We start from the raw sequence: 44511 nt of genomic DNA, 5'->3' as shown, positions 1-44511 counted from the left end.
ACGAGTTCGCGCGCGCCAACCAGGCGTTCCACGACATCCTCGCGGTGGGCCTGTCGCTGGGCGGCACGGTCACCGGCGAGCACGGCATCGGCAAGATCAAGCGCGAGTGGCTGGAACGCGAGATCGGCCCGGTCGGTCTGCGGGTGCACCGCACGATCAAGGCCGCGCTCGATCCGGAGAACCTGTTCAACCCCGGCTCGATGTTCGCGATGTCGTAGTCCGCTCGGTCAGCGCTGCTCGGTGACCTCGGCGGTCTCGGCCGTCGCGGCCGTCCCGTTGGTGGCCACCTGTGCGAGGCGCTTCCTGCGGCGCGCCTTGAGCACCTCGACGACGATCGGGATGATCGAGATGAGCACGATCAGGATCGCCATGGCCTCGATGTTGGTCCGCACGAACTCGATCTGGCCGAGGAAGTAGCCGAGGACGGTGACGCCGGTGGCCCACAGCACGCCGCCGATCGCCGAGTAGACGAAGTAGCGCTTCGGGTCCATCCGGCCGACGCCGGCCATCGCGGTGATGAAGGTCCGCACGATCGGCACGAAGCGCGCGAGCACGATGGCGCTGGCGCCGTACTTGTCGAAGAACTCGTGCGTCTTGTCGACGTGCTCCTTCCTGAACAGCCGCGAGTCCGGCTTGTTGAACAGCGCCGGCCCGGCCTTCGCGCCGATCCAGTAGCCGCAGACGTTGCCGACGAACGCGCACACGGTCAGCAGCACGCACGCCAGCCACAGCGGGGTCGCGATCGCGCCGGTCGCCACGAACAGACCCGCGGTGAACAGCAGCGAGTCGCCCGGCATGAAGAAGCCGATCAGCAGCCCGCACTCGGCGAAGATGATCAGGCACGCCACGGCGACCGCCCACGGCCCCATCGCGCGCAGGATGACCTCCGGGTCGAGCCAGGACGGCAGGAGCATGGTGTGGGTGGCGGCGGTCGCGAGCGTCACGCCGACCAAGGTACCGAACGCTAGAGAAGGGTCAGCAGGCCGACGACCGCTCCGGCGGCCAGGCCGAGGAGCAGCGCAAGCAGGATGATCCAGCCGACGGCGACGCCGCCCTGCGGTTCGAGCCGGGTCGTCCCCACGGCCGGCACGGGGGTGCGGACCGTGGGTGGGTCGGCTTCGGGCAGCGGGACGCCGCCGCCGGAGAGCAGGCCGTAGCCGCCGAGCGCGGGGCCGGTCGAGTCGACGTGCTGGGGCTCCGGCAGCGGCGTGCGAGCGGCGTGCGCGCGCAGCGCCTCGGCCACCAGCCGTTCCGGGTCGTCGGTCACGAAGGTGACGCTATACCCACGTGCCGGCCTTCATGACCGCGCTCGGGTGCAGCGTTTCGTCGAGCAGGACCAGGTCCGCGGCGTACCCGGGGGCGATCCGGCCGATGACGTCGCCGAGGCCGAGCAGCTCGGCGGGCCGGGTCGAGGCGGCCGCGACGGCCTCACCGATGCCGAGCCCGCAGCGGTGCACGACGTTGCGGAAGGCGGCGTCCATGGTCAGCGTGCTACCGGCGAGCGACCCGCCGCCCGCGAGCGTGGGCACGCCGTCGGTGACCGTGACCTCGAGCCCGCCGACGTCGTAGACGCCGTCGCCCGCGCCCGCGGCGGAGATCGCGTCGGTGATCAGCACGGTCCGGCCGGCGCCGGCGTGCCGCGCGGCGAGCCGGACCACGGTCGGGTGCAGGTGCACGAGGTCGCAGATCAGCTCGACGGTCACCCGCTCGTCGTCGAGCAGCGTGCCGATCGGGCCGGGCTCGCGGTGGTGGAGCGGGCGCATGCCGTTGAACAGGTGGGTGGCCACGCTCGCACCGGCGTCCACGGCGGGCGTCACGTCCTCGGCGAGGGCGTCGGTGTGGCCGACCGCGGCGAGCACGCCGGCGTCGACCAGCCGCTTGACGGCCGGCACGGCACCGTCGAGCTCGGGCGCGATCGTGACCATCCGGATGGCACCCCGCCCGGCGGCGAGCAGGGAGTCGACGGAGGCGGCGTTCGGCGGCCGGAGGACGGCGGGGTCGTGCGCGCCGCAGCGGGCCGCGGAGAGGAAGGGGCCCTCGAGGTGGATGCCGGCGAGCAGGCCGTCGGTGACGTGCTCGCGCAGCGCGGCCACCTGCTCGACGAGTACCGGGACGGGCCGGGACACGAGGCTCGCGAGCGTCGTGGTGGTCCCGTGCCGCCGGTGCGCCTGGACGGCGTCGCGCACCTGGCCGGGTTCGGTGAAGGAGGCGCCCCCACCCCCGTGGCAGTGGACGTCGACGAACCCGGGGACGACCCAGCTGCCCCGCGCGTCGATGGTCCGCGCATCGGGCCGGTCGGCCGGGGCGCCCGCGCCGACCGCGCTGATCGCGCCGTCCTCGACGAACACCCAGCCGGGGTCGAGCACGCCGTCCGGCGTAGCGACCCTGCCCCCGGCGATGAGCTGCGCAGCCATGCCACTCCCTTGAACCACGACCGGACCCTATTGGTCTATACCATAGTCGGTAACAGATCAACCGGTTGTGTACAAGGGCCTGGAAGGACGCCATACGGACGCTCGGCGCCGTGAAGGACGCCTTCCTGGCATTCGCGCTCGGGGCGACGGAGTCGGGGTCAGGTCGGCGGGCGCATGATCTTCTGCAGCGCGTCCAGGGCCCGGCTCGCGGTCGACTTGACCGTGCCCTTCGAGATGCCGGCCGCGTCCGCGATCTCCGCCTCCGACAGGTCGCCGTAGTAGCGCAGCACCAGCACCTCCCGCTGCCGGGGCGGCAGCTGCGACAGCGCGCGCACCACCGACTGGTGCTCGGCGGTCAGCATCGCCAGGCTCTCCGCCGATCGGGCGTTCACCTGGTGCGGCGGGGTGTACTCGCGCGCGGTCTTGCGGCGGCGCAGCACGCTGCGCGAGCCGTTGACCACGGCCGTGCGCAGGTAGCCGAGCGCGGCCGCCGCGTCACGCAGGTTTCCCCAGTTGCGGTGCAGGCCGGTGAACGCCTCCTGCACCACGTCCTCCGCCGTGGCCGGCTCGTCGACCAGCAGCAGGGCGAGTCTCACCAGCCGCATCCGGTGGGTCCGGTACAGGTCCTCCAGGGTGAGCGGCGCCGGTTCCGTCCCGGGTTTCGCGAAGCTCCCCGAGTCGATTGCCCGCAGGTGCCCGAGCGTGCGTTCGACGCTCCGCTCCGCGCTGTGTACACCGTCCCCGCTCACGTCGAAACCCTACCGGGGCGGCGCCCTCCACGGACAGGCACAAGTAGCGTTCGGAAACGTCGATCGAGCCGTGAGGAGAGCGGGATGGCCTGGTTCACCGTCGAGACCACCTACACCGACGACCGGGAGAAGCTCGCGGCGGCCCGCCCGCGCCACCGCGACTACCTGGGTCGGCTCGTCGACGAGGGCACCGTGACCGCCGCCGGGCCGTGGGCCGACGACTCCGCCGGGTTCGCGATCTACCGCGTCGCGGACCGCGCCGAGCTCGACCGGCTGCTCGACGCCGACCCCTACACCACCGGAGGAGTCGCCGAGTCGCGTGTGATCCACGAGTGGCGGCCGGTCCTCGGGCAGTGGGCTCAGTAGGTCCCGCCGAGCTTGCGGTGGTCCCAGCTGACGATCTTCGTCGGCGTGCAGATCAACCCGACCCGCTTCGACGCCTGCAGCCGGACGAACTGGGTCGCCGCCGTGGCCGCCTGCTCGCTCGGGGTGTACCGGCGCATCAGCTTCGTACCCACCAGCGCGACCTTCTCGGTCTCCTCCACCAGCTCGACGTCGCACTCCATCGACACCCCGCGCAGTTGGTCGTAGTTGTCACCGGTCTCGATGAGCACGGTCGCCTGCGGGAGCCGCCGCAGGTTCGCCGCCTTCTGGGACGCGCCGTAAGTCCACGTCGCGATGCCGTCCCCATGCGGGATATACCACAGGGCCACCAGGTGTGGCCGGCCGTTCGGCCCGATCGTCGCGAAGTTCGCGATCTTGCCCTCGCCGAGCAGGTCCCCGATCTCCTCGGGGGTCATGACGATCTGGGCCCGCCGCGACATCCGCGCCTCCCGAGTGCTCGTGGATCTCCCTTATAGCGCATCTCGGCTGCGTGCCGCAGCCCTGCCACCCGGGCCGACCAGGCTCGACTCGACCTCGCCGCGCTCCGCGATGTCCTTGAGCACCGCCTCGTCCGCGGCCGGCACGATCGTGCGTGCCTGCCGTTCGACCGCCCGCGGCAGCAGCGCGCGGATCAGCTTCGCGAAGCCCACCCAGCGCGGCACGTGCACGACGCGTGCCCGCGCCGCGATGCCCGCGCTGATCAGGTCGACGGCCACCGACAGCGGGTAGGTCCTGCCGGCGATCCCCTTGGTGGAGCGCCGCAACCCGCCGAACACCGGGTGCGCGTCGGCGTCGTTGACCATGTCGGTCGCGATCCACGTCGGGTGCGCGACGCCGACGTCCACGCCGAGGTGCTTGACCTCCGCGCGCAGCGAGTTCCCGAACGCCTCCACGCCGGCCTTCGCCGCCGAGTACGCCGCGTTGCCCGGGATGTGCACGATCGCCGCGGCCGAGGACACCAGCAGCGCGTAGCCCTTCGCCTCGACCAGGTGCGGCAGCGTGACCCGCATGGTGCGCCACACGCCCAGCAGGTCCACCTCGATCACCCGCTCGAACGCCGCGCGGTCGATGGAGCGGGTGAAGCCGGTGGCCGCGATGCCCGCGTTGGCCAGCACCACGTCGATCCGGCCGAACCGCTCGACGGCCGCGGCGACCGCGCGCTCGAGGTCCGCCCAGCGCGTCACGTCGGCCTCCCAGGCGCCGGCGTCCGGCCCGCACTCGGCGGCGACCCGTGCCAGCTCGTCCGCCTCCAGGCCGACGAGCGCGAGCTTCGCGCCACGGCGGGCCAGGTCCTTCGCGACGCCGGCGCCGATGCCCCGCGCCGCCCCGGTGATCAGCACGATCTTGCCGCGCACGCTCTTGCTGCCAACGCCGAACATGCCGCCTCCCGTCGAGAGTCCGGCGCCGAACTTACCATGAGTAACCTACTGTCGGTAACTGGCAATTGTGTACCGAATGTTTAGGAAGAACGGCTCTATGTGACCTCCCCTGGCTTCGACAGGATTCGGGGCCATGGCAGAGGTCTTCGATCGCCGTTCGGTCCTGAGGGCATCGGGTGTGGCCGCCGCGGGTGTCGCGGTCGGCGGCGCGGTCGCGACCGCCTCGTCGGTGTGGGCGGAACCCGACGAGCCGGTCTTCGCGCACGGCGTGGCCTCCGGCGACCCGCTGCCCGACGCGGTGCTGCTCTGGACCCGCGTCACGCCCACGCCCGAGTCGACGCCCGGCTCCGGCCAGGGCCCGAGCGCGACCGTGATCTGGGAGATCGCCACCGACGCGGCGTTCGCGAACATCGTCAGCTCCGGCGGCGTGACCACCGGACCGGACCGCGACCACACGGTCAAGGCCGACGCGACCGGCCTCGCCCCGGCGACGAGCTACTTCTACCGCTTCCGCCTCGCGGACGCGGTGTCCGCCGTCGGCACCACCCGCACGGCCCCCGCCGCGGACGCCGCGCTCGCGCATCTTCGGTTCGGCGTCGTCTCGTGCTCGAACCTGCCGCAGGGCCACTTCGCCGCCTACCGCTACCTCGCCGAGCGCGGCGACCTGGACGCCGTGCTGCACCTCGGTGACTACCTCTACGAGGGGGGCGGCGGGGCGATCCGCCCGCACGAGCCCGCGCACGAGATCATCACGCTCGCCGACTACCGACAGCGCCACGCGCAGTACAAGGGTGACGAGCACCTGCGGCGCCTGCACGCGGCCGTGCCCGTAATCGCGACCTGGGACGACCACGAGGTCGCCAACGACGCCTGGTCCGGCGGCGCGGAGAACCACCAGCCCGACACCGAGGGCGACTACGCCGCCCGCAAGGCCGCGGCACACCAGGCGTACTTCGAGTGGATGCCGGTCCGCAACGAGGCCGACCGGGTCTACCGGCGGCTGCGGTTCGGGCTGCTCGCCGAGCTGAACATGCTCGACCTGCGCAGCTACCGCTCCCAGCAGGCGAAGCCGTTCGACGACGACGTCGACGACCCGAACCGGACGATCACCGGCGCCGAGCAGCTGGCGTGGCTGCGCGACGGGCTGGTCGGCAGCGGCTCGCAGTGGAAGCTCATCGGCAACTCCGTGATGATGGCGCCGGTCCTGGTCCCGCCGCTGCCCGGCGACCTGCTCGGCCCGCTGCTGGAGCTGCTCGGCCTGCCCCGCGACGGCGGCGTGGTCAACCCCGACCAGTGGGACGGCTACGCCGCGGACCGCCGGCGGTTGCTGGACACGTTGGCGGACAACGGGATCCGCGACACCGTGTTCCTCACCGGCGACATCCACTCGTCGTGGGCGTGCGACGTCCCGCGCGACGCCGGCACCTACCCGCTGTCGGAGTCGGTGGCCGTCGAGTTCGTCGCCACCTCGGTCACCTCGGACAACATCGACGACATCGCGGGCGTGCCGCCGCGCACGATCGGCCCGGTCATCGAGAGCGCGCTGACCACGCTGAACCGGCACGTCAAGTGGGTCGAGGTCGACTCGCACGGCGCGTGCGTGCTCGACGTGACACCGGCCGCCGTGCAGATGGACTGGTACTTCCTCGCCAACAAGGAGGACCCCGCGAGCGCGCTGTCGCACGCGCGGTCCTACCGGGTGCGGGCCGGCACCCAGAAGGTGCGGCGGGTGGGCTCGCCGGCCGCGGCCGGCTGAGTCCCGCGCGGTTCACCGACCCGTCGGGGATCCGTTCGAGGCGGCATCCGTCCGGGAGGCTCGTAGGATTTGGCCCGACGGCCCTGTCCAGCCCCGAGGAGGACGTACCGATGCCTATCGCCACACCCGAGGTCTACGCGGAGATGCTGGACCGGGCGAAGGCGAACGAGTTCGCATTTCCCGCCATCAACGTGACCTCTTCCGAGACGCTCAACGCCGCGCTGCGGGGCTTCGCCGAGGCCGAGAGCGACGGCATCGTCCAGGTCTCCACCGGCGGCGCGGAGTTCGCCTCCGGCACCAAGGTCAAGGACATGGTCACCGGGGCGGTCGCGCTCGCCGAGTTCGCCCACGTCGCCGCCGCGAGGTACCCGGTCAACATCGCGCTGCACACCGACCACTGCCCGAAGGACAAGCTGGACGGCTTCGTGCGGCCGCTGGTCGCGCTGTCCGCGGAGCGGGTCGCCGCCGGCAGGGAGCCGCTGTTCCAGTCGCACATGTGGGACGGCTCGGCCATCGACCTGGACGAGAACCTCGAGATCGCGGCCGAACTGCTGGACGCCACGGCCAAGGCGAAGATCATCCTCGAGGTCGAGATCGGTGTCGTCGGCGGCGAGGAGGACGGCGTCGCGCACGAGATCAACGAGAAGCTCTACACCGCCGACGGCGACTTCCTGAAGACGGTGGACGCGCTCGGCGCCGGCGAGAAGGGCCGCTACCTGCTGGCCGCGACGTTCGGCAACGTCCACGGCGTGTACAAGCCGGGCAACGTGCAGCTGCGCCCGGAGGTGCTCCGGCGCGGCCAGGCGGTCGCCGCCGAGAAGCTGGGCCTCACCGCCGGCTCGAAGCCGTTCGAGCTCGTGTTCCACGGCGGTTCCGGCTCGCTGCTGGAGGAGATCCACGAGGCGGTGTCGTACGGCGTGGTGAAGATGAACGTGGACACCGACACCCAGTACGCGTTCACCAGGCCCGTGGCGGCGCACATGTTCACCAACTACGACGGCGTGCTCAAGGTCGACGACGAGGTCGGGAACAAGAAGGCCTACGACCCGCGCAGCTACCTCAAGGCGGCGGAGCAGGGCATGGCCGCGCGCGTGACCCAGGCGTGCGAGCACCTGAAGTCGACGGGCCGGATGCTGGCGGGCTGACCGGCCGGGCTCGTCTCTCGGTTTCGGGCCGTCGGGCAGGATGGCGGTATGACGCTGCAAGAGAACCTGTTCGGCGGCCCGCCCGCGACGCGGCTGCCGGATCGCCCGGAGCCGCAGGACGCGATGGAGGCCGGCACCGAGCCGGCGAAGGTGGTCACGCGGTGGCCGGACTTCAGCGAGGGCTGGGCGGCGCTGTCCGAGCTCGCGCTGACGGAGAACAACCCGGTGGCCGCGTACGCCTACGCCCGTACCGGCTATCACCGGGGCCTGGACCAGCTGCGCCGGGCGGGCTGGAAGGGGCACGGCCCGATCCCCTGGTCCCACCGCCCGAACCAGGGCTTCCTGCGTGCCCTGGCCGCCCTGGCCCGTGCCGCGCAGGCCATCGGGGAGACCGCGGAGTACGACCGCTGCAGCCAGTTCCTGGCCGACTCCGACCCGGACGCCCCCGCACGGCTGGGCCTCGCCTAGCCCCGCGGTGGCGCGGGGTCAGCCGGCGGGGCGGTTGAGGATGCCCACCAGCAGGGAGTGGACGGCGGCGTGGTCGCGGGTGTCCACGAGCTTGCACACGCCGCCGCGCAGCCGGTACCACTCGTCGGCGCCCGCGTAGCGGACCTTCGCCGTCACCACGCCGGCACTGTCCACAGTGGTCCTCAGCTCCAGGTCGCCGGTCACGACGCCGACCTCTTCGGTCAGCACGCCGCCCTGACCGGCGACCAGTGGGGTGTTGTACGCGCTCAGCACGTCCCGAGCATGTCAGCCAGCGCGGCCTGCTCGGCCTCGTTCACGGTGAGCTCGTAGGTGAACTTGACGTGCGTGAACGCCGACGCGTACCGGCACCACTCCGACTCCAGCGGCGGCCGCCACGTCTCCGGCGTCTGGTCGCCCTTCGACTGGTTCACGTTGTCGGTCACCGCCCACAGCTGCGGCGAGTCCAGGTCGTTCGCGAAGACCTCGCGCTCCTCGATCGTCCACTCCGCGGCCCCGCTGCGCCACGCGGCGGCCAGCGGCACCATGTGGTCGATGTCCACGTCGCCCGTGTCGGTCCAGGTATCGCCGTCGTACGGGCTCGTCCAGCTGCCGGCCGTCGCCTCGCAGTCCTCGTCGACCTCGACGCCGTCGCCGTCGCGCTTCAGGACCTCGTCGCGGGTGTCGCACGTGCCCTCGACCGTCTCCCAGTGCGGGAACTCGTCCCGGTCGTAGCCGTCCATCGAGCCGTCCGGGGCGACGGTCAGCTGCTCCAGCTCGGACATCGCCGTCGCGGGATCCGGGATGTTCGGCGGGATCGCGATCGCCGAACCGCCGCCGTACACGATCGCGGCGCCCGCGCCGACCGCCAGGACGGCCGTGAAGACCCGCACTTTCCCCGACCTGCTGAACATGTGAAGTCGCCTCCGTGCTACAGATCACGTTGGAACGTCACCTGACTGTGCGGCACGAAGATGACCCGATCAATACCGAAGGGTAACTCTCGGTAGAAACCCTGGTGGGCTCGGCAAAATCCAGACGATCGTCTTCGTCTGAACGGCCGAACGCCCCGGAACCTCGATGGTCCCGGGGCGTCGGTTCCAGGCTCAGCAGTAGTACAGCATCCGGTACAGCTGGTCCTCCTCGGTCTCGTTGATCGTGAGCGAGTACCGGTACTTCACGTGGATCCACATCTTCGCGTAGGTGCACCAGTACGACGTCCGGTACGGCTTCCACGTGTCCGGGCCCTGGTCGCCCTTCGACTGGTTCACGTTGTCGGTCACCGCGATCAGCTGCGGGTACGACAGGTCGTTGGCGAACCGCTCGCGCTCGGCCGTGGTCCACGACGAGGCGCCGGTGCGCCACGCGTTCGCCAGCGGCACCATGTGGTCGATGTCCACATCGGACGAGTCGTACCAGGTCGCGCCGTCGTACGGGCTGTACCAGCGGCCCGAGGTGGCGGCGCACGACGAGTCGGTCTCGACGTCCGTGCCGTCCCGCCTGAGCACGGTCTCGCGGGTGTTGCAGTTGCCGGAGACCGTGGACCAGTGCGGGAACTTGTCGCGGTCGTAGCCGTCCATCGACCCGTCCGGGGCGACGTCGAGGTGGTACAGCTCGTAGCGGGCGGTCGACTCGCTGGGAATGTTGGGCGGGGTGGCGCTCGCCGGCGCCGAGACGACGACGGCGCCCGCTAGAGCGAGCATCGCCGAGGCGAGCAGGATTCCGGTCTTGCGCATGGCGCTACCTCCGTGGCAGGGATCACGGTTGCCAGTCCACTGTCGCGCACGAAGATGGCCAGGAGAAGGAGCGGTGTTGAACAGATTTCCGCGCCATAACGGGGAATGCGGCGGCGGGAACCCCTCGCGGTCCCGCCGCCGCATCCGTGTCGCGGCTACACCGGGCAGGGCGGGCGGTTCTCCGGCCGCGGGTCCGGCCAGTAGCCGAACCGCGGGTGACCCGGGCTGAGCAGGGCGGCGGTGCAGCCGCGCGACCGGATCGTCGCGTCCGGGTAACCCGTGCCGACCCGTAGGCCGGACAGGTCCTCCAGTTGGACGACCGGCTCGTCGAAGTACACGTGCTCCCGGTTCTTCGGCCGCACGCAGCCGGACGGCACGAAGCCCCACACGCCGTGGTCGGCGCCCGGGCGCGGCGCGCTGACCAGCGCGATCGAGCCGTCGGTGGTCAGGTACCGGAAGCTGACCTTCGACATGTCCAGGCCGGGCACCCGCTGCGCGGGGTCGACGACGTCCGGGGCGGCGGAGTGTCGCGTGTAGTTCAGCGACAGCACGCAGTCGGGCGTCGCCGCTAGGTGCACGCCGGTGCCGAACGTGATCCGCCGCCACCGGCCGTCGACCTCGCGCAGCGAGCGGAACGGGGCGTTGATCGCGCCGACCCAGTCGCGCCACCGGGCCTGGTCCGTGCCGCAGCGCTCGGGCACGCCGGCCAGGCCGCCGGGCCGGCTCGCCCTGGTCAGGTGGCCGCGCAGCACCCAGCCGACCGGCGTGGACATCGCGTGCCGCGGGGTGACGGCGATCCGCACCCACTCGCCGCAGTAGGCCCGCACCTTCGCGGGGTCGCCCTCGCGGGCGTTGGCGAGCACTAGCCGCGCGGGCGCGTCGCGGACCGTCGCGCGGTCGCTCGCGATCGTGTCGCTCGCGGCCGCGGGCTCGGGTGCGGCCGGCTCGGGTGCGGCCGAGATCGTCGGGGCGGTGGTGGCGGTGACCGCGATCAGCGCGGCGGTCAGCGCGATGGCGCGCAGCGGGCGCACGGTGACCTCCCGGTCCTCGGTGGTGTCCCGATCGCACCCGGACCGGCCGGCCGCGTCACGGACCGTTGCGCGCACGGGCAAGACGGGTGCACGCGGAGGTACACGCTGAGGTCAGCGGACCACCCGGAGGTCGTCCGTGTGCCGGTACCAGGTCCACCGATTGACCGACCGCGGATGAGCGACGCCGTCGTGCACCGGCGTCACCGGCTCGCCGCCGAACTGGACGGCGCGGCCGGTGACGGTGCTGACCTTGTTGCGCGGCAGGCCCTTCCGCACGATCCGCACGCGCAGGCCGAGCTCGGGGTCGGGCGTGACCTCGACGCGCCGCGCCGGCCCGCGCAGCGGAGTCGCGTCGTCGCAGTACACCGTGCCGCGCACCGCCGGGAGCACGCCGAGCCCGACGAGCACGCCGCCGTTGTCGTCGCGGACCAGCGGGAACGGCGCGACCCGCCCGTCGAGCGCGGCGGTGATGAGGTCCTTCGGCAGTTCCCACAGGCGCGCGACCGGCGAGCCCGGGTCGGTGGGGACGTAGCCGACGGGCACGTCGAGCCGTTCGATGCGCAGCAGCCGCACCACGATCGCGGCAAGGTCGGCATCACTCCCGTGGACCACGAGCTGACCCTCGGTCATTCCCTTGAGCAGCGGATCGACGTCGGATTTGCCCGGTGTGGCCGGTATCTCGTGCGCGCCGGATCCCGCGCGTGCCACGAGCTTTCGCCAGTCACCGCTGGTGACGGCCGCACCGCAACCCAACATCAATGCAGCCACGCGTGATCTCCTGGTCTACGCTCAATCACCGGCATTTCGCCTGTAAGAAACCGTCCTTGCGGAACCCGGGGAGTCTCACATGCCGGCCATCGTGCTCATCGGCGCCCAGTGGGGCGACGAAGGGAAGGGTAAGGCCACCGATCTGCTCGGCGAGCGGGTCCAGTGGGTGGTGCGGTACCAGGGCGGCAACAACGCCGGCCACACGGTCGTGCTGCCCGACGGGCAGGACTTCGCCCTGCACCTCATCCCGTCCGGGATCCTGACGCCGGGTGTCACCAACGTGATCGGCAACGGTGTGGTGGTCGACCCGGGGGTGCTGCTGGACGAGCTCGCCGGGCTGGAGAAGCGCGGCGTGGACACCTCACGGCTGCTGCTCTCCGCCGACGCACACTTGATCATGCCGTACCACGTGGCCATCGACAAGGTGACCGAGCGCTACCTGGGCAAGGCGAAGATCGGCACGACCGGCCGCGGCATCGGGCCTGCGTACCAGGACAAGGTGTCGCGCGTCGGGGTGCGCGTGCAGGACGTGCTGGACGAGAAGATCCTGCGGCAGAAGGTCGAGGCCGCCCTCGACGTGAAGAACCAGATCCTCGTGAAGGTCTACAACCGCAGGGCGCTCGACCCCGAGCAGGTCGTCGACTCCGTGCTGGAGGCGGGCGAGCGGTTCGGCAACCGGATCGCGGACACCCGGCTGCTGCTCAACGAGGCGCTCGAGCGTGGCGAGACCGTGCTGCTGGAGGGTTCGCAGGGGACGCTGCTCGACGTCGACCACGGCACCTACCCGTTCGTGACGTCGTCCAACCCGACCGCCGGCGGCGCGTCCGCGGGCTCGGGCATCGGCCCCACGCGCATCACGACCGTGATCGGGATCCTCAAGGCGTACACGACGCGGGTCGGCTCGGGCCCGTTCCCGACGGAGCTGCACGACGACATGGGCGAGCGACTGCGCAAGACGGGCGCCGAGGTCGGCGTGACCACGGGCCGCGCGCGCCGCACGGGCTGGTTCGACGCGGTCATCGCCCGCTATGCCGCACGGGTCAACGGGATCACCGACTACTTCCTCACGAAGCTGGACGTGCTGTCGGGCTTGGAGGCCGTTCCGGTGTGCGTGGGCTACAAGGTGAACGGCGAGACCGTGCACGACATGCCGATGACGCAGACGGACGTGCACCACGCGGTGCCGGTGTACGAGCAGCTGCCCGGCTGGTGGGAGGACATCTCGGCCTGCCGCTCGTTCGACGACCTCCCGGTGAACGCCCAGGCGTACGTGCACCGCCTCGAGGAGCTGTCGGGCACCCGAGTCTCGGCGGTCGGCGTGGGCCCCGGCCGCGACCAGACGATCGTCCGCCACCCGATGACCGGCTGACGCCTCCGGCCCCCGATTCCAGCCTAGCGACGAGGTCCGACAGTTCCGCGCTGTCCACAGGAACCCTTCCACAGCACCGAAATCGTCGGTCCCGACCCGTAAACTGGTGATCGGGGGCCGGAGGCCGCCCGTCAGGCGGCGGCGAGCTCGTCGTCGCGCTCGGCTACCGCGATGTCGGGGTTGTCGGTGAACAGGCCGTCGATCCCGGTGGCGCGGAACGCCTCGAGCTCCGCGAACAGGTCGCCGTACTCGGCCGGTGCCTCCGAGGACCGGAAGTCCGCCGGCAGGAACGTGTTCTCCGCGCGGAACGTGTACGGGTGCACCTCGAGCCCGGCCCGATGCGCGTCCCGCACGAGCGTCGTCGGCTCCAGCAGGAAGCCGGCGTCGTCGCGCGGGATGACCTGGTTCTTGTCCGGGCCCAGCCCGTCCGCGTACTCCGCCACGTCGCGCAGCCCCTCGGGGGTGACCATGTCCGCGTAGGTGCGCGGGTCACCGGTGTCCACGAAGTCGAACGGGGCGCCGGTCGCGCTCGTCAGCTGCACCAGCGGCACGCGCAGCTTCGGGTCGAGCTCCTGGAGGTTCGACACCTCGAACGACTGGACGAACACCTTGGCGCCACGCCGGTTCAGCCCGTTCCCGTTCAGAGTGGACACCAGCGCCGGCTCCAGCGCCAGGCCCTGCTCGCGGAAGTACGTGGGGTGCTTGGTCTCCGGGTAGATGCCGATCGGCCGGCGCAGCTCCCGCGACAGCCGCTTCGCCAGGTCGATGACCTCCTGGAAGGTCGGCACCTGGTAACGCCCGTCGAAGATCGTGTTGCGCTGGCGGATGTCCGGGATCCGCTCCTTGGCACGCAACGTCCGCAGCTCCGCCAGCGTGAAGTCCTCGGTGAACCAGCCCGTGGTCGCCACGCCGTCGAGCGACTTGGTCGTCTTGCGGTCGGCGAACTCCGGGTGCTCGGCGACGTCCGTGGTGCCGCTGATCTCCGGCTCGTGCCGGGCGACCAGCACGCCGTCCTTCGTGGTCACCAGGTCCGGTTCGATGTAGTCGGCGCCCATCCGCGCGGCCAGCTCGTAGGAGGCCAGGGTGTGCTCCGGCCGGTAGCCGGACGCACCGCGGTGGCCGACGACGGTGAACTCGGCACCGGTCTCGTGCCGCTGATCGGGTGCCCGGTCGGCGACCGCGGGCGCGGCACCCACCAGGGTCAGCGCCGCGGCCGCGGCGACGGTGACGCGTAGGAACTTCGATGTCATCACGTTCCTCCTTGGAAGACCTGGGCATCCTGTCCGAAGCTGGCGAACTGTGTGAGGCACGAAAGGTAACGGTGGGATAACGTAGCCGATCACTTCTGCGCGTAAGCAGTGACCGGTAAGTTGCGGATGGTGACGAGCTCGACGGAGCGCACCGACACCTCGAGCGCCTCGGAGGAGCCGGCCCGGGTCGGTGCCCAGGAGCGGCCGGACATCGACGTCGGCGAGCACGACGAGGAGCGGCCCGCACGGCGACTGAGCCGCCGTGTCGAGCTTGTCGTCTGGGCCACGTCGGTCGCGATCGCGCTGCTCGTGCTCAAGCAGGTCTTCCTGCCCTTCGCCAAGGGCAACCAGTACTACCTGGTGATCTTCCTCGCCGTCGCGCTGCCGCTGGTCTTCCTCTGCTACCGCCCGCGCGGCCGCCGCGTCCCGCCGGGCGAGGGCGCGCCGGACCGCGACGACCCCGGCCCGCTCGACTGGGCGTTCGCCGCGGTCGCGCTCCTGGTCGGCCTCTACCCCGTCCTGCCGCTCGCGATCGGCGACTTCGGCGGCGGGTACGACGCGTTCCTGGACCGGCAGGGTCTTCTGTCCACTTCGGACATCGTGGCCGGCACGCTGCTGCTGGTCCTCATCCTCGAGGCGACCCGACGCACCACCGGGCTGGTGCTCCCCGTGGTGTGCCTGGTGTTCCTGGCCTACTCCTACTACGGCGGCTACCTGCCGCCCGGCTGGAACATCGCGCACGCGGGCGTCGACTTCAGCCAGATCGTCAACGCGCTCTACAACGACCAGAGCGGCTTCTACGGCGTGCCTCTGGATGTCGCCGCGACTTATATCGTTCTGTTCACGATCTACGGCGCGGTGCTGGCGCAGTCCGGCGCCGGCACGTTCTTCGTGAACCTGAGCTTCGCGCTGTTCCGCCGTTCGCGCACCGCACCCGGCCGCACGGCCGCGATGTCCGGGTTCCTGCTCGGCACCGTGTCGGGCTCGGGCACCGCGACGACGGTCGGCCTGGGCGCGATCACCTGGCCGGTGCTGCGCAAGGCCGGCTACCCGCGGGAGAACGCGGGCGGCCTGCTCGCCGCGTCCGGCATCGGGGCGATCCTGTCGCCGCCGACCCTCGGCGCGGCGGCGTTCATCATCGCCGAGTACCTGGCGACGCCGTACCTGACCGTGCTGGTGTGGGCGATCGTGCCGACGCTGCTGTACTACCTGGGCATCGCGTTCGCGGTCGAGGCCGACGCCCGCCGGTTCGGCGCGAAGCACGTCGACATCGAGACCCAGCCGGTGCTGGGGTTGCTGCTGCGGGGCGGCTACCACTTCGTCTCGCTCGCGATCATCGTCGTGTTCCTCGCGCTGGACATCCCGCCGTTCACCGCGGTGGTCTACGCGAGCGGGGTCGCCGCGCTGTTCGCGTTGGTCGCTCGGATCGTCGGGGCCGCCGGTTCCGGCGAGGGGCTCGGCACCGCACTGCTCGCCTGGGTGCGCTCGATCGCGAACGCGCTCGCCGAGGGCATCCGCGGGGCGCTGCCGGTGATCGCGGTGTGCGCGGCGGCCGGCGTGATCACCTCGACGATCACCAAGACCGGGCTGGGCCAGGAGCTCGCCGCGGCCCTGGTGGACGCGGCGCGGGCGCTGGCCTCGAACCCGACCGTCGTGCTGATGCTGACCGTGGTGTTCGCGGCGGTCGCGGTGAGCGTGCTCGGCCTGGCGGTGCCGGTGACCGCGTCGTTCATCATCGCCTGGGTGGTGCTCGGGCCCGCGCTCGCCGACCTCGGGGTCGCGCCGCCCGAGGTCGCGATGTTCATCTTCTACTACGCGGTGCTCTCGGAGGTGACGCCGCCGACCGCGCTCGCCTCGGTCGCGGCGGCGGCGATCACCGGGGGCGCGGTGATGAGGACGATGTGGCAGACGTGGAAGTACACGCTGCCCGCGTTCCTCGTGCCGATCGCGTTCGTGCTCACCGACAACGGCTCGGCCCTGCTGCTGCAGCAGCCACTTGGCACGACGCTGTGGGTGGTGCTGGTGTCCGCGCTCGGCGTCGCCGCGCTCGCCGTGCTCACCGGCGGCTGGCTGTTCGGCCCGGCGCGGTGGCCGGAGCGTTCGCTGTGCGCCGCGGCCGCGCTGCTGCTGCTCTATCTGCAACCGCTGTCCATCGCGATCGGTGTCGGTTTGTTCGCCGTCGCGGTCGCCGTCCATCTCCTCACGCGTTCCCGGGAAACCGTTGAAGGACAAGGAGTCTGACCATGCGTGCCTTGACCATGCGAGCACAGCGGATCGTCGCCGGCGTCGTCGCCGTAGGGCTGGTCGCGGCCGGCTGCGGCGGCAAGCGCCCGACCGAGTCGGCCGACTCCGGGTCGGGTGGCTGCGAGGCCGCCGAGGGCCGGGTCACGATCGCGACCGGCAACACGGGCGGTGTCTACTACACGCTCGGCGGCGGGCTGGCGCAGCTGATCAGCGACGAGACACCGATCAAGGCCAGCGCCGCGGAGACCGGTGCCTCGGTGCAGAACATCCAGCAGCTGGTGACCGGCGACTACGACATCGCGTTCTCACTCGCCGACTCCGCCGCGGACGCCGTCGAGGGCAAAGGCGGCTTCGAGGGCGAGAAGCAGGACATCACCGCGCTGGCCCGGATCTACTCGAACTACACGCAGGTCGTGGTGCGTGCGGACAGTGGTATCGAGTCGGTCGCGGACATGAGGGGCAAGAAGATCTCGACCGGGTCACCGAAGTCGGGCACCGAGGTGATCGCGAACCGTCTGCTGGAGGCGGCCGGCCTGGACCCGGCGTCGGACGTCTCGGCGCAGCGGCTCGCGCTGCGGCAGACCGTGGACCAGATGAAGACGGGCCAGATCGACGGCTTCGTGTGGTCGGGTGGGCTGCCGACGCCGGAGGTCACGGACCTGACGACGTCGATGAAGGACGGCGTGCGGTTCGTCGACATCACCGGCCTGCTGCCGCAGCTGCGGGAGATCAACCCGGTGTACGAGGAGGGCACGCTGCCGGCCGACACCTACGGGCTGGCCGAGGACGTGCCGTCGGTCGTGGTGCCGAACGTCCTGCTGGTCCGCAGCGACTTCCCCGACGGCGACGCGTGCGCGATCACCAACCTGATCTTCGACCAGAAGGGCGAGCTGGCGAAGGTGCACAAGGCCGCCAACGAGCTCGACCGCGAGACGGCCGTCGAGACCGACCCGGTCCCACTGCACCCGGGCGCGAAGGAGGCCCTGGGCACCGACTGACGCCGTCCACAGCCCCGCTCCGCGCGACCCAGAACTGTCAGTCCCCGCGAATAGACTGGAACGCGGGGGCCCCCGCGAGTCCGGAGTTGTCCACAGGTCTCAGCGTCGGCGGCCGTCCGTGTCGGCGCCCGCCGATACGCTGGAATCCGGGGGCCGGAGGCCACCGGTCGGGCGTGCGGCAACTACTCTGTTTGCTCGTGCGTGTCCTGGTCATCGGTTCCGGCGCGCGCGAGCACGCCCTGGTGCTCGCGCTGTCCCACGACCCAGCGGTCGTCGCGCTGGCGTGTGCGCCGGGCAATGCCGGCACCGCGGCACTCGCCGAGTCCTACGGCGTGGACGTCGCCGACCCGGCGTCGGTGGCGGACCTCGCCGTGGAGTGGCGTGCCGACCTGGCCGTGATCGGCCCGGAGGTGCCGCTGGTCGCCGGCGCCGCGGATGCCGTGCGCGCCAGGGGAATCGCGTGCTTCGGCCCCTCCGCCGCCGCGGCGCGCATCGAGGGCTCGAAGGCGTTCGCGAAGGACGTGATGGCGGCGGCGGGCGTGCCGACCGCGCACAGCGAGATGGTCGACAACCCCGCGAAGCTGGACGCCGCGCTGCGCCACTTCGGCCCGGTGTGGGTCGTGAAGGACGACGGGCTCGCGGCCGGCAAGGGCGTCGCGGTCACCGACGACCTGGCGGCGGCCCGGTCGCACGCGATGACGCTGCTCGACGGCGGGCACCCGGTGCTGCTGGAGACGTTCCTCGACGGTCCCGAGGCGTCGCTGTTCTGTCTGGTGGACGGGACCACGGTCGTGCCCTTGTTGCCGGCACAGGACTTCAAGCGCGTCGGCGACGGGGACGCGGGCCCGAACACGGGCGGGATGGGTGCGTACGCGCCGCTGCCGTGGGCACCACCGGGCCTGGTCGACGAGGTCGTGGCGAAGATCGTCCAACCGGTGGCCGCCGAGCTGGCCGGGCGGGGCACGCCGTTCACCGGCCTGCTGTACGCGGGTCTGGCGCTGACCGCCTCGGGCGCGCAGGTGATCGAGTTCAACTGCCGCTTCGGCGACCCGGAGACGCAGGTCGTGTTGTCCCTGCTGCAAACCCCGCTGGCGCGTCTGCTGCACGCGACGGCGACCGGCGGGCTGTCCTCGCACCCGGCGCTGGAGTGGTCCGACGGCGCCGCGGTGACCGTGGTGATCGCCGCGGAGGGCTACCCCGGCTTCGCGCGCTCGGGCGACGTGATCACGGGCGCTGAGGCGGACGGCGTCCTCCACGCGGGCACCCGCCGCCGCGACGACGGCGCGATCGTGTCGGCGGGCGGTCGTGTCCTGTCGGTGGTCGGTTCCGGCGCGTCCCTGCCGGACGCGCGCGAGGAGGCGTACCGCAAGGTGGCGGCCGTGCACCTGGCCGGATCCCACCATCGAACGGACATCGCGCTGCGGGCCGTGCGGGGCGAGATAACGGTGGTCTGAGGTTCAACCGATCAGCGGAACCACGACTCGGTTTTCTTCGCCAGAGTTCAAGTTGGTCATACCTTGACTTGGTAGCCTGCGGAGCGGGACGGGTCAGTCACAACCAGTGGGGAGCGTCGGGGATGCAGATCATGGGCGACTTCGGCCGCGGCATCAACGAGGTCTTCCGCCAGGTGGACGCCGCGACCAAGGGCGTCACCTCCGGCACCTTCACGGTGAACCAACACAACGTCCTGGCCGCCGCCCGAATAATAGAATCCCAAGCCGACGCCTTGATGGATACATGGAAGAACGCACGCCGCGACATGAACATCGAACCGCCCGGTTCGGACGACGTGAGCATGCGGATCGCTCCGGCCTGGAACGACCGTCTGGTCTCCGATGAGGACTCGTACGCCAACCGCGTGGGAGCGTACATCACCGGGCTCAAGAAGCTCGCAGTTCAGCTTGGTGACACCGCGAAGGCGTACGGATTCACCGAGGACCAGATCGAAGCCGCATTCAGGGGAAAATAGTGCGCGTCCGTACCGCACTGATCACGATCACCGGCGTGATCACTCTCGCGCTGGCCGCCGGCTGTACCGACAGCACCGATGGTGTCGCCACACCGGGAGGCCAGGACGGCCCGGGCACCGAGGAGCCGGGGCCCACGGGTGATCCGGCGGAGTCGGAGTCCAGCACCGAGCCGACGGTCGAGATTCCTCCGCGGCCGGAGGACTTGTCCCTTGACGGGGTCAAGCCGTGCTCGCTGTTCACCAAGGCTCAGCTGACCCAGCTCGAGATCACCGATCCTCCCACTCCCAAGACGTCGAGCGGGTACTTCGAGGCACCGGGGTGTGATCTTGAGATCGCCACAGTCGAGACGTTTCGCAGCTACGAGGTACTGACCGTCACCGAAGAGGGAATCGGACCGTGGCTCAGCGGCAAGCGCAACGTGGAAGCCGAGTTGAGCGAGGTTGCCGGCTTTCCGGCCGCGACCTACTGGCTGCGTGGTGCCGAGGGAAACCAGGCCATGGACTGCGCCACGGCGATCGACGTCGCCGAAGGCCAGCAGCTCATGGTGACCGCCGACAACGATGCGAACCGCAGCTTCGCCCTTGACCAGTTGTGCCAGATGGCCGAGAACGCGGCCGGTATGGCGATCCAGACCTTGCAGACGGTGAGGTGAGGAGTTATGGACGGGGACCACGGACTCAACGACCTACGCTTCGACGGGTACTCCAACGAGGAACTCGCCACGCAGGTGAACGGCCTGCGTGACGGGTCCGGGGCCAGCACGCTGCACAATGCTGTCGGTGCCCTCGTCGGCCTGGCCGAAGGGCTCGCCGAGACCGACCGGACGCTGCGGGAGCAGCTGCGGGAGATCGGCGTGACCTGGCAGGGTGAGGCGGCCAGGGAGGGGACCGGCGCCACCGAGAACGCCACCATCTACGCCGACGAGGCCACCAGTCCCGTGCGGGACTCCGCGAAAGAGGTCGACTCCCAGGGCGCCGTCTTCGCCAACACCCGCAACAGCGCGCCCGAGTCCGGCGTCCTGCTCGGCCCCACCGAGGAGAGCCTCGGCGACAAGGTCGCCGGCTTCTTGGGCCACACCACCGACCACGCCAGAGACGTCCGCGCCACCAACGCGGCCCGCGACCAGGCCATCGACGGCCTCAACGGTTACCAGCAGACCAGCGCCAGCGCCCTCGCGAGCTCCCAGGCACTCCCCGTCCCGCCCGGGATGAACCTCATCGCGCAGCCCGTGGAGCAGCGGATCGGCGCCACGGGGGTCCCGGGCATCGGCCCCGGCGGCGGGCCCGGGCTGGCCGGTGGCGGGCCGGGTGCAGGAGCCTCGCCGTTGCCCATCGGTGGTGGTGGTGGCCTGCCGCCCGGAGGAGGGTTTGCGAACCCCGGGCCCACCGCCGGCATCGGGCCGATCAGCCAGGCCGGTCAGGTGCCCACCGCGCCCGGCGTCGGTGGCCTGCGGGCGCCGATCGGCCCGCTCGCGATGGCCGAGGCCGCCGCGGTCATGGGGGCCGGCGGCGCGGGCGGCGCCGGTGCGGGTGCACAGGGCGAGCGCGCGACCCGCGGTGGCGGTGCCGGTGCGAAGGCGCCGCTCAAGGGCGGCACGCCGATCGGTGCCGCACCCGACGATGAGGCCCGCGCGGCCCGCAACGCAGAGCGGTTCGGCGCGCGGACCGGCCGTCCGGCCACCTCGATCATGCAGCCGGCCGCCGCCGGCCACCGTGGCGAGGGCGAGGACGACAAGGAGCACGTGCGCCGCTACGGCATCGACTCCGATGACGTCTTCGAGGACGACCGGGTGGTGGCCCCGGAGTCGATCGGCGACGAGGACGACCGTCCTTGACCGCTCGCGGGACAGTCGTTCTCTCGACCCTCGAGTTCGACGTGCTCTGGGAACGCGAACGGTTGCCGGGCAAGCACGAGGCGCTCGGCGTGCCCAGCCCGGGCAAGACGCACACCGAACGCGCCCAGCTCGTGGCCGAGGTGCTCGACGCGCTCCAGCAGCGCGGGCTCTCCGACGGCGAGCGCGCGGTGCCGGAGCTCGCCGACCAGCTCAACCTCCTCGCCCACCCGCAGGTCTGCCTCGACAGCTGGGTCTGGGCCGACCACCGGATCTCCGCCCTCGCCGTCCTGTCCGGCAACACCGCGCTGCTCGCCGCGATCGACGGGCCCGAGGTCTGGCTGATCCCCGCCCGGGAGACCGCGCTCCCGGAGGCCGCCGTGTCCGTCGCGGGCGATGTGCCGGCCGGGCCCGGCTGGTCGGTGAGTGTGCCGACCGCCGCGCTGCTGGCCGCCGACAAGGAGGCGAACGGCGACAAGCGCGAGCTCAGCGCCGCCCTGAGGCGCAAGGGTGTCGGCAACTCCGATGCCAAGACGCTCGCCGACATGGTGGGCGGGATGGGCCTGCGCGGCCAGTTCGGCGCCACCCGCCTGCAGCGCGACGGCCGCATGGTCCGCGCCGACCGCGTCGTCTCCTTCCACGACACCGACTACGGCCGGTACGTGTACCTCGTCAAGCCCAACAACGACGGCCAGGCGTGGAGCACGATCACGCCGGCCGACAACCAGCGGATCGCCACCTGCGTGCAGGAGCTGCTCGACGAGATCTGACGCGATCCCGGACGCCGGGGCGAGCCGGGAACCACGGGGCGGGCGATGCCGTCGGAAAACCTGGCGCAAGAGGGGTGGAGATGGCGACGTACAACACCGACGCGATCAACGCGTGCATGCAGAAGGCGCAGGACTACAAGCCCAAGTTCGGCGAGATCGCCGACACCTTCCCGCAGGTCTGCTCGGTGCCCACCGCCTACGGCACGCTGCCCAGCTCCGCGGCGCTGTCCAGCGCGGTCGACGCGCTCAACGGCATGCTCAACACCGAGTTCGGCGCCGCCGAGAGCCGGCTGGACGGCGTGGCCCGCGCGCTCGACGCGGTGTCGCGGACGGTCGGCGACACCGACCAGGCGCACGCCGACGCCATGACGCAGCGAGTCTGAGAGAGGACGGGACCGTGACTGCGGCCGAGACCCTGGCGGGCTACGCGGGCGGTGAGGCCGTCGCGACCGCCGCCGCGAAGGTCGCCGAGGCGGACGGCGGCGCCATCACCGAGGCGGCCACCCGGCTGTCCGAGGCGGCCACCAACGCCGGTACGTACGGCGGCGAGGTCAACAACGGCGTCACCCAGCTCGACGCGGCGTGGGAGGGTGGCTCGGCGGACGCCTTCGTGGCCTACATGGGCAAGTTCGCCAAGGCCGGCACGGACATCGGCTCCGCGATGAACGACGCCGCGACCGCGCTCGGCGACGTGGCCGGGGCGCTCGACGACGCCAAGCACTACATCTCCACCCGCTGCGATCAGGCCCTGCGCGAGATCAGGTCCTGGAAGCACGAACACCCGCAGGCCACCCAGGCACAGCTCGACGAGTACACCGAGGGCGTCTGCTCCGGGGTCGCCGGCGACATCAACGCGCACCTGCGCGGCACCGAGCAGACGCTGGCCGGTGCGCTCGGCAAGGTCAACGGCGCCAAGACGCCCGCGTCCACCTTCTCCCTGCTCGCCGAGCCGAGCAGCCAGCCGTTCACCCCGCACCCCGGTCAGCCCGTCCAGTGGACGCCGACCCCGGAGCAGGAGACCACGCCGGCCGGCACGAGCGAGCAGCCCCAGCCGGCGGCGAACACGTCGAGCGGCAACGGTTCCGGCGGCGACTCGGGTGGCTCCGGCAGTGGTTCCAGCGGCGGCGACAGCGGTGGTGCCGGCGGGAGCTACGCCGGTCCGTCCAGCGGTGGCCCGCCCGCCGGTGGCCCGCCTCCGGGCAACGTGCAGGAGTGGATCAGGCAGGCCATCGAGGAGCTGCGCAAGCAGGGCATCAACGTCTCCGAGGCCGACGCCCAGCGCATCTGGCAGATCATCCAGCACGAGTCCGGCGGCAACCCGCACGCGATCAACAACTGGGACTCCAACGCCGCCAAGGGCACGCCGTCCAAGGGCCTGATGCAGACCATCGACCCGACGTTCGACTCCTACAAGCTGCCCGGCATGAACGACATCTGGAACCCGGTCCACAACATCTGCGCCGGGGTGAACTACGCGATCTCCCGCTACGGCTCGCTCGCCAACGTGCCCGGCATCGAGGCCACCGAGAGCGGCGGCGGATACGTCGGTTACTGACGATCCGCCCAGCTCTCGAGACGCGGGCGGCGGGCCGTGATGTCAGGCTGACCTCATGCGAGAGCGTCAGCTGACGGTCGCCGGGCGGGCGTCGATCCCGCCGTTCCACGTGATGGACGTGCTCTCCGCGGCGAACGCCCGGCAGCGGGCGAAGGGGGACGTGGTGTCGCTGGCCGCCGGGCAGCCGTCGGCCGCGGCGCCCCGCGTCGTGCTGGCGGCGGCCGCCGGGGTGCTCGACGGCCGGCCCCTCGGCTACACCGAGCAGCTCGGCATCCCGGAGCTGCGCGAGGCCATCGCCGGCCACTACGAGCGCCGGTACTCGCTGCCGGTCGAGCCGGGCGACGTCGTGGTCACGACCGGCTCGTCGGGCGGCTTCCTGCTGAGCTTCCTGGCCGCGTTCGACGCCGGTGACCGGGTCGCGCTGGCCCGGCCCGGCTACCCGGCCTACCGCAACATCCTCTCGGCGCTGGGCTGCGAGGTCGTCGAACTGCCGTGCGGCCCGCGGACCGGTTTCCAGCCGACCGTGGCGATGCTCGACGAGGCCGGTCGGATCGACGGCCTGATCGTCGCGAGCCCGGCGAACCCGACCGGCACCATGCTCGCCGCCAGTGAGCTGGCCGCGATCGCCGGCTGGTGCGCCGAGCACGGCGTGGCCTTGGTGAGCGACGAGATCTATCACGGGATCCACTACGGGAGCGACGATCCCGCGTCGGCGTGGCAGTTCTCGCGCGAGGCCGTGGTGGTCAACTCGTTCTCGAAGTACTTCGCGATGACCGGCTGGCGGCTCGGTTGGCTGCTCGTGCCGGGCCGGCTGCACCGCGCGGTCGACTGCCTGACCGGCAACTTCACGATCTGCCCGCCGACCCTGTCCCAGCACGCCGCGGTGGCCGCCTTCGACGCGTACGACGAGCTGGACGCGCACGTGGCGACCTACCGGCGCAACCGCGACGAGCTCGCGGCCGGCCTGCGCTCGCTCGGCATCGACCGCCTGGCCCCGATGGACGGCGCGTTCTACGTCTACGCCGACGTCGCCCACCTGACGACGGACTCGATGAGCTTCTGCCAGCGGCTGCTCGCCGACACGGGGCTCGCGATCGTGCCGGGCATCGACTTCGACCCGGCGCGGGGCAACCATTTCGTCCGCATGTCGTTCGCCGGCCCGCCCGCGGACATCCCGGAGGCGTTGCGCCGTCTCGGTTCGTGGCTCGAACCCTGAGGGGTCTTCCCCGATGTGGGTCACCTGCCGCTCTGGTTCACTGGACAGGGAACCGCCGAGGAGCGCGAATCGTTCACCTGGCGAGGCCATCGGGGCCACCTCGGGAGGGGACTTCTGATGCTGTTGAAGATCATCGGCGCGATCGTCGTCATCTGGCTGGCGTTCGCGGTGCTCGGCGTCGTGTTCAAGGTGCTGGGCACCCTGCTGGTCATCGGCGCCGTGATCACCGTGGGCGCCATCGGCTACGCGGCCATCAAGGGCGCGTCGAACCGCAAGCAGATCCGCTAGCACCCCTCACGAGCCAGGGCTACGACCGCAGCCTCGCGATGCGGTCGAGCGCCTCGCGGATGTCGGCGGCCGAGATGTCGCGGTGCGTGATGAAGCGGACCCTGCCGGACATCGGCACTGTGCGCACTCCGACCTGTTCGAGCGTTCTGATCATCAACGCGACATCGGGCGCGAACGCCAGCACGATGTTGGTCTCCGGGCGGTTGACCTCCCAGCCGAGGCCCGCCAGCCCGGACGCCAACGTCGTGGCGTTCACGTGATCGGTCACCAGCGAGGGGATCCGTTCCAGCGCGACCAGCCCGGCCGCCGCCAGCACCCCGCCCTGCCGGACCCCGCCACCGAGCATCTTGCGCACCCGGCGAGCCTCCTCGACGAACGCCGCCGACCCCGCGACCAGCGAGCCCACCGGCGCGCCCAGCCCCTTCGACAGGCACACCTGCACGGTGTCCACCCCGACCGTGAGCGCGGCCGGCGGTATCTCGAGAGCCACCGACGCGTGCCACAGCCGCGCGCCGTCGAGGTGCACGCGCAGGCCGACGTCGCGCGCGGTGGCCACCAGCTTCGCGTGCTCGTCCGGCGGCGTGACCACCCCGCCCGCCGCGTTGTGCGTGTTCTCCAGGCACAGCAGCGTCGTGCGCAGCGCGTAGTACGGCCCGCCGCTCCCGCCCGCGGCCCGCACCGCCTCAGCCGGGATGTGCCCGGGCCGGTCGCTCCACTCGATCGGCTCCGGCATGCCGCCGGAGAGCCATGAGCCCGCGCCGAGCTCGTTGTCCAGCACGTGCGCGCCGCGCGAGGCGAGGAATCGGTCGCCCCGGTTCAGGTGCACGATCAGCGCGATCACGTTGCCCATCGACCCGCTTGGCACCCACAGCGCGGCCTCGACGCCTAACAGGTCCGCGGCCCGCTCTTCGAGCTTGCGCATCGTCGGGTCGCGGTCCAGGACGTCATCACCCACCTCGGCGGCGGACATCGCGAGCCGCATGGCCTCGTCCGGCTGGGTGACCGTGTCCGAACGAAGATCGATCTGCTTCGTGTATGTCACGATCCGATCACACCACATGGCGGGACAGGCATCCTCAGGGGCACCTCGGGCGTCTATGGGGGTGGCGTGAATCTCGACTGACGGTCCATGCAACCGTGGACACCGCAAGTTCCGTCCACCGGGTGCAGACGACGAGCGGAGAGAGTCCGCGTGGAAGAGCGCGACGAGCAGGACTTCGCGGAGTACTTCGTGGCGCGGCGTGATGCCGTGCGGCGTTCCGCGTACCTGCTCTGCGGTGACTGGCACCGCGCGGACGACCTCGCGCAGACCGCGTTCGTCGCGTTGCACCGGAGATGGCGCAAGATCCGGGACCGTGGGGCCCTGGACGCCTACGTACGCAGGACTCTGGTGCGCGCGGTGATCGACGAGTCCCGGCGCCCGTGGCGGCGGGAACGGTTCGTCGACGAGCTGCCCGAGGTGGCGCACCCGGACGGTGAGGTCGGCAACGTGGTCGCCACGCGGGCGGTGCTGCTCGACGGTCTGCGGCGGGTGCCACCCCGGCAACGGGCGGTGCTCGTGCTGCGGTTCCTCGAGGGACTCGACGTCGCGGCGACGGCCGAGGCGCTCAAGTGCTCCGAGGGCACGGTGAAGAGCCAGACGGCCCGGGGGCTGACCGCGTTGCGGGAGGCACTCGGGGACACCGCCGACGACCTCAAGTCGGCGATGTAGACGGTCGGTGTGGACGGGCACTGTGGACGGGAACGGTAGACGGGAGGTGGATGTCGATGGACGAGCGCAGGCTGGCCGAGCTGCTGCGTGAGGTGGTCGCCGACACGCCGCCCCCGTCGTTCGACCAGAACGACGTCGCGCGCGAGTCGGAACGCCAGCGAGTCCGCCGGCGGAACGGCATGCTCACAGGTTCCGCCTTTGGTGTGGTGCTCCTGGCGAGCGCGACGGCGCTCGGCGTGGCATTGTGGACAGGGCCCCATTCGGCTCAACCAGCAAATGAAGCGGACACCGCGGCTGCATCCGGTAACGGAAGCGCTGGTCCGTACGAGTTACCTCAAGAGGACAGTGCCGATGCTCCGAAAGCGGAGCGTGGCAATGTTCCCCATAGCGCCCCCTCGGAGTCGCGTAAGCAGGGACGCCCTTCGAGCGGGGATGCCGGGCCTGCGGGGCCCGGCAGCACCCCTAGTGGGTGCGAAAAGGCGGACCGGGAGCTCGCTGCTGCCCTCGCGGGCGAGCTCCCGGCCGCCGCAAATGCCAGGGCCGTCGATGCTCTGCCGGTCGAGTTGAGCTGTCCCGAAGATTCGCGCGGCGCCATGTACCGCCTCGTCGACGACGGACGGCCAGGCACCGTTTCGGCGGTGATCGTGCAGCCGGACATCACGCCACCCGAATGGAACGTTCCGTTCGGCACCCAGCGTGCGGAGGCCGTCATGGACGACGGTCGGACGGTCGCGGTGCTCAGCGAGCCTCGGGCGGACCGCGAGCCCGCCCCGTTCGGCGACGAGGTGCAACAGGTTGCCAACGAGATCGCCCGGAAACTCTGATCCGAGCACCGACCTGGCACGATATGCCCGGATGACGGCTGCCAGCACACCCAAGGGCGAGCGCCGCCGCCAGGCACTGGTCGAGGCCGCGACGGAGCTCCTGGTGGAGCGCGGCTTCGACGCGGTCCGCCACCGAGCGGTGGCCGAGCGTGCCGGGCTGCCACTCTCCTCGACCACCTACTACTTCGTGTCGCTCGACGAGCTCGTCGTCGCCGCCGTCGAGCAACACGGGCGCGCCGAGCTGATCCGGGGTGCCGCGATGCTCGCCGCGCTGCCGGCCCAGCCGCGCGGCGTCGACTCGGTCATCGACCTCGTGCTCGACCAGTTGCTGGGTCCGCCGGCCGGGGACCGGGACGCCGAGCTGGTGCTGTTGCGCTACGAGCGCCTGGTCGCCACCTTCCGCCGGCCCTATCTGCGTCCGCTCATGCACACGCTCGGCGCCGAGCTGCGCGGCCTGCTGCTCCAGGTCTTCACCAGGTCCGGCATCGACGTCGACGCGCGCCGGGTCGAGCACCTCATCGCCCTGGTCGACGGGGCCGTGGTCAACGCGCTGATCGAGATCGACCCGGACCCGCGCGGGGTCGCCCGCCGCATGCTGTGGGAGTCCCTCGCGCCCTGAGGACGGTCCGGGCCTCGGTAAGCTGGGCAAACGTGACGTCCAAGCCCCGCATCGCCAACGTCCTCGCCGACCGCTACGCCTCCGCCGGGCTCGCGGAGATCTGGTCCGCCGAGCACAAGATCACGCTCGAGCGGCGGCTCTGGATCGCGGTCCTGCGGGCACAGGCCGACCTCGGCGTGCCGGTCGACGAGTCGGTGATCGCGGACTACGAGCGGGTCGTCGACGACGTGGACCTGGCGTCGATCGCGGCGCGGGAGCGGGTCACGCTGCACGACGTGAAGGCGCGGATCGAGGAGTTCAGCGCGCTCGCCGGGCACGAGCAGATCCACCAGGGCATGACCTCCCGCGACCTCACGGAGAACGTCGAGCAGCTGCAGATCCGCGACTCGCTCGTGCTGGTGCGTGCCCGCGTCGTCGCGATGCTCTCCCGGCTCGCCGCGCTCGCCGCCGAGCACGCCGACCTCGTCATGGCCGGCCGCTCGCACAACGTCGCCGCGCAGGCCACCACTCTCGGCAAGCGGTTCGCGTCCGCCGCCGAGGAGCTGCTCGTCGCGTTCGGGCGGCTGGACAACCTGGTCGAGCGCTACCCGCTGCGCGGGATCCAGGGCCCGGTCGGCACCGCGCAGGACATGCTCGACCTGCTCGGCGGCGATGTGTCCAAACTGGACGAACTGCAGCACCGGGTCGCGCGGCACCTGGGCGTCACCACGGTGTTCGACTCGGTCGGCCAGGTCTACCCGCGCTCACTCGACTACGACGTCGTGTCCACGCTCGTCCAGGTCGCCGCGGCGCCGTCGGGCCTGGCCAGGACGATCCGGCTGATGGTCGGCCACGAGCTCGCGACCGAGGGTTTCCGCCCCGGCCAGGTCGGCTCGTCGGCCATGCCGCACAAGATGAACACCCGTTCCAGCGAGCGGGTCAACGGGTTCGCCGTGATCCTGCGCGGCTACGCGTCGATGACCGGCGAGCTGGCCGGCGACCAGTGGAACGAGGGCGACGTGTCGTGCTCGGTGGTACGCCGGGTCGCGCTGCCGGACGCGTTCTTCGCACTCGACGGCCTGATCGAGACGTTCCTGACCGTCCTCGACGGCTTCGGCGCCTACCCCGCGGTGATCGCCCGCGAGCTCGACCGGTACCTGCCGTTCCTCGCCACCACCAAGGTCCTCATGGCGCTCGTCCGCGCGGGTGTCGGCCGGGAGACCGCACACGAGGCGATCAAGGAGCACGCGGTCGCCGTCGCGCTCGCCATGCGTGAGCAGGGTCAGGAGCGCAACGACCTGCTCGACCGCCTGGCCGCCGACCCGCGGATCCCGCTCGACCGGGCCCGCCTCGACGAGCTGGTCGCGGACCGGTTGTCGTTCACCGGTGTGGCGGGAGCGCAGGTCGCGGCCGTGGTCAAGCGGGTCGGCGAGGTGGTCGGCCGGTTCGGGGACGCGGCGGGATATTCACCGGCGGCCATCCTGTAGCGCCCGATACCGTTGTCCCCGTGGCGACCGTATCCGCGTTGTACTACTACCCGGTCAAGGCCTGTGCCGGCGTGTCGGTGCCGCGCCTCGACGTCGTGGCGACCGGCCCGGCGCACGACCGTACGTTCATGTTCGTCTCGCCCGAAGGCACCTTCCTCAGCCAGCGCCGGACCCCGCGGCTCGCGATCGTCCGGCCGGACCTCGTGCACGACGGCAGCAAGCTCACGCTGTCCGCGCCCGGCCGGCCGGACGTGACCGTGGACGTGCGCTCGGACGGGCCGCGCCGGCCGGTGACCGTGCACGCCTGGCACGGGTTCGGCGTCGACCAGGGCGACGACGCGGCGGAGTGGGGCAGCGCGGTGCTCGGCGAGCCGGTGCGCCTGGTGCGGGTGCCGCCAGACCACGAGCGGCGGGTCGACGAGCGGCACGGCCCGATCGGCTTCTCCGACTCGACGCCGCTGCACCTCACCTCGCTGTCCTCTTTGGACGAACTGAACGCGCGGATCCTCGAGCGTGGCGCCGAACCGGTGCCGATGGCCCGGTTCCGGCCGAACATCGTGGTGACCGGCCTGCCCGCGCCGTTCGCCGAGGACGACCTGCGCGCGTTCGGGCTCGGCGGCACGCGGCTGCGCTGGGTCAAGCCGGACGTGCGCTGCAAGGTCACGATGGTCGACCAGGACACCGGCGAGAAGGCCGGCCCGGAGCCGATCCGCACGCTGGCGACGTTCCGCCGCGACCCGGACGGCGGCGTCACGTTCGGCATCAAGCTCGCCGTCGACACCCCCGGAACCATCGCGGTGGGCGACCCGATCGACAGCTAGCCCAGCTGTCCACAACCCGCCGACTTGTCCACACCGATCCCGTGACCACGCCTTTTGTCAGCCTCTCCCGGTAGGCTGGCACGTGAGGGTGGCCCCCGGGACAGGGTGGGGCTTACGTTTCTTGCGTTCCGCACGCGCGTGCGCGCGGGGGTGGTCGGCCAGACTGGACCAATGAGCTACGACTGGATCTCGTTCACGACCGACTACGGCATCGATGACGGGTTCGTCGCGGCGTGCGAGGGAGTCATCGCCCGGATCGCGCCCGGGCCGCGCGTGCTGCACGTCAGCCACACCGTGCCACCGCAGGACGTCCGCCGCGGGGGCGCGATCCTCGCGCAGGCGGTGCCCTACCTGCCCCCGTCCGTGCACCTCGCGGTGGTCGACCCGGGCGTGGGCACCGACCGGCGCGGCGTCGTCCTCGTCACCGCCGAGGGGCTGCTGATCGGACCGGACAACGGCCTGCTCATCCCGGCCGCGGAGATGCTCGGCGGGATCCGCGCCGCGCACGAGCTGAGCGAGCCGGCGTACCGGCTCTCCCGCGTCTCGGCGACGTTCCACGGCCGCGACGTGTTCGCGCCGGCCGCCGCGCACGTCGCCGCCGGTATCGCGCCGGAGAACTTCGGCGCAGCGCTCGACGTCCACACGCTCGTCCGCCTGCCGGAGCCGGAAACCCTGGTGGAGCAGGGAAAGCTGACCTCGGAGATCCTGGCCGTGGACAGCTTCGGCAACATCCAGCTCGCCGCCACCGGCGCCGACCTCGACGCCGCCGGTGCCACGCCGGGCACCACGGTGCACGCCAACCTCGGCGGCCGCTCGGTCAACGCGACGGTCGGCCGCGCCTTCGCCGAGGCCGGGCCGGACACGCTGCTCGTCTACGTCGACTCCGCCGGCCGGGTCGCGCTCGCGATCGACCGCGGCTCGGCGGCGACGGACTTCAGCGCCGCACCCGGTGAGCAGGTGCTGCTCCTGTTCGCGCGGCCCGGCTAGGTTTCGCCCGGCCGGTGGCCGTGGGTCACCTCGGCGTCAGGTCCGCGTCATCCGGGTATGGCCTCATGGGAGCGTGACCGCTCGACTGCTGGTGTCACTGTCCGGGATCGACGCCCGCACGCTGGACCGCGGCGCCGCCCTGAGCGCGGAGCTCGCCGCCCGCGACGTGCCGCTCTCGCTGCTGCTCACGCCCCGCGCGGCCGCCGGCCAGCCGGGACCGGTGCTCGCCTGGGTCCGGGAGTGCCACGCCGGCGGTGACGCGCTGCTGCAGCACGGCTGCGACCACGCCACCGGGCCGCGCGTGCTCGTGGGCCGCGGGCGGGCCGAGTTCGCCGCGCTGCCCGCCCACGAGGCCGGCCTGCGGCTGACCGCGGCCGGCGCCGTGCTGGACCGGCTCGGTCTCGTCCCGCAGGGTTTCGTGCCGCCACGCTGGCTCGCCTCGCCGGGCACGCTGGTCGCCCTGCGCCGCCACGGCTTCCGGCTGTGCGCGGACCTGTCCGGCGTGCGCGACCTGCGCGGCCAGACCGTCCACAGAGGACGCGTACGGGGCTTCGGGTTCGGTGAGCGGGCCGAGCCGTGGTGGTGCTTCGCGCTGGTCATGGGCGCTGCGCGGGCGGCGCGGCGGGGCGGCCTCGTCCGCCTCGCGGTGGACACGGCCGACCTGGCCCGCTCCAGGCCACGGCAGGCGCTGCTGGACGCCGTGGACATCGCGTTGCACCACGGCGCCCACGCCCTCACCTACCCGGACCTGCTCACAGGTCGGCCGGCTCGCGCGGCGTGAGGACCTCGACCTCGCATCCGTCGGGCGCCATGCGGGAGAACCACCGGTAGGTCAGCCGCAGGCCGGTGTCGTTGAGCAGCCCCTCGTGGATCGGCACGGCGACGCGCGGCGCGACCGTGCGCAGGAAGTCCACGGCCTCGCCGGTCTTCAGCCAGGGCGCGGCGGTCGGCACGCCGAGCACGTCGATCCGTCCGCCGGGCACGAACAGCGAGTCGCCCGGGTGGTAGAAGGCGCCGTTCCCGACGACGTAGCCGGTGTTCGGGGGCATCGCGACGCTCGGGTGGATGATCGCGTGCTCGCCGCCGACCACCGCGACCTCCACACCACCCAGCGTCAGCGTGTCGCCGGGTGCCACCTGCTCCGCGGTGAGGCCGAGCTTCGTCGTCTCCTCGACCGAGCCCGGGTCGACGATCAGCGCGGCCTGCGGGTTGGCCGCCACGAGCGCGGGCAGCCGGGCGGTGTCGAGGTGGTCGAAGTGCTGGTGGGTGATCAGGATGGCGTCCAGGTCGCGGAGTTCCTCGAAGCCGGCGGAGAACGCGCCGGGGTCGAACAGCAGCCGGGCGGAGCCGGTGTCGAGCAGCACGCACGAGTGTCCGAAGTGAACGATCTGCACGGGGTCAGGCTAGTCGCGTCGTTCACTACCGGCGAGTAGCGTGAGGCGGGGAACCGAGCACAATTCAAAACAGGCCCGCAGCGTGCCCGGGCGCTGCTGATCCGGAGTGTTTTGAATAGTGCTCGCCGACTCAGGGAGGCCAGTATGACCAGCGTCAGCACCGAGTCCTCGATCACCGGCGAGCGGGCGGCACGGGAGACCTTCGACTCGCTCGACCCCGCCACCGACGAGGTCGTCGGCACGTATCCGGTGCACACCGCCGACGACGTGGCGGCCGCCGTCGTCGCCGCCCGCACCGCGGCGTCGTGGTGGGCCGGTCTCGGGTTCGCCGGCCGCGAGGAGCGGTTGCGGCGCTGGAAGGGCGTGGTGACCAGGCGGTCCGCGCAGCTCGCCGAGGTCGTGCGCGCGGAGACGGGCAAGCCGCACGCGGACGCGATGCTGGAGATAGTGCTGGCGATCGACCACGCGGCGTGGGCGGCGAAGCACGCGCGCAAGGTGCTGGGCCGGCACCGGCGGTCGCCGGGGCTGCTGATGGCGAACCAGGCGGCGACGGTCGAGTACCAGCCGCTCGGCGTCGTGGGCGTGATCGGGCCGTGGAACTACCCGGTGTTCACGCCGATGGGCTCCATCGCGTACGCGCTCGCTTCCGGCAACGCGGTCGTGTTCAAGCCGTCGGAGTACACGCCCGGGGTGGGTCGGTGGCTTGCGGACGCGTTCGCCGAGGTGGTGCCGGAGCAGCCGGTGTTCCAGGTGGTCACCGGGTTCGGCGAGACCGGCGCGGCGCTGTGCCGGTCGGGCGTGGACAAGCTCGCGTTCACCGGTTCGCCGGGGACGGGCCGCAAGATTATGGCCGCCTGCGCGGAGACGCTGACCCCGGTGCTGATCGAGTCGGGCGGCAAGGACGCGCTGCTGGTCGACGCGGACGCGGACGTGGCGGCGGCCGCCGACGCCGCGGTGTGGGGCGGCATGTCGAACGCCGGCCAGACGTGCGTCGGGGTCGAGCGGGTGTACGTACACGAGAAGGTCTACGACGAGTTCGTGGCGAAGGTCGTCGACCTGGCGCGGTCCGTGCGCGCCGGCTCGGACGCCGAGGCCAAGATCGGCCCGATCACGATGCCGGGCCAACTGAAGATCATCAAGCGGCACATCGCGGATGCTCTGTCGCGTGGCGGTCGCGCGCTGGTGGGCGGCGCGGACGCGGTCGACGACCGGTACGCGCAGCCGACGGTCCTGGTGGACGTCCCGGAGGACTCGCCGGCCGTGCGCGAGGAGACGTTCGGCCCGACCCTGACGATCGCGAAGGTCCGCGACATGGACGAGGCGGTCGCGAAGGCCAACGACTCGCGGTACGGGCTCGCGTCGACGGTGTTCTCGAAGGCGCGCGGGATGGAGCTGGCGCGCCGGCTGCGGTCGGGGATGACGGCGATCAACGGGGTGATCAGCTTCGCCGGGATCCCGTCGCTGCCGTTCGGCGGGATCGGGGAGTCGGGATTCGGGCGCATCCACGGCCCGGAGGGGCTGCGCGAGTTCGCCCGCGCCAAGGCGATCGCCCGGCAGCGGTTCCGCCCGCCCCTGCTGCTGACGACGTTCGGCCGCAGCGCGCAGACCGACGCGACGGTGGCCAAGTTGATCACGCTGCTGCACGGCAAGCGGCGCTGACGTCTCACTCGGCGGAGGAACTGGCGATCCGCTCCGCCAGTTCCTCGACCGAGGCGTGGTCGCCGGTGTCGACGCACCCGGCGATCAACGTCAGTGCCGCGACGCCGAGCAGGCTGCGCCGTCGTTCGTGGTCGAGCACGCCGGAGCCGGGATCGCTCGCGATGCGAAAGGCCAGCCCTTCGTTGAGCGCGGTGAGCATCGTGGCGAAATCCCGGGTCGAGATCCCGGGACGCAGCGCGAGGCCGCGAGCGGACAGCATCGCGTCGAGCATCTGCTCCCACATTCCGGTGACGTCGTCGTAGACCGACGCCATCGCTTTGTAGAGTTCCCGGTCCTGAGTGGCGAGGGCGATGACGGAGTACCGGAAGCGCGACGTAGTCGATCTCTCGGCGAGCGCCATACGGCGAAACGCGATCTCGTGTGCCGCGCTCACGAAATCGCCGTCGGCCATAGCCGCGGCGGCCTGTTCCGCGAGCAGCAAGTCCTCGTCCAGGCGTTGCCGTCGCATGGTGTAGCGCGCCAGATCGGACACGTACTCGGGAAAGTAGTGCCAGCGATCCCGGAAGGAGCCGACCGTGCCGTGCCGCGGCAGCTCGTCCGGGCCGTTGGCCACCTCCGCGATGACGGTCTCCCTGGTCAGGGTGGCGAGTGGGCGGAGGAACCGTTCGTCGTACTCGCCGTTGTCCGTCGTGAACTCGCGGTGCAGTATTCGCACGCCGGCTTCGAGGTAGGCCCGCGTCAGCGGGTGGTTCGCCAGTCTGCTCGTGGATTCGGCATTCCGGCGGTGCACGTTCAGGACCACGTTAGTCAAGTCGTCGTCGTACATGGCGCCCTCCGTGACGGCGTCCCGAACATCCTCCCGGCACGGAGGTTCCGGCACGGAGGTTCCGGCACGGAGGTTCCGGCACGGCGGTCCGGACGAGATGGTCCGGTCCGGCTGTGTTTCGCGGGTCTTCCTTGCCGTACAAGGATCTCATGAAGATTTTGTGCACACCGGGATTCCTCGCCAAGGTGACGATCTACCTGCTCGTGGCCGGTGCCGTGCTCGGCGTCGTGCTGGTGTACTGATCAAGCCTTGATCATCTCGGCCGCCTTCTCCGCGATCATGATCGTCGGAGCGTTCGTGTTGCCCCTCGGCACCACGGGCATCACCGACGCGTCCACCACCCGCAGCCCGTCCAGGCCCTCGACGCGCAGCGAGGGGTCGACCACCGAACCGATCGCGCACGTGCCCACCGGGTGGTAGAGCGTCTGAGTCAGGTCGCGGACGTGTGCCCGCAGCTCCTCGTCCGTCACGCCGGACAGGCGCGACGGACGGAACGGGCCCGCCAGGAACGGCGCCAGCGGCGCCCGGGCGCCTATCTCGATCAGGGACCGCAGCGCGGACACCATCACGTCCAGGTCGACCGGCTCGCTGTAGTACGCGGGATCGATCTCCGGCCGCCAGCGCGGATCCGCGGACCGCAGCCGCAGCCTGCCCCGGCTCGCCACGTCCACCAGCGTCGCGCCGGCCGTGAAACCCGGGCACGCCGGCTCGTGCAGGCCGTTGTCGTAGAACAGCGTCGGCGCCACATGGACCTGCATGTCCGGCGCCGCGAGCCCCTCCCGGGTCGCGAAGAACGCACCCGCCTCACCCACGTTCGACGCCATCGGACCGCGGCCGGTCAGCTTCCAGCGCAGCAGCGCGCCCATACCCGCCACGTCCACGAGGTCGGTCGTCCCGGTGGTGCGCCACAGGATCCCCGTCTCAGGGTGGTCGTGCAGGTTCTCCCCCACGCCGGGCAGGTTCGCCACGACCTCGATGCCCAGCGAACGCAGGTGCTCGGCCGGGCCGACGCCGGACAGCATCAGCAGCTGCGGCGAGTTGACACTCCCGCCGGACAGGATGACCTCGCCGTCGACGTACACCTCGGTGTCCACGCCGTGCCTGGCGTAGCGGACGCCGACGGCCCGCGTCCCGGCGAACAGCACCCGGGTCACCAGCGCGTCCGTCCGCACGGTCAGGTTCGAGCGCTCCAGGGCCGGCCGCAGGTACGCGTCCGCCGTCGACCAGCGGCGGCCGCCCCGGCACGTCACCTGGTACAGCCCGGCGCCCTCCTGGGACACGCCGTTGAAGTCGTCCGTGGGCTTCAGGCCCCACGACACCGCCGCGTCGACCCACGCGTGCGACAGCTCGTGGGTGAACCGGCGATCCTCCACGTGCAGCGGCCCGTCCGTGCCGTGCAGCGGGCCCGCCAGCCGCGAGTTCCGCTCGGCGCGGACGAAGTAGGGCAGTACCTCGTCGAACGTCCAGCCGGGGACTCCCCAGCCGTCGTAGTCCGCCCGGTTGCCCCGGATGTAGATCATCGCGTTCATCGACGAGCAGCCGCCGAGTACCTTCGCACGCGGCCAGTACGCTGACCGACCGCCCAGGTGCTTCTGCTCGACGGTCTCGTAGTTCCAGTCGAACCGGGTCTTGAACAGCGACGCGAACGCGGCCGGGATGTGGATCTCGTCGGCGTCGTCCTCGCCGCCCGCCTCCAGCAGCAGCACCCGAACCGACGGGTCCTCGGTCAGCCGGTTGGCCAGCACGCACCCGGCGCTGCCCGCCCCGACCACGACATGGTCGAACGTCTCCGTCACGGTGCTCATGGTTCGCTCCGCTCCCGCGCTATTCGCCGTCTTCCTCCGTGCAATGCTCGACGCTGGCGCGCCTGCGCGCGCTCGTCAAGCCAGACGGCGAACGCTCCGTCGCTCCCGCTCACGGCAGCCTCCGCGAGCCGATGAGGTTCAACCATAGAGACTGCCACGCCAGCTACAGGTTCGCGAGGATCTCCTTCTCCTCGTCGAGCGACAGTCCCGCCGTACGCTCGCGGTCCAGGCCCAGCTCACGCTCCCGGTCGAGCGCGTCCGCGACCGCCTCGGCCAGCGGGCGCACCGGCATGCCGGCCGCCAGCGACGGCGTCACGTCGTGCGACTTCATCCCGTAGTAGTCCGGTGGCAGCCACATCGGCAGCGAGCGCGGCCCGCTCCACGGGTTCACCTCGGCCGCCACCAGCTGCTCGGGCGTGGCCCGAACCAGCTCCACGTCGGACCCGACCGCCGCGCCGATCCCCTCGATCAGCTCAGTCAGCGGCTGGTGCGGACCGACGCCGTCGTAGTTGCCGGCCAGATCCTTCTCGCCGGCGTCCACGATCCACGCCGCCAGGTCCCGCACGTCGATGTACTGCATGCGCTGGGCCGGCGCGTCGGGCACGAGCACCCGTCCGCCGCGCGCGAAGCGGCCCGGCCAGTAACCGAACCGGTCGCTGCGGTCCCACGAACCGGTCACCAGCCCGGGCCGCACCACGAACGCGTGCTCGCCCATCACCTCGCGCACGGCGTCCTCGCTCGCCACCTTGATCCCGCCGTACAGCAACGTGCCGTCCTCGCCCGCCGCCGTCATCTCCTCGCGGGTGGCGTGCTGGCGCAGCGCCGGGACCAGCGGACCGGTGGCCGGGGTCTGCCCGGGTGTCGCGTTGTCGGCGTACACGTTGATCGTCGACACGAACGTCCAGTGCCCGGCACGGTCCGCGAACGCCCGCAGCGCCCGGTCGACCCACGGGAGGGACAGCGGGGCCACGTCGACGACCGCGTCGAAGCGCTCCCCGGCGAGCGGCGCGAGCCCTTCGTCGGCGTCCCGGTCCACCCTGACCAGCGTCGCGCCGTGCGGGACCGGGCCGGACTCGCCCCGCGCCGCGCACACGACGTCGTGCCCGCGGCGCACCGCCTCGGCCGCCACCGCGTATCCGACGAAGATCGTTCCACCGAGAACCAGGAGTCGCATGTGCCCACCCTGTCCCCGGTTCGTGACCGGCCGCCACAGATCTCGCCCACGGCGAACGTCCACCGCGCGCCGACGGGGCGCCTCGAACGAGTGAACCCGCAGCTCAGGTAGGCTTTCAGCACACCCGACCCCACTCGCGTTCAGGAGCTGCCTGTCGTGGCCCGAGTCGTCGTCGACGTCATGCCCAAGCCCGAGATCCTCGACCCGCAAGGCCAGGCCGTCGCCAACGCCCTGCCGCGGCTCGGGTTCTCCGGGATCTCCGATGTCCGTCAGGGCAAGCACTTCGAGCTGGAGGTCGACGACGCGGTCGACGACGAGATGCTCGCCGAGATCGCCCAGGGCTTCCTGGCCAACCCGGTGATCGAGGACTTCGTGGTCCGGAGGGTGTCCCCGTGACACGCATCGGCGTGATCACCTTCCCGGGCACGCTCGACGACGCCGACGCCGCCCGCGCGGTGCGCTACGCGGACGCCGAGCCGGTCGCGCTCTGGCACGGCGACGCGGACCTGCGCGGGGTCGACGCGGTCGTCGTGCCCGGCGGCTTCTCCTACGGCGACTACCTGCGGGCCGGCGCGATCGCCCGGTTCGCGCCGGTGATGACCTCGGTGGTCGACGCGGCCCGCGGCGGCATGCCCGTGCTCGGCATCTGCAACGGCTTCCAGATCCTCTGCGAGGCGGGGCTCCTGCCCGGCGCGCTGCTGCGCAACGGCGGCCTGCACTTCGTGTGCCGAGACCAGCCGCTGCGCGTGGAGCGCACCGCGACCGCCTGGACCAGCGGCTACGCCGAGGGCGCGGAGATCGTCATCCCGGTGAAGAACATGGATGGCCGCTTCGCCGCCGCCCAGTCCACTGTGGACGAGCTGGAGGGTGAGGGTCGGGTCGTGTTCCGCTACGCCGGGTCGAACCCCAACGGGTCGGTGCGCGACATCGCGGGGATCAGTTCCGCGGACGGTCGGATCGTCGGCCTGATGCCGCATCCCGAGCACGCGATCGACACGCTGACCGGGCCGAGCACCGACGGGCTCGGCATGTTCCGGTCGGTCCTCTCGGGGGTGCTGGCATGACAGCGCTCGCCCACGTCGACACCGTGTCGCACGCCGCGACCACGCCCGATGTCGCGCAGCCCTACCGCGAGCTTGGCCTCTCCGACGACGAGTACGCGCGGATGCGCGGGATCCTCGGCCGCCGGCCCACCGACGCCGAGCTGGCCATGTACTCGGTGATGTGGTCGGAGCACTGCTCCTACAAGTCCTCCAAGGTCCACCTGCGCTACTTCGGCGAGACGACCACCGACGAGATGCGGTCGCGGATGCTCGCCGGCATCGGCGAGAACGCGGGCGTCGTGGACGTCGGTGACGGCTGGGCCGTCACGTTCAAGGTCGAGTCGCACAACCATCCGTCCTATGTGGAGCCTTACCAGGGCGCGGCGACCGGGGTCGGCGGCATCGTGCGGGACATCCTCGCGATGGGCGCCCGCCCGCTCGCGGTGATGGACCCGCTGCGGTTCGGCGCGGCGGACGCGCCCGACACCCGGCGGGTGCTGCCGGGGGTGGTGGCCGGCATCGGCGGGTACGGCAACTGCCTGGGCCTGCCCAACGTCGGCGGCGAGGTCGTGTTCGACCCGTCGTACCAGGGGAACCCGCTGGTGAACGCGCTGTGCGTGGGCGCGATGCGGGCCGAGGACCTGCACCTGGCGCACGCGTCCGGGACCGGCAACAAGGTCATGCTGTTCGGCGCGCGGACCGGGCTCGACGGGATCGGCGGTGTCTCGGTGCTCGCGTCGGACACGTTCGCCGGCGACGAGGGCGGTTCGGGTCGCAAGAAGCTGCCGAGCGTGCAGGTGGGCGACCCGTTCACGGAGAAGGTGCTGATCGAGTGCTGCCTGGAGTTGTTCCGGCAGGGCGTCGTCGTCGGCATCCAGGACCTCGGCGGCGCCGGGCTGTCGTGCGCGACCTCGGAGCTGGCCTCCGCGGGGGACGGCGGCATGCACGTGTGGCTGGACCGGGTTCCGTTGCGGGCCAAGGGGATGACGCCGGCGGAGATCCTGTCGTCGGAGTCGCAGGAGCGGATGTGCGCGGTCGTCCGTCCGTCCGATGTGGACGCTTTCCTGCGGGTGTGCGCGAAGTGGGACGTGACGGCCACGGAGATCGGCGAGGTCACCGACGGCGACCGGCTGGTGATCACCTGGCACGGCGAGACCGTGGTCGACGTGCCACCGCGGACTGTCGCGCACGAGGGGCCGGTGTATTCGCGGCCGGTCGCCCGACCCGCTGACCAGGACGCTCTCGTGGCCGCGTCGCCTTCGGGCCTGGCGCGGCCGGCGGACCTGCGCGCGGAGATCGTGCGGATGGCCGGCTCGCCGAACCTGGCGTCCCGGCGGTGGGTCACCGAGCAGTACGACCGCTACGTGCGCGGCGGGACCGTGCTCGCGCAGCCCGCGGACGCCGGCATGATCCGCATCGACGAGTCGACGGGCCGCGGCGTCGCGATGTCGTGCGACTGCAACGGCCGGTTCGTGCGGCTGGACCCGTACGCCGGGACGCAGCTCGCACTGGCGGAGGCGTACCGGAACGTGGCGGTGAGCGGGGCACGGCCGGTGGCGGTGACGAACTGCCTGAACTTCGGCTCGCCGGAGGACCCGGGCGTGATGTGGCAGTTCCAGCAGGCGGTCCGCGGCCTGGCGGATGGCTGCGTGGCGCTGGGCATCCCGGTGACGGGCGGGAACGTGAGCTTCTACAACCAGACCGGCGAGACGGCGATCCTGCCGACCCCGGTGGTCGGCGTCCTCGGCGTGATCGACGACGTGCGCCGCCGGATCCCCACGGGCCTCGGCGCACCCGGCTCCGACCTGCTCCTGCTGGGCACGACGTCGGAGGAGTTCGGCGGCTCGGAGTGGGCGCACGTGGCGCACGGTCACCTGGGCGGCCGCCCGCCGGCGGTGCGTCTCGAGCGCGAGCGGCTGCTCGGCGAGGTGCTGCGGGCGGGCGGGGTGTCGGCGGCGCACGACCTGTCCGAGGGCGGGCTGGCGCAGGCGCTGGTCGAGGCCTGCCTGCTGAGCGACCGCGGCTGCCGCGTGACCCTCGACGGCGACCCGTTCGCGGCGCTGTTCAGCGAGTCGTCCGCGCGCGTGCTGGTGTCGGTGCCCCCGGGGGCCGACCTCACCGACCGCTGCACGTCCGCGGGCCTGCCGTGGACCCGGCTGGGCACCGTGGAGCAGACCCCGGACCTGGTGATCGAGGGCCTGGACCCGCTGCCCCTGGCCGAGCTGCGCACCGTATGGGAGGCAACGCTTCCGGCCTTGTTCGGCTGACCCGACTCGGTCGGGCTGCTCCGGCTTGGTCGGGCTGCTCCGGCTTGGTCGGGGGCCGACCCCGGCTTGTCCACAACCGCACCGGTTGTCCACAGCAAACGCCCAACCCCCGCTTTCGTCACCCCCGACAAGTAGACTGGCGTGGTGGGGTGGCCCCCGGAGAGGGTGGGGGCCGCGGATCACGGGGCGCGGATCACGGGGGCGATTGCGCGGCTGTGTCGGCTCGTGCCTGGCACGATCACGAGCGCACGAGGCCCGTCTCCTGGTCGCGGGAGGTGTCCACGTGCCAGCCGGGCGGCAGGTCGTGTTGGTGACGCGGTGACACCGTCATCCCGATCGTCCGGCCCGTCAGGCCGCCCGCCACCCTCAGGTCGAGGTCGCCGCGAAAGGACGCGTTCGTGAAGTCCAGGTCCCGGTCGAACGCCGCGTCCGCGAACGACACCCGGTCATCCCATGTGGACGATGCGAACTTCGTGTCGCCGCGGAAGGCCGTGCGGGAGAAGTCGACCGGGCCGTGCGCGGCGAACCGGCTGAACCACGACCGGTCCCCGAACACGGTGTCCTGCACGTACAGCCGGCCCCAGCAGCGGCTCCCGGTGAACCATGCCGGGCCCCGCACGACGCAGTGGTGGAACGAGTTCGCCTCGTACAGGTTCAGCGCGCGGGCCCGCAGCTGGCCGATCACCTTGCCGGACACGTCGAAGTACTCCAGCGTCGCGCCGGGCAGGTCCAGGTCGTACGTGGGCGCGTCCGGGACGTCGGCCGACGGCAGCAGGTCCGCGATCAGCCGCTGCGCGGTCAGCCGGACCTGCAGCCAGCGGTCCGCCTCCTCACGCTCCTCGTCCTTCCCCGACGGCTCGAGCCCGCGCCGGGCGGCGTGCCGCGGGTGGTCGAACGGCCGCCGCAGGTACGAGCAGATCACGTCCAGCACGTCCTCGGTGTACGACGGCCGGCTCCGCGCCAGACCGGCGAGCGCGTGCAGGGCACCGACCCGTACCTGGTCCGCGGCGTCTCCCAACAGCTCGACCGCGCGCAGGAACCGCTCGTCGGCCGCCCGCTCCCGGTCGTGCTCGGTCCGCCGGTTCTCCAGCTCCTGACGCTGCCGCTCGAGGTCCTGGCGCTCCTCGTCCACCCGGCGCCGGCGGTCGTTGAGCCACAACGCGTACAGCGCGACGACCGAGCCCGCGGCGAGCCCTCCCGTCTTCAGCGCCTCGCCACGGTTCGCGTCCGGCCCGGTCAGCAGCCACCCGGCGACGAGCGCCAGCAGGCCGAACGCGAGCAGCACCGTGCCGACCAGCCGCAGGTTCTCCCGGGCCCGCGCGGCGGCGCGCACGTGCCACACCACCCAGACGGCGATGCCGCCGGCCGCCGCGACGGCGCCGAGCACGATGAGCACCACACTCGTCGGCGGCACCCGCGACCGGCCGGCGGCATCGGACGACGTCGGTTCGTCAGAACGCGTAGAAGGTGAAGATGCACCACCCGGCGTCCTCGAGGAACGCGCTGGTCCGCGCGGCCGAGGTCGGTGCACCGTTCAGCGTGCCCTTCAGGTCGACGCCCACGTACTCCTCCTGGGACTCCATGCCCGCGGTGTCCATCTCGAGGTTCGCCTTGCCCTGGACCGCGTCGTCGATGTCGCCCTGGCTGGTGCTGTCCGGGCACAGCTTGCTCTTCGCGCCGGCCGCGTCGCCGCCGTTGACCTGGTCGAGGAAGCCCTGGACGAACTGCTCGCCCTCGCCCGAACCGCCGCCACCGGGAGCCGACTCGGTGGTGGAGGTCGGTTCGCTCGGCTCGCCGATGGGCAGGTCGCCGCCGCTCGCGACGATGTCCTTCCAGCACCAGTCGTCGCCGTCCTTGACGACCGTCGCGTCGTAGTCGGCGGAGTCGCCGTCGACCGTGACGTCGAGGACCGCGGTGACCTCCGAGTCGGAGACCTCCTCGGTGTCCTTCAGCTCGGCGCCCGAGGTGTCGTTGATGTCGTCGATCGCCTCTTGGACGTTGGGCTCGGCGTCCTCGCAGGCGGCGTCCTGCAGCGCGGCCGTGTCGTGCTGGTCCGCCGCCTGGACGAGCGTGTCGATGAACTCCTCGGCCCCGGAGCCCTCCTCCTTGGTCGGGGAGGTCGTCGTCGTGCCGCCACCGCCGCCGGCGTTGCTCTTCTCGTTACTGAGGAAGAAGCCGGGCGCGACGAACCCGGTGACGCCCAGACCACCGAGCAGCAGCACGACGATCATCACGACGGCCACGATCATGCCGGTGTTCTTCTTCGGCGGGGGAGGGCCGCCGAAGCCGCCGGGATACTGGCCGGGGTACTGGCCACCGGGGAAGCCCCCGTACTGCGCGGTCTGGTCGTAGCCGCCGTACTGCCCGCCCGGCTGCTGGTAACCCCCCTGCGGCTGCTGGTAGCCGCTGTACTGGCCGGGCTGCTGGCCCTGGCCGTACGGGTCGGGCTGCTGACCGTACGGCTGCTGTGGGTACGTCATGCTGAGCTTTCCTCCCCGGAGTTCTTCTCCTGCCCGGATGTCCGACGCGAGCAGGGAGGCCTCCGTTCCCTGGTCACGCGGGAGCTTAAAGGGGCGGAGGGGGCTTTCGTCCACCGG

At 71.7% G+C, this 44511-nt stretch carries 47 protein-coding genes; 28 read left to right on the top strand and 19 right to left on the bottom strand.

Features of this window, described 5'->3' with window-relative positions; translation table 11 throughout:
- Window positions 1–218: FAD-linked oxidase C-terminal domain-containing protein (locus ACRDTB_RS17535; RefSeq protein WP_431431528.1), on the top strand; the 218-nt coding region annotated here is incomplete at its 5' end.
- Between the two features lie 9 nt (window positions 219–227).
- On the opposite strand, the gene ACRDTB_RS17530 is transcribed toward ACRDTB_RS17535, so the two are convergent.
- The 4 genes from ACRDTB_RS17530 to ACRDTB_RS17515 all read right to left on the bottom strand — a co-directional run bounded on the left by ACRDTB_RS17530 (window position 228) and on the right by ACRDTB_RS17515 (window position 3163).
- Window positions 228–944, bottom strand: a complete 717-nt coding sequence (locus ACRDTB_RS17530; protein WP_431431527.1) for a DedA family protein — start codon at window positions 942–944, stop codon at window positions 228–230.
- A gap of 20 nt (window positions 945–964) precedes the next feature.
- Window positions 965–1267, bottom strand: a complete 303-nt coding sequence (locus ACRDTB_RS17525; RefSeq protein WP_431431525.1) for a hypothetical protein — start codon at window positions 1265–1267, stop codon at window positions 965–967.
- Window positions 1268–1277: 10 nt separating this feature from the next.
- Window positions 1278–2414, bottom strand: a complete 1137-nt coding sequence (gene nagA, locus ACRDTB_RS17520) for an N-acetylglucosamine-6-phosphate deacetylase (RefSeq protein ID WP_431431523.1) — start codon at window positions 2412–2414, stop codon at window positions 1278–1280.
- A 158-nt stretch (window positions 2415–2572) separates the two neighbouring features.
- Entirely contained in the window at window positions 2573–3163 is a 591-nt protein-coding gene (locus tag ACRDTB_RS17515; protein ID WP_431431521.1) for a SigE family RNA polymerase sigma factor, read from the bottom strand.
- 84 nt (window positions 3164–3247) lie between these two features.
- Between ACRDTB_RS17515 and ACRDTB_RS17510 the strand changes: the two genes are divergently transcribed.
- Window positions 3248–3529 carry a YciI family protein gene (locus tag ACRDTB_RS17510; RefSeq protein WP_431431519.1) on the top strand — a complete coding sequence of 94 codons (282 nt, stop codon included), beginning with the start codon at window positions 3248–3250 and terminating at the stop codon, window positions 3527–3529.
- Here the strand turns inward: ACRDTB_RS17510 and ACRDTB_RS17505 are convergent.
- Together ACRDTB_RS17505 and ACRDTB_RS17500 are read right to left on the bottom strand one after the other, a co-directional pair.
- A complete protein-coding gene (locus ACRDTB_RS17505; RefSeq protein WP_431431516.1) occupies window positions 3523–3987 on the bottom strand; it encodes a pyridoxamine 5'-phosphate oxidase family protein in 465 nt (154 codons plus the stop codon). The two genes, ACRDTB_RS17510 and ACRDTB_RS17505, sit on opposite strands and share 7 nt — an antisense overlap.
- A 30-nt stretch (window positions 3988–4017) precedes the next feature.
- Window positions 4018–4926, bottom strand: a complete 909-nt coding sequence (locus ACRDTB_RS17500; RefSeq protein ID WP_431431514.1) for a short-chain dehydrogenase/reductase — start codon at window positions 4924–4926, stop codon at window positions 4018–4020.
- A 133-nt stretch (window positions 4927–5059) separates the two neighbouring features.
- Between ACRDTB_RS17500 and ACRDTB_RS17495 the strand changes: the two genes are divergently transcribed.
- From ACRDTB_RS17495 to ACRDTB_RS17485, 3 genes are all read left to right on the top strand, one after another.
- Complete coding sequence (locus tag ACRDTB_RS17495; RefSeq protein ID WP_431431512.1) at window positions 5060–6682, top strand: alkaline phosphatase D family protein; 1623 nt, start codon at window positions 5060–5062, stop codon at window positions 6680–6682.
- 110 nt (window positions 6683–6792) lie between these two features.
- Window positions 6793–7827: a class II fructose-bisphosphate aldolase gene (fbaA, locus tag ACRDTB_RS17490; RefSeq protein ID WP_431431510.1), complete on the top strand. Its 1035-nt coding sequence runs from the start codon at window positions 6793–6795 to the stop codon at window positions 7825–7827.
- Window positions 7828–7875: 48 nt separating this feature from the next.
- The gene (locus ACRDTB_RS17485) at window positions 7876–8295 is read left to right on the top strand and encodes a DUF3151 domain-containing protein (protein WP_431431509.1); all 420 of its coding nucleotides are present in this window, start codon (window positions 7876–7878) and stop codon (window positions 8293–8295) included.
- An 18-nt stretch (window positions 8296–8313) separates the two neighbouring features.
- On the opposite strand, the gene ACRDTB_RS17480 is transcribed toward ACRDTB_RS17485, so the two are convergent.
- The 5 genes from ACRDTB_RS17480 to ACRDTB_RS17460 all read right to left on the bottom strand — a co-directional run bounded on the left by ACRDTB_RS17480 (window position 8314) and on the right by ACRDTB_RS17460 (window position 11827).
- Window positions 8314–8568, bottom strand: coding sequence for a hypothetical protein (locus ACRDTB_RS17480; protein ID WP_431431507.1), 255 nt, complete (start codon window positions 8566–8568; stop codon window positions 8314–8316).
- Complete coding sequence (locus tag ACRDTB_RS17475) at window positions 8562–9206, bottom strand: GmrSD restriction endonuclease domain-containing protein (protein ID WP_431431505.1); 645 nt, start codon at window positions 9204–9206, stop codon at window positions 8562–8564. The genes ACRDTB_RS17480 and ACRDTB_RS17475 overlap by 7 nt, the downstream gene beginning before the upstream one ends.
- A 192-nt stretch (window positions 9207–9398) precedes the next feature.
- Window positions 9399–9995: a GmrSD restriction endonuclease domain-containing protein gene (locus tag ACRDTB_RS17470; RefSeq protein WP_431431533.1), complete on the bottom strand. Its 597-nt coding sequence runs from the start codon at window positions 9993–9995 to the stop codon at window positions 9399–9401.
- A 188-nt stretch (window positions 9996–10183) separates the two neighbouring features.
- Window positions 10184–11134: a hypothetical protein gene (locus tag ACRDTB_RS17465; RefSeq protein WP_431431504.1), complete on the bottom strand. Its 951-nt coding sequence runs from the start codon at window positions 11132–11134 to the stop codon at window positions 10184–10186.
- Between the two features lie 36 nt (window positions 11135–11170).
- Window positions 11171–11827, bottom strand: coding sequence for a hypothetical protein (locus tag ACRDTB_RS17460; protein WP_431431502.1), 657 nt, complete (start codon window positions 11825–11827; stop codon window positions 11171–11173).
- A gap of 79 nt (window positions 11828–11906) precedes the next feature.
- On the opposite strand from ACRDTB_RS17460, the gene ACRDTB_RS17455 reads away from it, so the two are divergent.
- A complete protein-coding gene (locus ACRDTB_RS17455) occupies window positions 11907–13196 on the top strand; it encodes an adenylosuccinate synthase (RefSeq protein ID WP_431431500.1) in 1290 nt (429 codons plus the stop codon).
- A gap of 131 nt (window positions 13197–13327) precedes the next feature.
- Here the strand turns inward: ACRDTB_RS17455 and ACRDTB_RS17450 are convergent, their stop codons facing one another.
- Window positions 13328–14446, bottom strand: coding sequence for a glycerophosphodiester phosphodiesterase (locus ACRDTB_RS17450; protein WP_431431499.1), 1119 nt, complete (start codon window positions 14444–14446; stop codon window positions 13328–13330).
- Window positions 14447–14572: 126 nt separating this feature from the next.
- On the opposite strand from ACRDTB_RS17450, the gene ACRDTB_RS17445 reads away from it, so the two are divergent.
- The 11 genes from ACRDTB_RS17445 (at window position 14573) to ACRDTB_RS17395 (ending at window position 25318) form a co-directional block, all read left to right on the top strand.
- Entirely contained in the window at window positions 14573–16687 is a 2115-nt protein-coding gene (locus ACRDTB_RS17445; RefSeq protein WP_431431530.1) for a TRAP transporter permease, read from the top strand.
- A 2-nt stretch (window positions 16688–16689) separates the two neighbouring features.
- Window positions 16690–17688, top strand: a complete 999-nt coding sequence (locus ACRDTB_RS17440) for a TAXI family TRAP transporter solute-binding subunit (protein WP_431431497.1) — start codon at window positions 16690–16692, stop codon at window positions 17686–17688.
- A 197-nt stretch (window positions 17689–17885) separates the two neighbouring features.
- On the top strand, window positions 17886–19142 hold the full coding sequence (gene purD, locus ACRDTB_RS17435) for a phosphoribosylamine--glycine ligase (RefSeq protein ID WP_431431496.1): 1257 nt from the start codon (window positions 17886–17888) through the stop codon (window positions 19140–19142).
- A 122-nt stretch (window positions 19143–19264) separates the two neighbouring features.
- A complete protein-coding gene (locus tag ACRDTB_RS17430; protein ID WP_431431495.1) occupies window positions 19265–19657 on the top strand; it encodes a hypothetical protein in 393 nt (130 codons plus the stop codon).
- A 35-nt stretch (window positions 19658–19692) separates the two neighbouring features.
- A complete protein-coding gene (locus ACRDTB_RS17425; protein WP_431431494.1) occupies window positions 19693–20310 on the top strand; it encodes a DUF3558 domain-containing protein in 618 nt (205 codons plus the stop codon).
- A gap of 6 nt (window positions 20311–20316) precedes the next feature.
- The gene (locus tag ACRDTB_RS17420) at window positions 20317–21492 is read left to right on the top strand and encodes a PPE domain-containing protein (protein WP_431431493.1); all 1176 of its coding nucleotides are present in this window, start codon (window positions 20317–20319) and stop codon (window positions 21490–21492) included.
- Entirely contained in the window at window positions 21489–22259 is a 771-nt protein-coding gene (locus tag ACRDTB_RS17415; RefSeq protein ID WP_431431491.1) for an ESX secretion-associated protein EspG, read from the top strand. The genes ACRDTB_RS17420 and ACRDTB_RS17415 overlap by 4 nt, the downstream gene beginning before the upstream one ends.
- 80 nt (window positions 22260–22339) lie before the next feature.
- On the top strand, window positions 22340–22642 hold the full coding sequence (locus tag ACRDTB_RS17410; RefSeq protein ID WP_431431490.1) for a hypothetical protein: 303 nt from the start codon (window positions 22340–22342) through the stop codon (window positions 22640–22642).
- A 14-nt stretch (window positions 22643–22656) separates the two neighbouring features.
- The gene (locus tag ACRDTB_RS17405) at window positions 22657–23814 is read left to right on the top strand and encodes a transglycosylase SLT domain-containing protein (RefSeq protein ID WP_431431489.1); all 1158 of its coding nucleotides are present in this window, start codon (window positions 22657–22659) and stop codon (window positions 23812–23814) included.
- A 55-nt stretch (window positions 23815–23869) separates the two neighbouring features.
- Window positions 23870–25030, top strand: a complete 1161-nt coding sequence (locus ACRDTB_RS17400; protein ID WP_431431488.1) for a pyridoxal phosphate-dependent aminotransferase — start codon at window positions 23870–23872, stop codon at window positions 25028–25030.
- A 117-nt stretch (window positions 25031–25147) separates the two neighbouring features.
- Window positions 25148–25318: a hypothetical protein gene (locus tag ACRDTB_RS17395; protein ID WP_431431487.1), complete on the top strand. Its 171-nt coding sequence runs from the start codon at window positions 25148–25150 to the stop codon at window positions 25316–25318.
- A gap of 19 nt (window positions 25319–25337) precedes the next feature.
- Here ACRDTB_RS17395 and ACRDTB_RS17390 read toward each other — a convergent pair whose 3' ends face one another.
- On the bottom strand, window positions 25338–26360 hold the full coding sequence (locus tag ACRDTB_RS17390; RefSeq protein WP_431431486.1) for a threonine aldolase family protein: 1023 nt from the start codon (window positions 26358–26360) through the stop codon (window positions 25338–25340).
- Between the two features lie 150 nt (window positions 26361–26510).
- On the opposite strand from ACRDTB_RS17390, the gene ACRDTB_RS17385 reads away from it, so the two are divergent.
- The 7 genes from ACRDTB_RS17385 to ACRDTB_RS17355 all read left to right on the top strand — a co-directional run bounded on the left by ACRDTB_RS17385 (window position 26511) and on the right by ACRDTB_RS17355 (window position 32527).
- Window positions 26511–27029 (top strand): SigE family RNA polymerase sigma factor, encoded by a 519-nt coding sequence (locus ACRDTB_RS17385; protein ID WP_431431485.1) that lies wholly within the window; start codon window positions 26511–26513, stop codon window positions 27027–27029.
- Between the two features lie 56 nt (window positions 27030–27085).
- Window positions 27086–27853 carry a hypothetical protein gene (locus tag ACRDTB_RS17380; protein WP_431431483.1) on the top strand — a complete coding sequence of 256 codons (768 nt, stop codon included), beginning with the start codon at window positions 27086–27088 and terminating at the stop codon, window positions 27851–27853.
- A gap of 31 nt (window positions 27854–27884) precedes the next feature.
- On the top strand, window positions 27885–28472 hold the full coding sequence (locus tag ACRDTB_RS17375) for a TetR/AcrR family transcriptional regulator (protein ID WP_431431482.1): 588 nt from the start codon (window positions 27885–27887) through the stop codon (window positions 28470–28472).
- Between the two features lie 32 nt (window positions 28473–28504).
- Window positions 28505–29938: an adenylosuccinate lyase gene (purB, locus tag ACRDTB_RS17370; RefSeq protein ID WP_431431481.1), complete on the top strand. Its 1434-nt coding sequence runs from the start codon at window positions 28505–28507 to the stop codon at window positions 29936–29938.
- A 20-nt stretch (window positions 29939–29958) separates the two neighbouring features.
- Window positions 29959–30759: an MOSC domain-containing protein gene (locus ACRDTB_RS17365; RefSeq protein ID WP_431431480.1), complete on the top strand. Its 801-nt coding sequence runs from the start codon at window positions 29959–29961 to the stop codon at window positions 30757–30759.
- 171 nt (window positions 30760–30930) lie between these two features.
- A complete protein-coding gene (locus tag ACRDTB_RS17360; protein ID WP_431431479.1) occupies window positions 30931–31746 on the top strand; it encodes an SAM hydrolase/SAM-dependent halogenase family protein in 816 nt (271 codons plus the stop codon).
- Window positions 31747–31819: 73 nt separating this feature from the next.
- Window positions 31820–32527: a DUF2334 domain-containing protein gene (locus ACRDTB_RS17355; protein ID WP_431431478.1), complete on the top strand. Its 708-nt coding sequence runs from the start codon at window positions 31820–31822 to the stop codon at window positions 32525–32527.
- Here ACRDTB_RS17355 and ACRDTB_RS17350 read toward each other — a convergent pair.
- Entirely contained in the window at window positions 32499–33140 is a 642-nt protein-coding gene (locus ACRDTB_RS17350) for an MBL fold metallo-hydrolase (RefSeq protein ID WP_431431477.1), read from the bottom strand. The genes ACRDTB_RS17355 and ACRDTB_RS17350 overlap by 29 nt on opposite strands.
- Before the next feature lie 144 nt (window positions 33141–33284).
- Between ACRDTB_RS17350 and ACRDTB_RS17345 the strand changes: the two genes are divergently transcribed.
- Window positions 33285–34799, top strand: a complete 1515-nt coding sequence (locus tag ACRDTB_RS17345) for an aldehyde dehydrogenase family protein (RefSeq protein ID WP_431431475.1) — start codon at window positions 33285–33287, stop codon at window positions 34797–34799.
- A 4-nt stretch (window positions 34800–34803) separates the two neighbouring features.
- Here the strand turns inward: ACRDTB_RS17345 and ACRDTB_RS17340 are convergent, their stop codons facing one another.
- From ACRDTB_RS17340 to ACRDTB_RS17330, 3 genes are all read right to left on the bottom strand, one after another.
- Window positions 34804–35625 (bottom strand): hypothetical protein, encoded by an 822-nt coding sequence (locus ACRDTB_RS17340; RefSeq protein ID WP_431431474.1) that lies wholly within the window; start codon window positions 35623–35625, stop codon window positions 34804–34806.
- A gap of 242 nt (window positions 35626–35867) precedes the next feature.
- Window positions 35868–37430, bottom strand: coding sequence for a GMC family oxidoreductase (locus ACRDTB_RS17335; RefSeq protein ID WP_431431472.1), 1563 nt, complete (start codon window positions 37428–37430; stop codon window positions 35868–35870).
- 163 nt (window positions 37431–37593) lie between these two features.
- Window positions 37594–38604, bottom strand: a complete 1011-nt coding sequence (locus ACRDTB_RS17330) for an NAD-dependent epimerase/dehydratase family protein (protein WP_431431470.1) — start codon at window positions 38602–38604, stop codon at window positions 37594–37596.
- A gap of 156 nt (window positions 38605–38760) precedes the next feature.
- On the opposite strand from ACRDTB_RS17330, the gene purS reads away from it, so the two are divergent.
- The 3 genes from purS to purL are packed head-to-tail and all read left to right on the top strand — an operon-like array spanning window position 38761 to window position 41914.
- Window positions 38761–39000 (top strand): phosphoribosylformylglycinamidine synthase subunit PurS, encoded by a 240-nt coding sequence (gene purS / locus ACRDTB_RS17325; protein WP_431431468.1) that lies wholly within the window; start codon window positions 38761–38763, stop codon window positions 38998–39000.
- A complete protein-coding gene (purQ, locus tag ACRDTB_RS17320; protein ID WP_431431466.1) occupies window positions 38997–39668 on the top strand; it encodes a phosphoribosylformylglycinamidine synthase subunit PurQ in 672 nt (223 codons plus the stop codon). The genes purS and purQ overlap by 4 nt, the downstream gene beginning before the upstream one ends.
- Window positions 39665–41914: a phosphoribosylformylglycinamidine synthase subunit PurL gene (purL, locus tag ACRDTB_RS17315; protein WP_431431464.1), complete on the top strand. Its 2250-nt coding sequence runs from the start codon at window positions 39665–39667 to the stop codon at window positions 41912–41914. The genes purQ and purL overlap by 4 nt, the downstream gene beginning before the upstream one ends.
- A 238-nt stretch (window positions 41915–42152) precedes the next feature.
- Here purL and ACRDTB_RS17310 read toward each other — a convergent pair whose 3' ends face one another.
- Window positions 42153–43301 carry a pentapeptide repeat-containing protein gene (locus tag ACRDTB_RS17310; protein WP_431431463.1) on the bottom strand — a complete coding sequence of 383 codons (1149 nt, stop codon included), beginning with the start codon at window positions 43299–43301 and terminating at the stop codon, window positions 42153–42155.
- Between the two features lie 64 nt (window positions 43302–43365).
- Window positions 43366–44394 carry a hypothetical protein gene (locus ACRDTB_RS17305; protein WP_431431461.1) on the bottom strand — a complete coding sequence of 343 codons (1029 nt, stop codon included), beginning with the start codon at window positions 44392–44394 and terminating at the stop codon, window positions 43366–43368.
- Between the last annotated feature and the right edge of the window lie 117 nt (window positions 44395–44511).

Origin of the sequence: Actinophytocola sp., assembly GCF_050699935.1 — a bacterium.
Lineage (GTDB): Bacteria > Actinomycetota > Actinomycetes > Mycobacteriales > Pseudonocardiaceae > Actinophytocola.
The sequence above is the reverse complement of the archived record's forward strand: the minus strand, read 5'-3'. Positions and strand labels throughout refer to the sequence as shown.

Bases quoted from the DNA above. Each gene is read 5' to 3' on its own strand.
- nagA (WP_431431523.1), bottom strand. From the start codon at position 2,414: ATGGCTGCGCAGCTCATCGCCGGGGGCAGGGTCGCTACGCCGGACGGC.
- ACRDTB_RS17510 (WP_431431519.1), top strand. From the start codon at position 3,248: ATGGCCTGGTTCACCGTCGAGACCACCTACACCGACGACCGGGAGAAG.
- ACRDTB_RS17505 (WP_431431516.1), bottom strand. From the start codon at position 3,987: ATGTCGCGGCGGGCCCAGATCGTCATGACCCCCGAGGAGATCGGGGAC.
- ACRDTB_RS17500 (WP_431431514.1), bottom strand. From the start codon at position 4,926: ATGTTCGGCGTTGGCAGCAAGAGCGTGCGCGGCAAGATCGTGCTGATC.
- ACRDTB_RS17495 (WP_431431512.1), top strand. From the start codon at position 5,060: ATGGCAGAGGTCTTCGATCGCCGTTCGGTCCTGAGGGCATCGGGTGTG.
- fbaA (WP_431431510.1), top strand. From the start codon at position 6,793: ATGCCTATCGCCACACCCGAGGTCTACGCGGAGATGCTGGACCGGGCG.
- ACRDTB_RS17485 (WP_431431509.1), top strand. From the start codon at position 7,876: ATGACGCTGCAAGAGAACCTGTTCGGCGGCCCGCCCGCGACGCGGCTG.
- ACRDTB_RS17475 (WP_431431505.1), bottom strand. From the start codon at position 9,206: ATGTTCAGCAGGTCGGGGAAAGTGCGGGTCTTCACGGCCGTCCTGGCG.
- ACRDTB_RS17470 (WP_431431533.1), bottom strand. From the start codon at position 9,995: ATGCTCGCTCTAGCGGGCGCCGTCGTCGTCTCGGCGCCGGCGAGCGCC.
- ACRDTB_RS17455 (WP_431431500.1), top strand. From the start codon at position 11,907: ATGCCGGCCATCGTGCTCATCGGCGCCCAGTGGGGCGACGAAGGGAAG.
- ACRDTB_RS17450 (WP_431431499.1), bottom strand. From the start codon at position 14,446: ATGACATCGAAGTTCCTACGCGTCACCGTCGCCGCGGCCGCGGCGCTG.
- ACRDTB_RS17445 (WP_431431530.1), top strand. From the start codon at position 14,573: ATGGTGACGAGCTCGACGGAGCGCACCGACACCTCGAGCGCCTCGGAG.
- ACRDTB_RS17440 (WP_431431497.1), top strand. From the start codon at position 16,690: ATGCGTGCCTTGACCATGCGAGCACAGCGGATCGTCGCCGGCGTCGTC.
- ACRDTB_RS17430 (WP_431431495.1), top strand. From the start codon at position 19,265: ATGCAGATCATGGGCGACTTCGGCCGCGGCATCAACGAGGTCTTCCGC.
- ACRDTB_RS17420 (WP_431431493.1), top strand. From the start codon at position 20,317: ATGGACGGGGACCACGGACTCAACGACCTACGCTTCGACGGGTACTCC.
- ACRDTB_RS17410 (WP_431431490.1), top strand. From the start codon at position 22,340: ATGGCGACGTACAACACCGACGCGATCAACGCGTGCATGCAGAAGGCG.
- ACRDTB_RS17400 (WP_431431488.1), top strand. From the start codon at position 23,870: ATGCGAGAGCGTCAGCTGACGGTCGCCGGGCGGGCGTCGATCCCGCCG.
- ACRDTB_RS17395 (WP_431431487.1), top strand. From the start codon at position 25,148: ATGCTGTTGAAGATCATCGGCGCGATCGTCGTCATCTGGCTGGCGTTC.
- ACRDTB_RS17380 (WP_431431483.1), top strand. From the start codon at position 27,086: ATGGACGAGCGCAGGCTGGCCGAGCTGCTGCGTGAGGTGGTCGCCGAC.
- ACRDTB_RS17375 (WP_431431482.1), top strand. From the start codon at position 27,885: ATGACGGCTGCCAGCACACCCAAGGGCGAGCGCCGCCGCCAGGCACTG.
- ACRDTB_RS17360 (WP_431431479.1), top strand. From the start codon at position 30,931: ATGAGCTACGACTGGATCTCGTTCACGACCGACTACGGCATCGATGAC.
- ACRDTB_RS17345 (WP_431431475.1), top strand. From the start codon at position 33,285: ATGACCAGCGTCAGCACCGAGTCCTCGATCACCGGCGAGCGGGCGGCA.
- ACRDTB_RS17340 (WP_431431474.1), bottom strand. From the start codon at position 35,625: ATGTACGACGACGACTTGACTAACGTGGTCCTGAACGTGCACCGCCGG.
- ACRDTB_RS17335 (WP_431431472.1), bottom strand. From the start codon at position 37,430: ATGAGCACCGTGACGGAGACGTTCGACCATGTCGTGGTCGGGGCGGGC.
- ACRDTB_RS17330 (WP_431431470.1), bottom strand. From the start codon at position 38,604: ATGCGACTCCTGGTTCTCGGTGGAACGATCTTCGTCGGATACGCGGTG.
- purL (WP_431431464.1), top strand. From the start codon at position 39,665: ATGACAGCGCTCGCCCACGTCGACACCGTGTCGCACGCCGCGACCACG.
- ACRDTB_RS17305 (WP_431431461.1), bottom strand. From the start codon at position 44,394: ATGACGTACCCACAGCAGCCGTACGGTCAGCAGCCCGACCCGTACGGC.